The sequence below is a fragment of the Sinorhizobium chiapasense genome (assembly GCF_045277575.1).
GTDB lineage: Bacteria > Pseudomonadota > Alphaproteobacteria > Rhizobiales > Rhizobiaceae > Ensifer > Ensifer chiapasense_A.
This window is the reverse complement of the sequence record NZ_CP144205.1, coordinates 1-56,615: the sequence shown is the minus strand read 5'-3', so window position 1 is coordinate 56,615 and position 56,615 is coordinate 1. Positions and strand designations below refer to the sequence as shown.

The following is a 56,615-nucleotide window of genomic DNA, read 5'->3' as shown; positions in this document are numbered from 1 at the left end:
GCGCTTAACGAAGAGGCGCGCACGCTCAACGCACTGGTCGCCCGCTTCCGCGTCGCCCAGTCCCCGGCATCGGTCCAGCCCTCGTCCTCCGAGATGCTGCGCGGCACAGCGGAGCGCATGCGTGCGGCCGAACGTCCGGCTCCCGCGGTGGCCCGCGAGGCGCGGCCGGCCCCGACAAGCCCGGCACGGAGCAGCTACTCGGCTTCGACACAACGGGTGCTCACCCAAACCTCGGGCGCCAACGCCCTTGCCCAGGATAATTGGGAAGAGTTCTGATCAACAGATCGGACCAAACGAAACGGCGCCTCCTGGGGCGCCGTTTCTGTTTGGAGCATAATTATCGAACGCAGGCTCAGATGCGCGCCAGGCGCTCGGTCAAGAGATCGAAGAAGCCCTGGTCGTCGACGAAGCGCATGACCTTGGCATTGTGCGGCCGGCCGGTGACCTGCCACCAGTCGACCACGGTCATGCCCGCCGTCAGCGGCGATTTGGTCTCAATCTCGACATTGCAATCCCGGCCGGTGAAGAGCTCCGGCCGCAGCAGATAGGCAATGACCGTCGGGTCGTGCAGCGGGCCGCCATCGGTGCCGTATTTCTCGATGTCGAAGCGCTCGAAGAATTCGAGCATTTCGGCCATGGCGATCGCCGGGCGGCTGCCGATGTCGCGGATCTTCTGCACGCGCGCCTTATGCGTGAGCACGCGGTGGGTGACGTCGAGCGGCATCATCACGATCGGAATGCCCGAGCGGAAGACGATGTCGGCGGCTTCCGGATCGACATAGATGTTGAACTCGGCCGCCGGGGTGATGTTGCCACCCTCGAAGAAGCCGCCGCCCATCATCACCAGTTCCTTCACCCGCGGCGCAATCTCTTGCGCCTTCTGAAGCGCAAGCGCAATGTTGGTGAGCGGCCCCAGCGTGCAGAGCGTCACCGTGCCCTCCGCCTCGTTGCGGAGCGTCTCGACGATGAAGTCGACGGCGTGCTGCTCCTCGAGTTTCATCTTGGGTTCGTCGAGCGTCGGGCCGTCGAGGCCGGTCTTGCCGTGCACATGTTCGGCGGTCACCAGCGCGCGGGCGATCGGCTTGTCGGCACCGGAAAAAACCCGGACCTTCGGCCGATCGCAGAGCTCGCAGAGAATGCGCGCATTGCGGGCCGTCAAGGCCAGCGGGACGTTGCCGGCAACCGTGGTGATGCCGAGCAGGTCGATCTCTTCCGGGCTGCCGAAGGCGAGCATGATGGCGGCGGCATCGTCCTGCCCGGGATCGGTGTCTATGATTATCTTTCTCGGCGCGGGCACTCTTTCGTCCTCCCTGGATCACGTTCGTTTGTTCGATATGGCCCAAGCCGACAGCGCCGCGCGTCCGTTCGGACGCGCAAAGGCCGCTGTCGCACTTTGAAGTGCCGCATGTTCCGATAAGGGGAACATGCGGTGGGCGCGATCGATTTCAATATACCGGAGCGGAAACGAGGCAACGTCTGCGGCGCGCTGCCCGCCTCACTCCTGGATTCTGCGAGAGCGGACTATGATTTGCGTGCACGTAAGAGGCAAGCGGCTTGCACTCATTGCGCACAGCTACCATATTGCGGCGAGGATGCTGCTGGGCAGGTCCGAACAACGGTCGCTTGATCTCGCAAGGACTTGAGGAATGAGCCGAATTACGCCCTTTACGAGCCCGCTGCTGCTGGGTTTCGACACAATGGAAAAGACCCTTGAGCGCATCGCCAAGGGCAATGACGGATACCCGCCCTACAATATCGAGCGCATCCGCGGCGATGCAGCCGTTGACGCACCGGAGCGTCTCAGGATCACGCTCGCCGTGGCCGGGTTCTCCGAAGAAGACCTCGAAGTCACCACCGAAGAGAATCAGCTGGTCATTCGCGGCCGCCAGGTCGACAACGGTGATCGCGACTATCTGCATCGTGGCATCGCTGCGCGCCAGTTCCAACGCACCTTCGTTCTGGCGGACGGCATGAAAGTGCTCGGCGCCGAGCTGCGCAACGGCCTGCTCTCCGTCGACCTCGTCCGTCCCGAACCGGTACGTATGGTAAAGAAAATTAACATTTCAGTCCCAGAGTAGGATAACCGGCGGGATTTCCCCCTGACCGGCGACCACGGAGTATCACCATGGGACTGAAAGCCATCAGCTCGTCACTGTCGAAAAACGACCTCGCACATCTCGGCGAAGGCGAAATCGGCTACATCCGGAAAATGCGTTCGGACGAAGTCTCGCGCTGCTTCCCGGAAGCACCCGAGATGGGACCGGGCATCGATCTCTGGGCGCTCTTCGGCGCCGACGGCACGCCGATCCTCCTGACCGACAATCGTTCCAGCACCTTTTTCAAGGCTGCCGAGGATGACCTGAAGACGGTCACCCTGCATTGATGTTGCGCCCGTCTTTGACGGTGCGCTTCGATCGAACGGGATGACGCCGCCGCTCTGGTGACCCCGCAATTCCGGACGGAAAACCGCTTCGCACTTTTCCTGGAATTGGCTTTCCGGTGCCCGCAATTCCGGACGGAAAACCGCTCCGCACTTTTCCTGGAATTGGCTTTCCGGTGCCCGCAATTCCGGACGGAAAACCGCTCCGCACTTTTCCTGGAATTGGCTTTCCAGTGCCCGCAATTCCGGACGGAAAACCGCTTCGCACTTTTCCTGGAATTGGCTTTCCGGTGCCCGCAATTCCGGACGGAAAACCGCTTCGCACTTTTCCTGGAATTGGCTTTCCAGTGCCCGCAATTCCGGACGGAAAACCGCTTCGCACTTTTCCTGGAATTGCTTTAGACGCGGCGGAACGTGAGATAGGCGGAACTGCGCCCTTCCCGGCGTGCCTTGGCTTCGTAGCGTGTGCTCGGCCACCCCTCGTACGGCGTCAGCCAGTCGGCTGCCTTCTCCGCCGTCCATTCGAAGGCCGCGTGATCGCGGCAATGCAATAACGTCCAGTTGACATAGGTGTCGATATCCGAGGCGAAGCAGAACAGCCCGCCCGGCTTCAGCACGCGCGCAAACCGGTCGAGATTGACCTTGGAGACGAAGCGGCGCTTCCAATGTTTACGCTTCGGCCACGGGTCCGGATAAAGCAGGTCGATCTGGTCGACGGATGCGGTTGGCAGCCAGTCGAGAACCTGGGTGGCGTCGTCGTCATAGAGACGAATGTTGCTGACGCCGCGATCCTCGATGTGGCCGACGAGTTTGGCCATGGAATTGACGAAGGGCTCGACGCCGATGAAACCGGTCGACGGCGCCTCGGCGGCGCGGTGAATCAGGTGTTCGCCACCGCCAAAGCCGATTTCCAGTCGGATGCGTTCGACATCCCCGGGAAACAACGTCTTCAGTTCGGCCGGAGCCGCACTCGAAAGATCGAGCTTCAGCGTCGGCAGCACGGTTACCAGATGCGCCGCCTGCCGCTCGCGCAACGGCTTGCCCTTGCGGCGGCCGAAGAAGGCCTCGGTTGCTCTGGCGCGGCGCGGTTCAGTCATGTCGTTTGTCCCTTGGTCACGCTGATCCGGGTCAAGGGACCCAAAATCAAAATGAACGAAGCGGGCGCTCCTTGCCGGAGCGCCCGCCCTGAATATCGCAAGCGCCTGATAGCAGGCCGCTGCGCTATCTTCAATGCACGGCGCTACAGCGCCGCGCCAATCGCACGCTTAAAGCGCGTCGCGATCTTTCAGATTCGCCGCTTTAAGCCTTTGATATTTCGCATGTCGTTATCGCAAAACCGCTACGCACTTTTGCGCGACATGCTTTAGGCAGCGACCCTGCCGTTGACGGCGCCGCTCTGCTCGATCGCGGCCTTCAGCGGCTTCACCAGATCGAGCTTCTCCCAGGAGAAGGAACCATCGCGACCGGCCTTGCGACCGAAGTGACCGTAGGCGGACGTCTTGGCATAGATCGGCTTGTTGAGATCGAGGTGACGGCGGATGCCCGACGGCGACAGGTCCATTGTCTTGCGGATGGCCTGTTCGACCTGGTCTTCCGAGACCTTGCCGGTGCCATGCAGGTCGACATAGATCGACAGCGGCTGGGCAACGCCGATGGCGTAGGAGAGCTGGATCGTGCAACGGTCCGAAAGGCCGGCAGCAACGACGTTCTTTGCCAGGTAGCGCGCGGCATAGGCGGCCGAACGGTCGACCTTGGTCGTGTCCTTGCCCGAGAAGGCGCCACCGCCGTGCGGTGCAGCACCACCATAGGTGTCGACGATGATCTTGCGACCGGTGAGGCCGGCGTCGCCGTCCGGGCCACCGATGACGAACTTGCCGGTCGGGTTGATGTACCAGGTGCAATCGTCAGCGATCTTCAGATCGTCGAGCGCTTCGCGGATATAGGGCTCGACGACCGAGCGAACCTTGGCCGAATCCCAGGTGTCATCGAGATGCTGCGTAGACAGAACGATCGAGGTGACTTCCGTCGGCTTGCCGTCGACGTAGCGTACGGTGACCTGGCTCTTGGCGTCAGGGCCGAGCTTGGCGACTTCGCCCTCGCCCTTCTTGCGGGCGGCGGCGAGCAGATTGAGGATGCGGTGCGAGTAGTAGATCGGCGCCGGCATGAGTTCGGCGGTTTCGCGGCAGGCGTAGCCGAACATGATGCCCTGGTCGCCCGCACCTTCTTCACCCTGCTTGTCGGAAGCGCTGTCGACGCCCTGAGCGATGTGGGCGGACTGGAAGTGCAGAAGCACGTCGATCTTCGCCGTCTTCCAGTGGAAGCCGTCCTGCTCATAGCCGATCTCGCGGATCGCCTTGCGGGCGGCGGACTTGAACTTCGAGGGGTTGATGACGTCGTTGCCATCCTTGTCCTTCTTCAGAAGGCTCGGCGGCAGGCGCACTTCGCCGGCGATGACGACGCGGTTGGTGGTCGCCAGGGTTTCGCAGGCGATGCGAACGCCCCACGGGTCGACACCGGTCTTGGCCGCCTCGCGGTAGACCAGATCCACGATCTCGTCGGAGATACGGTCACACACCTTGTCCGGATGACCTTCGGCTACGGATTCACTCGTGAACAGGTAGTTTGCACGCATGCGGGAAGTCCCCTCAATGAAGAAAAGCGCTGGCACGGTGTTAGTGGTTTTGCGTCCGAAAAACAAGCGCACAACGACATAAATATATCTTTATATCACCATCGGCGCCAATCACTTTGAGGCGCCCGGGAAAAAGCGCGCATGAAAAAAGCGGCACAAAAGGCCGCTTTGTTTTCAAGTCCCGACGGGGAACGTTGGAACTATTCGCTTTCCGCTTCCGCAGCGAGCGCCTTGACGAGATCGACGAGGCGGCGACGAACCTTCGGGTCAGTGATCTTGACGAAGGCACGGTTGAGTTGCAGGCCCTCGGAGGACGAAAGGAAATCCACAACGTAGTTGGAGCTGGAGGCTTCCGCCATGCCCGACTGGCCGCTGGTGCCTTCACCCGGCGCATCTTCGAAGAAGAAGGAAACCGGTACGTTCAGAATGCCCGAAATGTTCTGCAGCCGGCTGGCGCCGACGCGGTTCGTGCCCTTCTCGTACTTCTGAATCTGCTGAAAGGTGATCCCCAGACTTTCGCCGAGCTTCTCCTGGCTCATGCCAAGCATCGTGCGGCGAAGACGAATCCGACTACCGACATGAATGTCGATCGGGTTCGGCTTCTTCTTGTTTTCGATCATATCTGCGTTCCCAAACACGCTGTTTCGTTGATCCATCGCCTGACACGCGGGCAACGCTCACCGGAGCAACCGCAACGGTGATTAGTGCAAGGCCGCCACAACAAGGACGATGGTGCGGATCACTATGCAATTTTAGGGGTTTTAGGTCAATTCTTCCTAATATTAAAACCAAAGCGCGAAAACACTGCAACCAGAAGGAGGAAGAGTGCAATCAGCCAGAAGATTCGGCTTCGCATAGCGTCGTCCAAAAGCGTAGGCATCTTTCCCGGCAGAAGTGTGTCGACCACTCCCCTATAATTGTAAGACAATCCTACCATTAAAACCCCACGTGCATCAACAATTGCTGATATACCGCTATTGGCTGCGCGGATGAGGGGGGTTCCGGTCTCGACGGCGCGCAGCTGCGCCTGATGGAAATGCTGGCGCGGACCGGGCGTATCGCCGAACCAGGCATCGTTGGTGATGTTGAGAAGCGCATCCGTTCCGCGGGCGGCACCGTCGATTTCGTCGGGGAAGATCGCCTCGTAGCAGACCAGCGGATAGAGCGTCTTGCCGCCGGGCAACGTCAGCAGCGAGCGGCTCTTTGCAGCCGAGAAGCCGCCAGGCATCGAAGCGGCAACGGAACTCAAGCCCCAGGATGACAGCACCTCCTCGAACGGCAGATATTCGCCAAACGGCACGAGATGCACCTTGTCGGCAGCACCAACGATCTGGCCGCGACCGTCGATGACATAGATCGAGTTGTAATAGCGCGGCGGCAGTCCGGAGCCCGCATCCTCGGCGCGCACCGCACCGGCGATCAGGATCTGATCGTCGTCGAGCACCTCGGCGATGCGCGCCAGGGCGTCCGGATTGTCGGTAAGGATGAAGGGGATCGACGTTTCGGGCCAGACGACGATGTCCGGTTGCTTGCCGCCGTTTTCGGGCGCGGCGGCGGTGAGCGAAAGATGCTCTTCGAAGACCGTCGCACGCTCGCGGTCGTCGAGCTTCTTCGCCTGGTCGATCACCGGCTGGACGAGACGGACCGTCAGCGGCGGTTCGCCCACGGACGGGGCCGGCTGCGCCAGGCGATAGAAGCCGAAGCCTACGTGAGCCGTCAGGAGGACGAGCGCTGCCGCCAGGCCGATCCGGCTCCCCCGGCCGGTGGCGATGAGCGCGGGCGCCGCGAAGACGAAGACCGCCAGCATGTTGATGGTCGCCAGATTGACGACACTTGCCGACTGCATCATCAGCGGCATCGGCGTCGCCGCATAGCCGATGGCATTCCAGGGAAAGCCGGTGAAGAGGAAGCCGCGCAGCCACTCGCAAAGACCGAAGGCCAGCGCCAGCGCCGCGATCCGCCCCACCCCGTCGGACCAGAACAGGCGCGCGGTCAGCGTCGCAAGCGCATAGAAGAGCGCCAGGAAGGCCGGAAGACCGACAACCGCGAGCGGCAGCGCCCAGGCGAATTCGTCGGCTCCCACCAGGAGCGCGTTGCCGAGCCACCAGAGCCCCCCGAGGAAGTAGCCGAAACCGAACCACCAGCCGATCGCCGCCGCCGGCCAGAGCCGCCTGACGATGCCGCCATCCGGATCTCCGGTCGCGCCGTCGAGCAGCCAGACGAGGATGGGGAAAGCGACGAAAGCGAAGGCGAAGATGCCGAAGGGCGGCTGCGCCAGAACCGCGAGAAGCCCTGCGAGGAACGCGAGCAACGCCCTGGGGAGCCCGGAGAGAAGCATCACCCTGCCAGCCAGTCTTACCATGCAGCCTCCCGTCGATTCCGGCCGCCAGACACGGCGCCGGAGCGAAACAACAACCGAATCAATCGGCGCCAGTCTTCCAAAAAACCGGCTGCTTGTCCCCGTCAGGGGCGGAATTGGGTGCGGAAGTCCTGTCTTGCGGTTCGGTCGGCAATAGGCCACGGGGCCTCACGGGCCTCGTTAAAGCCGGTAGACGTCAAGAGGATGAGTGGGAGGCATCTGCCCGCGCACATGGACGTGCGGGGGAGCCAGGCGATCATTGCTCGTCGGCCGTTGCTTCGCTAGGGGCTGCGCCGTTGGCACGATTGCCTGCCGCCGTCTCCGGAACGGTTTCGCCCTCCGACCGCGACACGCGGCGGCGCGCCGGCGGACGCTTGCGCATGATGCGAACGCGTTTCACGCGACGCGGATCCGCATCGAGGATCTGGAACTCGAAGCCCGGAATGGCCTGGACGACCTCGCCGCGCACCGGGATGCGGCCGAGCGAGGCGAAGATCAGGCCACCGAGCGTGTCGACGTCTTCGAGCTGCTCGCGCACGTCGAAGTCCGGGCCGATCGCCGCGGCGATCTCTTCCAGCTCGACGCGGGCATCGGCGACGAAAACATCGTCCGAGGTGCGGGCGAACATGACTTCGTCGTCGTCGTGTTCGTCCTCGATGTCGCCGACGACCATCTCGACGATGTCTTCGAGCGAGACGAGGCCATCGGTGCCGCCATATTCGTCGATGACGAGGGCCATCTGGATGCGGGCGGCCTGCATGCGCTGCATCAGGTCCGAGGCCAGCATCGAAGGCGGCACGAACAGGAGCTGGCGGACGATGCCCGCCTCTTCCAGAGACTTGCCGAGATCGACGCGGGAGAGGTCGAAGTTCGCCTTCGGCGACCGCGGTGTCTTCTCGGTCTTTTCGCCCGAGGCCGTCACGGCAGCCGGCGCCTTGCCATTGCGGCGACGGTTGCGCGCCTGCTTGGTGACGTAGGAAAGCAGGTCGCGGATGTGCACCATGCCGCGCGGATCATCGAGGCCGTCGTTATAGACCGGCATGCGCGAGCGGCCGGATTCCTCGAAGATCACCATCAATTCGCCGATGGTGATGCTCTGGTCGACCGCTTCGATGTCGGCGCGCGGAACCATGACGTCCTCGACCCGGATCTCGCGGAAGCGCAGGATGTTGTTGAGCATCGCCCGTTCGCCGGGCGAGAAGGCCGCGTTGCTGTCGGCATCGGTCTGAAGCGCGTCGGCAAGATCCTCGCGCAGGCTCGATGGACTTGCGCCGCGCAACAGACGCGCGGCCCGGCTCCAGAAGGAAGAAGTGGATTTCGTGCCCTCGTGTCGAGTGGCGGTGCTACTACTGCCCGCCTCCGCCTCTCCGGAGGCTTCTGCCTCCTCGGTCGCCAGCGCGACGGGCTGTGTTTTGTAATCGCTCATCGGTCCAAACTGTTAATCCGGGGTACGATCCCCGTAGGGGTCAGATAAGCCAAGACGCGCCAAAATGCGAGTCTCCAGGCTTTCCATTCTTTCGGCTTCGTCATCTTCCATATGATCATAACCGAAAAGATGCAGGAATCCATGCACGAGAAGATGCGTCAGATGCGCATCGAAGGACTTCTCGAGTTCCACGGCCTCGCGTTCGAGCGTCTCGCGGGCGACGATGATGTCGCCGAGCATCGGCCCGGGCATCGCACCCGGCGTCACCGGAAAGGCAGGAAAGGACAACACATTCGTCGGCTTGTCCTGGTTGCGCCATTCGGCGTTGATCGCCCGCATGGACGCGTCGTCGGTGAAGACGAGGGAAAGTTCCGGCGGCGTTTTCGGCAGTGGCTGCTTCTCTTCGGCCGCGAGATAAGCTGCTGCCGCTTCGAGAACGGGCGCGCAAAAGGCGAGCAATGCCTCTTCCTCGGGCCAATCGCCTTCTTCCACGCTGATTTGAATGTCCAATGCCGTCATGATCGCAACGACCGCCGATCAGCGGTCGCTCTGCTCGCTTTCGTCGTGAACGGCCGTGTGGGACTCGTAGGCCCGAACGATCCGCGCCACCATCGGATGACGGACGACGTCGACGTCCTTGAAGCGAACCACCGAAACGCCCTCGACGCCCCTCAGGATCTGCAGGGCTTCGACCAGGCCGGACTTGACGCCGCGCGGCAGGTCGACCTGGCTCGGATCGCCGGTGACGATCATGCGGCCGTTTTCACCGAGACGGGTCAGGAACATCTTCATCTGCATCGATGTCGTGTTCTGCGCCTCGTCGAGGATGACGGCGGCATTGGCAAGCGTTCGGCCGCGCATGAAGGCGAGCGGCGCGATTTCGATGACGCCGGCGGTAATCGCCCGTTCGACCTTGTCGCCCGGCATCATGTCATAGAGCGCGTCGTAGAGCGGCCGGAGATAGGGATCGACCTTCTCCTTCATGTCGCCGGGCAGGAAGCCCAGGCGCTCGCCAGCCTCGACTGCGGGACGCGACAGGATGATGCGATCGACGGCGCCGCGTTCCAACAACTGCGCGGCATGGGCAACGGCAAGATAGGTCTTGCCGGTACCGGCGGGGCCGACGCCGAAGACCAGTTCAGCACGCTCCATCGCGCGGATATAGGCATCCTGTGTCGGTGTGCGCGCTGCAATCGTCTTCTTGCGCGTCGAAATCTGCGCCATTGTCAATTTGGCTTTACGCTCCATGGTCGGCAATTGTAGCTGATCGTCGGCGGCAACCGCCATACGGATCGCGCCCTCGACATCCGAAGGATCGATCGACGCGCCACTCTGCAACCGCCCATAGAGATAATCGAGGGCACGGCGCGCCTGATTGGTGGCGACGACGTCACCGGAAATCGCGACGGAATTGCCGCGCGGCCGGGCGTCGATACGCAGGCGCTCCTCGAGAAGCTTCAAGTTCTGGTCGAACTGGCCGAAGAGCTCGCTGGCGAACCGATTGTTCTCGAATGTCAGCACGAAGTGATTGGCGTCTGTCGCAGAGGTTTTCGACTGGCGCGATGATGAAGAGATCAATTCGTGTCCGTTCAAGCGGTTCAGGCTCCTTGTTTTCGGTCCTTACCCGATCATCTCCGCAAACAGGCTGTTCGGCCCGGCCTTGATGATTCGCACCTTGATAATGTCACCGATTTGCGATGCTTTTGCATCAACATTCACGGGCTGCAGCCAAGGAGAACGCCCGACGAGCTGGCCCGGCATGCGTCCTTCTTTCTCCAAAAGTAGGTCGATTTCGCGGCCGACGCAGGATTCGGCAAAGGCGCGCTGCTGCGAAAACAGCAAAGCCTGCAATTTTTCCAAGCGCTTGGCTTTCACGTCCTCGGGAATCTGGCCGCCGAGTTCGGCGCCGGGCGTGCCGGGACGCGTCGAATATTTGAACGAAAATGCCTGTGCATAACCCACGGCCTCGACGAGGCGCATGGTGTCTTCGAAGTCCTCGTCGGTCTCGCCGGGGAAGCCGACAATGAAATCGCCTGACAGAGCGAGGTCCGGCTGGACGGCGCGGATACGCTCGATCAACGCCAGATACTCGGCCGCCGTATGCCTCCGGTTCATCGCCTTGAGGATGCGGTCGGAGCCGGACTGTACCGGCAGGTGCAGATAGGGCATCAGCTTCGCCATCGAGCGGTGCGCTTCGATCAGGCTGTCGTCCATGTCCCGCGGGTGGCTCGTGGTGTAGCGCAGCCGGGCAAGGCCTTCGATCTCGCCAAGCCGCCTCAGCAGATCGCCAAGTCCCCATTCGCGGCCATCGGGCCCGACGCCGTGCCAGGCATTGACGTTCTGGCCGAGCAGGGTGATTTCACGCACGCCGCCATCGACCAGCTTTTCCGCCTCCGAGACGATCTGGGCGACCGGGCGGGAGACTTCCGACCCACGCGTATAAGGCACGACGCAGAAGGTGCAGAACTTGTCGCACCCCTCCTGCACCGTCAGGAAGGCGGTGACGCCGCGCGCGCGGGTCTTTGCCTTGTCGGGCGCCGGCAGGTGTTCGAACTTGTCCTCGACGGCATAGTCCGTCTGGACGACGCGTTCGCCGCTGCGGGCACGCTTCAGCGCTTCCGGCAGGCGGTGATAGGTGGTCGGGCCGATCACGAGATCGACCGCCGGTGCGCGCCTGAGGATCTCGTCGCCTTCGGCCTGCGCAACGCAGCCGGCAACGCCGATGACCATCTCGCGGCCTTCCTTGGCCTTCGCTTTCTTCAGCTCACGCAGGCGGCCGAGCTCGGAATAGACCTTTTCCGCCGCCTTCTCGCGAATATGGCAGGTGTTCAGGAGCACGAAGTCGGCATCCTCGAGCACGTCGGTCGAGACGTAGCCATCGCGCGACAAGGCATCCGACATGCGGTCGGAATCATAGACGTTCATCTGGCAGCCGTAGGTCTTGACGAAGACCTTGCGGGCCGGCGCGCGCTCGTCGCCCGTGGTGGGCGTAGTCGACAGAAGGGCTGTTTCCTGGGTCATGGCCGGTTACTTAGTGCAAAGCGGCCCGAAGTTGAAGTATTTTCGGCAAGACTGCCTTTGCCGGCGGACGTCAGGCGCGCCCGCGCAAGCGATCCGACAGCATGCTGCGAATGCGCTGCTCGATCTTGCGGCTCACTTCCTTGCGATTGGTGTGCCGGTCGTAGTCGACCGCTTCGCCGAAATCGACATCGACCTCGATCGCGCCCTCTCGCAGAATCCCAAGCAGATGCGGAACCAGGCCAATATCGCCCGGCCATGCGGCAATGGGTCTGTTGTAGCGCCCCATGGGCATGCCATGAATGCCGGTATAGGAAATGGCGACCGGCTGCACGTGCACCAGACCGGTCGGCGAGTGCGGCACGGCCGAGGCGGCCGCACCGAAGAGGGAGGTCTTGATCTCCAGCAGGCGATTACCGTCCGACGTCGTTCCCTCCGGAAAGAGCACGACGATCTCTCCCGCCGCCATGCGCCCACCCATCTCGTTGACCTGCTTCCCCGTCGAACGCTTCTGCTCGCGCTCGACGAAGATCGACGCCTGCAGCCGTGCAAGAATGCCGAAGACCGGCCAGCTCTTCACTTCGGACTTCGCGACGAAGACGACGTCGGCGACCGAGGAGAGCACCAGAATGTCCTTCCAGGAGGCGTGATTGGCGCAGATGAGCAGCGGGCGCCGGCGCTCGACCTCGCCGTGGACCCGCACCTTGATGCCGAGAGTGTAGCAGGCGAGCCGATGCCAGTATCGCGGCAAGCGGCGGCGGGGTTTCAGATCGAGCCAGAGGCAGGCGACCTGGATCGGCATCAGCACGAGCGAAACCAGCGCCAGAAGCGCTGCGAAGATCGCAATCCGTAGCCAATTGATCATCCGGAAAGGGTTCCCGCGCGCGACCTTAGAAAGTTAAAGCGGGATGCGGGCGGAAAACCGCATACACTTTTCCTCATCCCGCTCTTGTGCGCTTGGGACTAGCGAAGATCGAGCCGCATGACAAGCGCGGCGGTCCGTTGCCCGGCCTTGTCCTGGTAATAGGCGCGACGTTCGCCGACCTTGTTGAAACCGAGCTTGCGATAGAGCCCGATCGCCGCCTGATTGGTCTCGTCCACTTCGAGGAACAACGCCTCCGAGCCCTTGACAAGGGCCTCGCGCATGGCCGCCTGCATCAGCCGCCAGCCGAGACCGGAGCGGGCATAACGCGGCTCGACGCCGATCGTCAGGATTTCAGCCTCGCCGGCGACGGCGCGCGACAGGACGAAGCCGCCAAAGGCCGGGCGGAAGCTGCCATTGGTCTGCCGCGCGACGAAGCCGAACACCGTATCCTGAACCAGCAGCGCGTGAATTTCGCCATCGCTCCAAGGAGAAGCAAAGCGCTGGCGATGCAGCGCCGCCGCTGCGAGCAGGTCGGCTTCCTCCAACGGGAAGATGTCGAATTCGGTGCGGCGGGTGAAGTAATCGGTGAAGCTCATCTCGGTCTACGCTCGGGCAATCGCGAAGCCCGCCTGCGGCTTGGCATCGGGGCCTCTCAGATATAGCGGTCGCGGCTTGGCCGAGGCTGGATCAGCAGCGGCGCCGAGCGCCGCGACAAAGGCAACATCGATGAGTTCGGGGGGCTTGGACGGTATATCCGCAGCGACCAAATGCGCGCCGGACCCGCCGATAACACCATCAAATTCGGCGTAGCGCTCGCGCGCCGCTTCGACGGAGAGCGCTTCCGGCTCGCCCGTCGCAGCGCCCGCCGCGTCGAAAGCCTGGAGATAGACTTCATCGCGCTTGGCATCGATGGCCGCGAGAACGGGCTTTCCGGGCGTAGCCGCTCGCAACCCTTCCGCCAGAACCGCAAGCGTCGAGACGCCGACTGCGGGTTTGCCGAGCGCCAGCGCCAGCCCGCGGGCAGCCGCCACGCCGACACGAATGCCTGTGAACGAGCCCGGACCGACGGTGACCGCGATGCGATCGATATCGGGAAGCGAGCGACCGGCCAGGGCCAGTGCCTCATCGACGAACTCCATCAGCCGCTCGGCATGGCCCTTGCCGAGATCGGCACCGGAGCGCCCGAGCACAACGGCCGTTTCGCTGTCGTAGACGGCAGCGGAGCAGCCGGAGCCGGACGTGTCGATCGCAAGTACAATCATTTCAACGCTGGATCTTTCAGACGCCACAGGCCGCAAAGCCGACCGGTTTTGCGGCAAATCAATACTACTACAGTGCCGCGCGTCTTAGCAGACGCGCAATGGTCGCCGTAGCACTTTTGAAGCGCTGCATGTTTTTGCCCTTAAACGGCTAGGTTTAAAGGAAACATGCACCAGGTTGGGTCCGGATACAGACGGAAAACCGCGCACACTTTTCCCCACCCCCGCCTTCGTTCACGAAACGCCGGACGACGTCCGGGGTCAGACGGACTCGACGGCTTCCACCTCGGGAACGAAATGGCGCAGCAGGTTCTGCACGCCATGCTTCAGCGTCGCCGTCGACGACGGGCAACCGGAGCAGGCGCCCTTCATGTTGAGGAAAACAGTGCCGTCCTTGAAGCCGCGGAAGGTGATGTCGCCACCGTCCTGGGCAACGGCCGGGCGCACGCGAGTTTCCAGGAGTTCCTTGATCGTCGCGACGATCGTCTCGTCACCCTCGTCGAAGAACTCGCCTTCCTGGTCCGACTGCTCGGCGCGGCCGCTGCCGGCCATGATCACCTGGCCCGACATGAAGTGCTCCATGATCGAACCGAGGATCGCCGGCTTCAGGTGCTGCCATTCCTGGCCTTCCTTGCTGACGGTGATGAAATCATAGCCGAAATAGACGCCGGTGACGCCCGGGATCGAAAACAGCCGTGCCGCCAGCGGCGAGCCTGCGCGCGCTTCTTCCTCGTCGCGGAACTCGGCGGTGCCGTTTTCCAGAACAACCTTGCCCGGCAAAAACTTCAGCGTGGCCGGGTTCGGCGTGGCTTCGGTCTGAATGAACATGTCTGTCTCCGTTTCGCCGGGAGCGGCATTCGCCCAGCTCTTTAGAATAATTCAAAAGAATATAAGGGCATGGCCCTGCGGCCGCAAGGGCACATAGCGACGCAGATCAACTGAGCGCGTCGATCTCCTCATCCGTCAGCGCATCAGGGATGACGGTGACGGGGATCGGGAAAGCTGCAGCCTTGCCCGCGATCGACGACACCAGGGGACCTGGGCCTTCCTTCGCCGATCCTGCGGCCAGCACCAGAATGGCGATGTCGCGGTCCTCTTCGATCGCCGCATGGATCTGCTCCGTGGCAGTCCCCTCGCGGATAACGATCTCGGGTTCGATACCGATCCGCTCGCGGACCGACTGAGCCACCTTGGCGAGCGTCGCCTCGGCTTCCTCACGCGCTTCCGCACGCATGATTTCTTCGACCCCCAGCCATTGCTGGAAGTCGGCATCGGCGATCACATAGAGCAGGACGAGACCGCCATTGGAGTTCTTGGCGCGCATGCCCGCATAGTGCACGGCGCGGCCGCATTCCGGGGTATCGTCTATCACCGCCATGAATTTGCGGCGGTGACCTTCAAGTCGAGAGAGTCGGGTCGAGACCATAGGGTGAACATTACATCCCGGGCGTGCCGCCGCAAGGTCTCATTTTGGCGTTTTGGAGCGGGACGAGGAAAAAGTGCATACGGTTTTCCACCCGTCCCGCTCCGATCCGTGCGGATCGATGACAACGGTGATTTTGGGTCGCGGGACCCAAAATCACCGGATTACTGCAGAAAACCGATGATCTCGCGCACTTCGGTCATCGTCTTTTCCGCGCGCACCCGCGCACGCTCGCCGCCATCGCGGAGAATCGCGTCGATATGTGCGGTGTCGCCCATCAGGCGGCGCATCTCGCCGGTGATCGGCGACAGGACCTCGACCGCGAGGTCGACGAGCGCCGGTTTGAAGACCGAGAACTGCTGCCCGCCGAACTCGGCAAGCACCTGCTCCTTGCTCTTGTCCGACAGCGCGGCGTAGATGCCGACCAGATTTTCCGCTTCCGGGCGTCCCTTCAGACCATCGAGCTCGCTTGGAAGCGCGTCCGGGTCGGTCTTGGCCTTGCGGATCTTTTTCGAGATCGTCTCAGCATCGTCCATCAGGTTGATACGCGAGAGGTCGGACGGATCGGACTTCGACATCTTCTTAGTGCCGTCTCTGAGCGACATGACGCGCGTCGTGGCGCCGCCGATCAGCGGTTCGACCGGCGGGAAATAGGCATGGATCGGCTCCTCGCCGACGACGATATCGACACCGTAACCGCCGCGACGGATGTGCTCCATGAAGTCGATGTTGAACTTCTGGGCGATGTCGCGCGTCAGTTCCAGGTGCTGCTTCTGGTCGTCGCCGACAGGCACATGGGTGGCGCGATAGACGAGGATGTCAGCCGCCATCAGGCTCGGATAGGCGAGCAGGCCGAGCGAGGCATTCTCGCGGTCCTTGCCGGCCTTGTCCTTGAACTGGGTCATCCGGCTCATCCAGCCGATGCGGGCGACGCAGTTGAAGATCCATGCGAGTTCGGCGTGCTGCGGCACCGCCGACTGATTGAAGACGATATGTTTCTTCGGATCGATGCCCGAAGCGATGAAGGCGGCGGCGATCGAGCGGATCTGCCCCTTCAGGTCCTCATGCACCAGCTGGGCGGTGATCGAATGCAGATCGACGACGCAATAGATGCAGTCGTTGTTTTCCTGCAGCGCCACGAACTTGCGGATCGCGCCGAGATAGTTGCCGAGATGGAGATTGCCCGTCGGCTGAACGCCGGAAAATACGAGCGGCTTGAATTCGTTCATGTCGTCCTCAATAGGCTGGTGGAGGGCCTACTGCATGTTTCCTTAAATCGTCACCGATTTAAGGATAAAAACATGCAGCCATTCGAAGTATTACAGCGACCTTTGCGCGTCTGAGACGCGCGGCGCTGTAGGGCCGGCTGGCCCATGTTGCTAACGGCATGGCTTATGCACGGGTCACGGGAGGCAATCAAGAGGGGCGAAACGCGGTCTACGCGGCCGGCTGCAACAGGTCCCAATGGTTGCCGAACGGGTCGCAGAAGATGGCAACGGTGCCATAGGGCTCGTGGCGCGGCGCCTCGAGAAAGACGACGCCTTCGGCCGGCATCGCCGCATGGTCTCGGGCGAAATTGTCGGTGAAGAGGAAGAAGCCGACGCGGCCGCCGGTCTGGTTGCCGATCGCCGCCTGCTGGCGTTCGCCGTCGGCCTTGGCGAGCAGAAGCGATGTTTCAACCGCACCTTTCGGACGCACGACGACCCAACGCTTGTCCGCGTCGAGTGCGGTGTCTTCGACGAGATCGAAGCCGAGCTTGCCGCAATAGAAGGCGATGCCCGCGTCGTAGTCCGGCACGACCAGGGCAACGCGTGCGATGGTCTGGCGCATCAGTCCCCTGCCTCAGGTGCGGCGACGGGCGCCGCGGGCGCTTTCGCCCCGCGTTTGAGATTGCGACGGATCATGCCGAGGCTGGCACCGCCAAGGCCGAAAGCAAGCACGAAGTAGATGATCATGGCAACAGCGACCAGACCCGATAGCGTCACCGCCCGGGTGAGCAGCGGCGCGGCAGAGGAGAGCTCGAAGGCAAACCAGCCGATGGCAAAATAGAGCGCCGCGGCCATGCCCGCCGCCGCGATGACGAGGCGCGGGATACGGGTGAGCAACGGCATGTCCCTGCCCCAATGGCCGCGCCAGACGAGTGTCGCAAAGAGCAGGACGGCGTTCACCCAGCCGGCAACGATCTCGGCCGTCGCGATACCGCTGGCGCCGAGGCGCGGAAACAGAGTGAGCGCAAGCGACACGTTCACAACGACGGAGATGGCAGCGAAGATCATCGGCGTGCGCGTATCCTCGCGCGCGAAGAAGCCGGGAATGAAGGCCTTGATCAGCACGAAAGCCGGCAGGCCGAGACCGTAGATTGCCAGGATGTGACCGACGATGACGGTCGATTCCGGCGAGAACTTGCCGCGCTCGAAGAGCAGCCGAACGATCGGCTCGGACATGACCAACAGCGCGGCCGCGGCCGGAAGCGTCAGGAACAGCGTGAACTCGACCGAGCGGTTCTGCAGGTTCGACGCCTCAACGAGGTTGCCGGAGCGTAGTGCGCGGGCGAGTTCCGGCAGAAGCACGGTTGCGACCGCGATGCCGACGACACCGAGTGGAAGCTGGTAGATGCGGTCGGCATAAACCAGCGACGAGACCGCGCCCTCGCTCGCCGAAGCGATGTTGGTGTTGATCAAGAGGTTGATCTGGGTGATGCCGCCCGTGATCGCCGCCGGCAGGGCGAGCACCAGCAGGCGCCTGACGCTGGCGGTCATCTTCGGGCGTCGGAGGCCGATCTTGATGCCGGCGTCGCGCACGGCGAACCAGACGATGGCAAGCTGCACCAGACCGGCGGCCATGACGCCCCAGGAAAGGGCATAGCCGACGGCCACCGGATCCTGCCCCGCAAACCAGGCATAGGCCAATACCCCGATCAGGATGACGTTGAGGAACACCGGCGCAATCGCTGCCGCGAAGAAGCGGTGCAGCGAATTCAGCATGCCGCCCATCATCGCCGCCAGCGACATGCAGGCGAGATAGGGGAACATGATGCCTGCAAAGACGATGGTGTTGCCGAGCTTTTCGGGATCGTCGGCAAAGCCCGGGGCGATCAGGCTGCTGACGATGAAGGGCATCGTCAGTTCCATCGCGATCGTCAGGAACAACAGGACGGTGAAGAGAACGCCGAAGACTTCTTCGGAGAAACGCCGCGCGCCCTCCATGCCGTTCGCCTCGATCTCCTTGGCAAAGAGCGGCACGAAAGCGGAGTTGAAGGCTCCCTCGGCAAACAGCCGGCGGAAGGTGTTGGGCAGGCGAAAGGCGGTATTGAAGGCGTCGGCCACCGGGCCGGTGCCGAGGGCGGCGGCCATGAAGGTTTCGCGGATGAAGCCGAACAGGCGGCTTCCAAGGGTCGCGCCGCCGACGGTTGCAAATTTCTTGACCAGACTCATGTTTCGGCTTTTGTCGTTCTTTGAGCGGAGGAGACGCCTGGTGGCGGCGCGATGATGCCGGAGGGCATGCGATCGCGGGCTTCGTCACCCTCACCGGCCATGACGGCCTTGAGGCGGGCGGCAATGTTCATCTGACGGTTTTCGCTCGTCACCTTCTGGCCGACGAGGTCGGTGACGTAGAAGGTATCGATCACCTTCTCGCCGAAGGTGGTGATGTGCGCCGAGGCGATGTCGAGCGAGAGATCGGAGAGCACAGCGGTGATCTCGGACAAGAGCCCCGGACGGTCGAGGCCCTCGACCTCGATCACCGTGAACTTGTTCGACAGCGTGTTGCTGATCGTCACCTCGGGCGTCACGGTGAAGGCCCTGGTGCGCTTCTTCACCTTGGTTCTGCTGGCGATCACTTCCGGCAAGCGCTTGCGGCCGGCAAGCACATCCTCGATCAGCTTGCCGATGCTGGCAGCCCGTCGCATCTCGTCCTCGTCCACGGAGAACTCGCGGTTGACCAGGATCGTATCCAGCGCCCGCCCGTCCGACGTCGTGAAGATCTGGGCGTCGACGATGTTGGCGCCCGCAGCCGCGCAGGCGCCGGCAATCACGGTCAGGAGACGCGGATGGTCCGGTGAGAGCACCGTGATTTCGGTGATCGCATGGAACTGGTGCGTGCGCACCATGGTCGCCAACGCCTTGCCCGCGGCATCAGCCTCGCGGATGAAACGCGCATGGCGCACCTGGTCTTCCAGCGCCACCGTCAGCAGATAGGGCTGATAATGCAGGCGAACATAGGCGTCGCGCTCCTTTTCGGACCAGTCCGTCAGGGCCTCGCCCAGCATCGTCGCAGCATGGGCCGCACGCTCCTTGCGCGACAATTCGGAGAAACCGCCCGACAACAGCAGCTCGGTCTCATAATAGAGCGTGCGCAGAAGCTGGCCTTTCCAGCCGTTCCAGACACCGGGGCCGACGGCGCGGATATCGCAAACCGTCAGCACCAGCAGCATCTTCAGCCGGTCGAGCGACTGCACCCGTTCGGCAAAGTCGACGATCGTCTTGCGGTCGTTGAGGTCGCGCGTCTGCGCGACCATCGACATCGTCAGATGTTCCTCGATCAGCCAGGCGACGAGTTCGGTCTGTTTCGGCGAAAGCCCGAAGCGTGGGCAAAGACGCCGGGCCACCTTGGCGCCGGCGACCGAATGGTCCTCCGGCCGGCCCTTGGCGATGTCGTGCAGGAGCACGGCGACATAGAGCGCCTCGCGATCCTCGATCCCCGGCATCAGCTTGGCGACCAGCGGATGCGCCTCTTCCTCGATGCCGCCTTCGATGCGCGAGAGAACGTCGACGGTGCGCAGCAGGTGCTCATCGACCGTATAGTGATGATACATGTTGAACTGCATCATCGAGACGATCTTGCCGAAATCCGGAATGAAACGACCAAGAACGCCCGCCTCGTTCATGCGCCTGAGGATCAGCTCCGGCTTGCGGCGCGAGGTGAGGATCGACAGGAACAGACGGTTCGCCTCCTCGTTCTCGCGCAGATGCGGCGTGATCAGGCTCAGCGAGCGCGTCACCTGGCGCAGAGCCGCCGGATGAAACTCGAGCCCGTTGATATCGGCGATGTGGAAGAAGCGCAGCAGGTTGACCGGATCGCGCTTGAAGACATCGGGGCTTGCGAGCGCGATGCGGCCGCCGTCGTCGACGAAATCCAGCGTGCCGGCGATCTTGCGGCTGCGATGGGTGAAACGGCCGATGATCCCGGAAATGCCGGGCGCATCCTTCGCCTGCTGGTCTTCGAGTGCTGCGCAGAAGATACGCGTCAGATCGCCGACATCTTTCGCCACCAGAAAGTAGTGCTTCATGAAGCGTTCGACGGCAGAGAGGCCGGGGTGGTCGTGATAGCCGAGCGCTTCGGCGATTTCGCGCTGAATGTCGAAGGACAGCCGCTCTTCCGCCTTGCCGGTCAGGAAATGCATGTGGCAGCGCACGGCCCAGAGGAAGTCCTCGGCCTTCTGGAAGAGCTTGTATTCCTGCCGCGACAAGACCCCAAGCTTGACGAGGTCGGCGGTATCCTTGAGCCGGTAGAAATACTTGGCGATCCAGAACAGCGTGTGCAGGTCGCGAAGCCCGCCCTTGCCTTCCTTGACGTTTGGCTCGACGAGATAGCGCGTATCGCCCGCCTTGCGATGGCGCTCGTCACGCTCGGCAAGCTTGGCGGCGATGAAATCCGGGCCGGTGTTGCGCACGATCTCGTGGTCAAAACGCGTTTCGAGCTCGGTGCTCAGCGTCTCGGAGCCGCAGATGTAACGCGTCTCCAGAATGGCCGTGCGGATCGTCATGTCGGCGCGCGACAGGCGGATGCATTCGTCGATGGTGCGGGTGGCGTGGCCGACCTTGAAGCCCAGGTCCCAGAGGATATAGAGCATGAACTCGATCGCCGGCTCCGCCCAGACCGCCTTCTTGACCGGTAGCAGGAACAGAAGATCGATGTCCGAACCCGGTGCCAGCGTGCCGCGGCCATAACCGCCGACCGCAGCCACCGCGATGCGCGAGGCCGGCGGCGCGTTGGCTGCGTCGAAGATCTCGTTCAGCACGAAGTCGTGTAGCACGGTGATCAGCTGATCCTGCAGCCAGGAAATGCGCTCGGCGCAGAGAATACCGGCACCATCGGCGTTGAACAGCTCGCGGGCCTTCGTCCGGCCAGCGGTATTCGCCTGTTTGAAGGCGGCAAGCAGCGCCTGGCGCATCGGCTCGCGCTGCTCGGCGTGGGCCGAGGCGATGAAGTCGCATTTCGCCCGCAGCGCTGCGACGTCGAGGATCTCGGGGAAGGATATTTCGTGTCTGCCCATGAAGTGCCGAGGGGCGTCCTGTCCGACTGGTTGCGTGGTCGCTCTGTCGAGCGCTCCTGCATGATCCTTGCGACCGAGGCCGAAAAAAGACCACACAGCATTTCAATCGCCGCGCCGGCAAAGGCGCGCGGCGCTGTATAGCCTTTTTACCGGCACCTGCACAGGAAAAAGGCGCGCACCGCTTCAGCCCATTTCAACGGTTGGCGGGATGCGGGCGGAAAACCGCACACACCTTTCCTCATCCCGCCTTGGCGGCGCTCAGTTCCTTCTTCAGCGCGTAGAGCGCGTCGAGTGCTTCACGCGGCGTCATGTCGTCCGGGTTCAGCGCCTTCAGCGCTTCCTCGACCTTGGACGGACCTGCGGCCTTCACCTCTTCGCGGCGGATCGCCACCTGGAAGAGCGGCAGATCGTCGATCAACTGGCTCGCCGGATTCTTGCGGTCGGCATCCTCGAGCTTGGCGAGCACGTCCTTGGCGCGCGCCACGACCGAGGCCGGCAGGCCGGCAAGGCGGGCGACCTGAATACCGTAGGAGCGGTCGGCAGCGCCGGGCCCCACCTCGTGCAGGAAGATCACGTCGCCGTGCCATTCCTTCACACGCATGGTCGCATTTGAAAGCCGTCCGAGCTTTTCCGAAAGCACGGTCAGCTCATGGAAGTGGGTGGCGAACAGGCCGCGGCAGCGGTTCGCCTCGTGCAGGTGCTCGACCGCCGCCCAGGCGATCGACAGGCCGTCGAAGGTGGCGGTGCCGCGGCCGATCTCGTCGAGGATCACCAGCGAGCGATCGGTCGCCTGGTTGAGGATTGCCGCCGTTTCGACCATCTCGACCATGAAGGTCGAGCGACCGCGCGCCAGATCGTCGGACGCGCCGACGCGGGAGAACAGCCGGTCGACGATGCCGATATGGGCACTCGCCGCCGGAACGAAAGTCCCCATCTGCGCCATGATCGCGATCAGCGCGTTCTGTCGCAGGAAGGTCGATTTACCACCCATGTTGGGACCGGTGAGCAGCCAGATCGCGCCGCCCTCCTCGCCATCCGGCGGCGAGAGGTCGCAGCCATTGGCGACGAAGGCATTGGCCGCCTGGCGCTTCAGCGCCTGCTCGACCACCGGATGGCGGCCGCCGTCGATCGCGAACATGCGCGAGCGGTCGACGGTCGGGCGGGCATAGGCCTGCTCCTCGGCAAGCACGGCGAGGCCGACCGAGACATCGATCGTCGCAAGCGCCAAGGCCGCCGCCTTGAGCGTCTCGGCAGCGGCGACGACCTCGGCCGTCATCTGGTCGAAGGCCTCGATCTCGATCGACAGTGCCCGGTCGGCGGCGTTGGCGATCTTGCTTTCGAGCTCGGCCAGCTCCGTCGTGGTGAAGCGCATGGCGTTCGCCATGGTCTGACGGTGGATGAAACGGGCGCGGCCGGCATCCGTGTCGGTCATCGAGCCGGCATTGCCGGCGGTTACCTCGATGAAATAACCGAGCACGTTGTTGTGCTTGATCTTCAGCGATTTGATGCCGGTCTCTTCGCAATATTGCAGCTGCAGGCCGGCGATCACCCGGCGCGACTGGTCGCGCAGCGCCCGCACTTCGTCGAGCTCGGCATTGGCGCCTTCGCGCAGGAAACCGCCGTCACGTTTCAGGAGCGGAAGTTCCTCGCCAAGCATGGCATCGAGCAGGCCGAGCAGGCCGGCCGGCAGCGCGTCGATCGCGGCCCGTGCATCCCTCAGCTCATCCGACAGCGTGCCTGCCGCCATCAAGCGTGAAATCGACGCGGAGGCATGCAAGCCGGCCCGAATGGCGCCGAGGTCTCGCGGGCCGCCGCGGCCGAGCGCCAGCCGCGACAGGGCGCGCGGCATATCCGGCGCCCGCCGGAGCGCGTCGCGCAGGTCGCCTGCGAAGGAAGGCTGGTCGGCAAGGATCTCGATCGAGTCGAGGCGCTGGTTGATGCGATCCGGATCGGTCAGCGGCGACATCAGCCGCTCGGCGAGAAGCCGCGCGCCGCCGCTTGTCATCGTCCTGTCGAGCGCCTTCAAAAGCGTACCTTCGCGCGCACCCGACAGGGTCTTGACGAGTTCGAGATTGGCGCGGGTCGCCGGATCGATGAACAGCGTCGAGGCAGCGCTTTCGCGCTCGGGGATGCCGAGCGCCGGACGCTCGGCAAGTTGGGTCTTCTCGACATAGGAGATCGCCGCCGAGGCGGCCGCCAGTTCCGCACGCGAGAACGTGCCGAAGCCATCGAGCGTCTTCACACCGAAATAGCGGGCGATACGCCCTTCGGCCGTGGCGCTGTCGAACAGCACGGCCGGCTGCGGCACAGCCACGCGGCCGAGAACGTCGAAGACGGGGCGCAATTCCGGATCGTGAAACACCGTATCGGCGAGAATGAGTTCGCGCGGCTCGATGCGCAGGATATCGGCAAGCAGCCTGCTTTCACCCGTTTCGGCCAGGCGGAAGATGCCGGTGGAGATATCGATCCAGGCCAGCGCATAAGCGGGTTCCGACCCGCTTTTGATCCGCGCCAGCGCCATCAGGTAGTTGGTCTCCGATGGCGACAGAAGCTTTTCTTCGGTGATGGTGCCGGGTGTCACCAGGCGCACGACGTCGCGGCGCACCACCGACTTGCTGCCGCGCTTCTTGGCTTCCGCCGGATCTTCCACCTGTTCGCAGACGGCGACCCGGAAGCCGAGCCCGATCAGTTTCTGCAGGTAGTCGTCGGCGGCATGCACCGGCACGCCGCACATCGGAATCTCCTGGCCCATGTGCTGGCCGCGCTTGGTCAGCGTGATGCCGAGCGCCCGCGACGCCTCGACCGCGTCCTGGAAGAACAGCTCGTAGAAGTCGCCCATGCGGTAGAACAGAAGCGAATCCGGGTTGTTCGCCTTGATCTCGATGAACTGTTCCATCATCGGCGTCGCCGAGGAGCGGCTCTCCTCGGTCGCCAGATCGGCTGCGGACAACACCTCGCCGGCGCGGTTCGATTGGTCTGTCACGAAATTCATGATTGTTCCGAAAAAAGAGATGGCACACTATCCCCAAGCAATTATAGACGACAACCATAAAGAGGCGCGTCGCAAGGCTCGCCCACAGGAGGATGGAGTAAACATGCCGGCTACCGACAAGACCGATCGCGCCGTGACGACCGTCACCGCGCAGGAAGCGCTCGACTTTCACTCGCAGGGCCGTCCCGGAAAGCTGGAGATTTCCCCCACCAAGGCCATGGCCACCCAGCGCGACCTGTCGCTCGCCTATTCGCCTGGTGTCGCCGTTCCGGTGAAGGCCATCGCCGAGGACCCCTCCACCGCCTATGACTATACGACGCGCGGCAACATGGTGGCCGTGATCTCGAACGGCACCGCCATTCTCGGCCTCGGCAACCTCGGGGCGCTCGCCTCCAAGCCGGTCATGGAAGGCAAGTCGGTGCTGTTCAAGCGCTTCGCCGACGTCGATTCCATCGACCTCGAGGTCGATACCGAGAATGTCGACGAATTCATCAACTGCGTGCGCTTCCTCGGCCCCTCCTTCGGCGGCATCAACCTCGAAGACATCAAGGCGCCCGACTGTTTCATCATCGAGCAGAAGCTGCGCGAGGTCATGGACATTCCGGTGTTCCACGACGACCAGCATGGCACCGCGATCATCGCCGCCGCCGGCCTCATCAATGCGCTGGCACTGACGGGTCGCGACTTCAAGACCACCAAGCTCGTCTGCAACGGCGCCGGTGCTGCCGCCATCGCCTGTATCGAGCTCATCAAGTCGATGGGCTTCAACTCGGAAAATGTCATCCTCTGCGACACCAAGGGCGTCATCTTCGAGGGCCGCACCGAGGGCATGAACCAGTGGAAGTCGGCGCATGCGGTCAAGACCGACCGCCGCACGCTCGCCGAAGCGCTCGATGGCGCCGATGTGGTCTTCGGCCTTTCGGCCAAGGGTGCGCTGTCGGAAGACATGGTCCGCTCGATGGCGCCACGACCGATCATCTTCGCCATGGCCAATCCGGATCCGGAAATCACGCCGGAAGAGGTCGCCCGCATCCGTGACGACGCGATCGTCGCCACCGGCCGCTCGGATTATCCGAACCAGGTCAACAACGTGCTCGGCTTCCCCTACATCTTCCGCGGCGCGCTCGACGTGCGCGCGACGACGATCAACGACGAGATGAAGATCGCCGCCGCGCAAGCGCTGGCGAGCCTTGCCAAGGAAGACGTGCCTGACGATGTCGCCGCCGCCTATCAGGGCAACCGGCCACGCTTTGGCGCGCAATACATCATTCCGGTTCCCTTCGACCCGCGCCTGATCTCGGCGATCCCGATGGCGGTCGCGAAGGCGGCAATGGAAAGCGGCGTCGCCCGCAAGCCGATCACCGATCTCGAAGCCTATGGCCGCCAGCTCTCCGCCCGGCGCGACCCGATCGCCTCGACGCTGCAGCGTATCTACGAACGCGTCCGGCGCCAGCCGAAGCGCATCGTCTTTGCCGAAGGCGAAGAGGTGCAGGTCATGCGCTCGGCAATCGCCTATGCCAACCAGCAGCTCGGCACCGCCATCCTGCTCGGCCGCGAGGAACGCATGCGCGAGACGGCGGAGCGCGAGGGCATCGATCTCGACCGCCCGGGCATCCAGATCGTCAATGCACGGCTTTCCAAGCGCGTCGGCGCCTATACGGACTATCTCTATGCCCGTCTGCAGCGGAAAGGCTTCCTTTTCCGCGACGCCCAGCGCCTGATCAACAACGACCGCAACCACTTCGCCGCCTGCATGGTGGCGCTCGGCGATGCCGACGGCATGGTCACGGGTGTTACCCGCAACTATTCGACGGCGCTCGAGGACGTGCGCCGTTGCATCGATCCGAAGCCCGGCCACCGCGTCATCGGCGTCTCGATCGCGCTTTGCCGCGGCCGTACCGTGCTCGTCGCTGACACGGCAGTGCACGACATGCCCTCGTCGGAAGAGCTTGCCGATATCGCCGAGGAAGCCGCCGGCCTCGCCAAGCGCCTCGGCTATGTGCCGCGCGTGGCGATGCTTGCCTACTCCACCTTCGGCCATCCCAAGGGCGAGCGCTCCGAGCGGGTGCGCGAAGCGGTCAACATCCTCGACAAGCGCCGCGTCGACTTCGAGTATGACGGGGAAATGGCGGCGGACGTCGCGCTTAACGCCCGCGTCATGGAGCAATATCCGTTCTGCCGCCTCTCGGGCACGGCCAACGTGCTCGTCATGCCGGCGTTCCACTCGGCATCGATCTCGACCAAGATGCTGCAGGAACTCGGCGGCTCAACCGTGATCGGTCCGCTGCTCGTCGGCTTCGACAAGTCGATCCAGATTGTTTCGATGTCGGCCAAGGATTCCGACATCGTCAACATGGCCGCCATTGCCGCCTACAACGCCGGCATGTGACACCGACGAATGTACTATTTTGGCGCAGGCCTGGCACTCGAAGTGGCCAAGTCTGCCGAAATAGTAACAAATCGGCACAACTTGTAAAAAGATGAGCTCGCACCTCCTGGAGAGAAGAGGCGAGCTCAAGTTCAGGCAACCATACTACGTTTCAGGTAATGAAAGACGGAGGATTTTGGTCTCTTTGCCGACCGATCTCCGGAAATGATCGGCCATTCCTCCGTTATTTTCTCTATTCTCTCGTCATGAAATTAGAGAAGAACTTGACAATACAAGTCTCTCTTTCAGGCTCGAAAGTCAAACTCGTCATTAATATTTGGTTAATCCCGTCAGGCGCCCGTCAGGAGACGGACGTCGCGAACCGCCCGGCATCGGCGCCGTAATAGTTGAGATAGCGGCCGGAAATATTGCTGATCGGCAGCACGATCAAAACATCCGTCGTATGGAAGGCATGATCGACCACCGCGCCGTCGCCAACCATTGCGCCAAGGCGCATGTAGCCCTTGATCAACGGCGGCAGGGCGGCGAGAGCCTTTTTCGCATTGATCGCCTCGGCCGGCATCAGGTCCATGGTCCGATGCAGTTCCGGACGTGCGGTCACGGCCCATTCGTCACGGGCGCGGATGTTGTGATGCAGGAAGGAGAGCGCCAGCGCGTGCTCGGCCGGCACGACACCGGGGAAGGAACCGCAGCCGAACATGGCGTCCATGCCGTATTTAAGGGCATAGGCCCAGTTTCCCTGCCAAAGCAGCTCCACCGTCCGCTTGGTGCGGTAGTCCGGCAATACGCAGGAGCGGCCGAGCTCCATGAAGCGCTTGGTCGGGTGGCGCGCGAGAAGCTGATCGATCGCAAATTCGGAAGCCGAATAGAAGCCGCCAGCCCGCTCGGCCACATCCTGACGCAGCAAGCGATAGGTGCCGACGATCTGATCCTCGGTATCGCCCTCGATCGAGGTGTCGAGAACCAGGAGGTGATCGCAGATCGCGTCCCAGCTGTCGACGTCGCGCTTGCGGCGGTCGGCTTCGGCGCCAACCTGCGCCTTCATCTCTTCGACGAAAACCTTGTAGCGGACGGCCTGGGCAGCATCGATCTCCGATGCCGTGCGCGCCAGGCGCGTCTCGAGATTGGCGATCCGGCCAAGAACGTCGGTCGTCGGGACGGCAGCCTTCTTGCCGATGCAAGCCTGAGAAGTGTCTACCACGTTCGCCGAATCCAGTAGCTCGATGGCCATCCGCGTCATCCCGAATCAATTCCGTCTGCCGGGCTTAGACCACGTTTCTGCAACAACATAGTGACATGAAGGCGGCGCACAACCCCCGCTCCCGGATGGATACCGTTACCACTGCCGAAGTTACCGTTTGCGCAGCAGACGGTCGATCTCCGAAGTCAGCAGTTGCGGATCGGCGGGCTTCGACAGCACGGCGTCCGCACCGGCGCCCATCAGCTTGTCGCGCGTATCGGCGCGCACATCAGACGTCAGGATGATGACGGGCAAGCGTGGCGCCGAACGCGCGGTCTCGTCGGCGCGCAGGTGCTGCAGCAGCGAAAACCCGTCGCCACCCGGCATATTGAGATCGGTCACCAGCAGTTCGGGAAGCGGCCGTTCGCCGGGCGCATGCAGCGCCTCGGCGACGGCGCCGAAGTCGCTGACGACGCGGACCGAATGCCCCGACCGTTGGAGCACGGTGCGAACGATCAGCGCGTTGACCGGATCGTCTTCGGCCAGCAGGATTCCATTCGCCCTGTTACGGACGGGAGTGGTCGCCGGCTCCTCCCGCAGGACGGGCCGGTTGTCATTGATAGCGTCGCGCTTCTCGATGCCCTTCAGGCGACCGAGCAGCACCTCGACCAGGGATTTTTCGCGCAGCGGCCGGATCAGCCAGGCCTCGTAGCCATCCATCTGGTTGACGGGATGGCTGTTGCGCTCCTCCGGGTTGATCAGATAGGTGCGGCGAACGTCCAACCGCGCGATGGCCGGCTGCAGCGAAAGCAACTGCTTGTATTGCAGGGCGTGGCGGTGGTCGACGATCACGTCGGTCAGGGCCGCGCCGCCGGCGAGCACGTCCGCAAGGACATGCTGGGCCGCGGCAAGCGTGGTGGCACGGTGGCACCGCCCGCCGAGTGTGGCGATCGTCGCGGCCAGCGCCGCCGAGGCCGGACCATCCGGCGCCATGACCAGGACATGGGAGCCGGCAAGGCACGACCGGCGCTCCGGCGCCACCGGCTCGATCTCGGCAAAGGGCAGGCGAATTTCAAAGCGACTGCCGCGCCCTGGCGCGCTTGCGGCCGTGAGGCTGCCACCGCAGGCCTGCATGATCCGTCGGGAGATGGCGAGGCCGAGCCCGGTCCCCTTCGCCCGCTGCTCGTCGTTGCCGGCCTGCTCGAACTCCTCGAAGATGCGCTTCAGGTCCTCCGGCGACATGCCCGGGCCGGTGTCGTCGATGCGGATCCGCACACAGTCATCGACCGTATCGGCGCTGACAAAGACGCCGCCGACCTCGGTGAATTTGACCGCATTGCCGATCACATTGAAAAGCACCTGGCGCAGACGCGCTGCGTCGAAGGCCATCTCGGCGGGCACATCGACGGCAACCGTGGCGCCGATCTCGATGCCTTTCTCATGCGCGCGATTGGAAAGCATCTCCACCACGCTCTCGACGACGCCGCGCGGATCCTGCCGGGTCGGGCGAAACTGGAAGCGGCCGGCCGAAAGCGACGAGAAATCGATCAGATCCTCGACGAGCTGGACCAGCGCATGGCCGGATTGCTGCATGCCGGCGAGGTAGTTCTTCTGCTCGCTCGACAGCCGGGTCTGGCCGAGCAGATGGCTCATGCCGAGAATGCCGGAAAGCGGCGTGCGGATCTCATGGCTGACGGTGGCAAGCAGCCTCGATTTCGCCTGGCTCGCCTCCTCCGCCCGCCGGCGTGCCGCTTCGCGTTCGCGCGCCGCCCTGGCCTCCTCGGTGACGTCTCGGGCAATGCTGTGGCGCATGAGCTTGCCGCTGGCCGGATCGCGGGCGATCACGTCGTGCCAGTCGTAAAGACGCACGCCATCCGATACCGCAATCCGCACCAGATAGTGATTGGGCGCGATCTTCGGCTCGAAGCTCAGGCCAAGCGTCGCACAATCGAGGCCGCGGACATCGGAGCGACCGCAGACCTGATGGAAGACTGCGTTGGCATGAACGATCTTTCCGTCCATGCCGCGCATGATCGCGAGGTCACCCAGTGCATCGTGAATGGTCGAGAGCAACGCGGACGTTTCGGAGCGGTGCCAATCACCATCCCTGTCCGCTTCGTCGCGTGCCTGCCTGCCATCGAAGGACCGTATGGCTTCGACGACAAGCAGGAGCACGCCGACCGAGCCTGCCGCCGCAATCGCCGCGGAGAACAGGTAGAAGCCGGCACTCATGCCGATGACGAGAATGAGGCCGGAAGCGACCAGGCCGAGCAAGGCCAGCGAGGCCTGACTGACTGCATGGCGCTTGCCGCCGACGGGCGCTTCCTGCCCGGGGACCGGAGGCGGCACCTCGACAGGGAACGGAGCCACCGGCGGCGCTTCTCCTGTCCGGTCCCCTCTCCGGAAACCGGATTCGATCCGCTCCAGCAATCGTGACGGTTCGCTCATGCGATCCGGCTAACACGACAAGCGTTCCGAATGGCTTCAATGCACCGGTAAAATCTTAACGATCGGCCTTTTTCGCGTGCAACAGCTCGTCAAGGATGATTGCGCCGGCACCAATGGTGATGAAAGTATCGGCCAGGTTGAAGACGGCGAAGGACCACGTCTCCGTATAAAAGAGGATATAGTCGATCACATAGCCGAAGATCAGCCGGTCGACGAGGTTTCCGAGCGCACCGGCGATGATCAGCGCGTAGCCGAAATGCGCGAAGAACCGGTCCTTCGGCGTGCGCTTCCACAGCCAGAGCACGAAGGCGACGACGGCAAGCCGCATGCCGACGATGAACCAGCCTTCCATGCCCGACAGCATCGAGAAGGCAACGCCGTAATTATAGGTGCGGTAGAGCGCCAGCATCGGCACGACGTGGACCGCCTGGTTGAAGGGCAGATAGAGCTCGACCAGATACTTGATCACCTGGTCGGTGATGAGTGCGAGAAGGATGAAGACCGCGATCGGCAGCGGCCGGGAAAACAGCACCTGCTTCTCGCTCATGCGCGCGCGTCCAATGTCAGCAGATGACGGCGTGCCTCGAACAGCATGATGCCGGTGGCGATCGCGAGGTTCAGCGAATCGGCGCGCCCGGCCTGCGGGATGCGTGCAAGCGCACCGGCCTCACGGGCAAGCTCTTCCGGCAGACCCGCCTGTTCGTTGCCCATCAGGATCACCACGGGCTTCGACTTGTAATCGATGGTGCGGTAGTCGACGGCACCGGCAAGATGGGTTGCCACCACCTTCGCACCGGCGGATTTCTGCCAGCGGATGAAATCCTCGGCGCTCGCGCGTGCCACCGGCATCGCGAAGACCGAGCCCATGGTGGCACGTACGGTTTCGAGCGAAAACGGATCGGTGGTCTCGCCGACGAGAATGATGCCGGAGGCGCCCGCGGCATCGGCGGTGCGGATGATGGTGCCGAGGTTGCCGGGGTCGCGGACCCGGTCGAGTGCCACATAGGTTTCGCCCAGCTGCGGCTTCAGATCCTTCAGCGACTGATAGCGCTGCTCGAAGATGCCGACGACCATCTGCGGGTTGTCGCGCCGGGTGATCGTCGACAGCACCTTCTCGCTGACTTCGAGCACCAGGCCGCCCTTGGCGAAGGTCTTCGCCGCCACCTGTTCGACATGCGGCTTGCCCTTGGCAGCCTTGCCATAGATCAGCGTCTTGATCTTCCAGCCGAGATCGAGCGCATCGATCACCAGCTTCAGGCCCTCGGCCATGAAGGACCGCGTCTCGTCGCGGTGCTTCTTCTGTGCCAGCGCGCGGATGTCCTTGATGATCGGGTTGGTGAGGCTCGTGACCTCCTTCACCTGACCCACACGACCGGCGCCGTGTTCGCTTCTGTCGTTCGTCATTGCGGTACCCAGCGGCTGAAGAGAGAGGTCGAAAGCGCCCTGCCCGGCTCGCGGCCGTCAAGTCCGCCCTCGCGGATGATGAGCTCGCCCGATTCCACCCGGCCGCCGCGGCCGCGCATCGTCTCGCGCATCAGTTCATGGATCGAGTAGAAGCTCGCCCGGATCGAATAGGCGGTCAGCACCAGGCCGCGCGCTTCCGGCGAGAGGATCTCGCGGCAGATGTCGAGCATTGCGGCCAGGTGATCGAAGAGCTGCCAGACTTCGCCATTCGGACCCCGGCCAAACTTCGGCGGATCGGTCAGGATGATGTCATAGCGGCTGCCGCGACGCTCCTCCCGCTGGATGAACTTCATCGCGTCGTCGCAGATCCAGCGGATCGGCAGCTTTTCGGCGCGCGCCAGTTGCTGGTTCTCGCGTGCCCAGCCGATCGCCTTCTTCGAAGCGTCGACATGGGTGACCTCGGCGCCGGCCTTGGCGGCGATCAGCGAGGCGACCCCGGTGTAGCCGAAGAGGTTCAGAACCTTGAGCGGCCGCCCCGCAGCTTCCACCTGGTCCCTGACCCAGCTCCAGTGCGCCAATTGTTCCGGAAAGACTCCGACATGGCGGAACGAGGTAAAGCGGCCGTGGAAATCGGTTCCGAGAAGCTGCATCGGCCAGGTTTCGCCGAGCACGGCACCCGGAAAGCGCCAGCGGCCCATACCGTCCTCGTCGGTGTCGCCGGTGAAAATCGCGTCGGCCTTCTCCCATATGTGATCGGGCAGGCTTCGCGGCCAGAGCGCCTGCGCCTCCGGGCGCACGATGCGATAGGGGCCGTATTGCTCGAGCTTCTCGCCGGCGCCGCTGTCGATCAGACGGTAACCCGAAGCGCCTGCTGTCTCCAGGATGAGCGGCACGCGCTCGGCCGGCTTATCGCCGGTTCGCCGGGCGATCACCCGCGCCGGTGCTTCCTGCGCAGGAGGCTGCCTGACGGGCTTGTCGCGCATCTCCGTGCCCGGCGTTGTGGCTGGCCGCGGCGGCCGTTCCTTGAAGCCGCCGCCCTTCGGCGGAACCGGACGCTTCTGATCGTGACGGCCGCCGCCACGCGCCTCGGCGCCGCGGCCCTTGGCCGTCGTCACGGAGGCATTCTTCGACCGCCGGTCCTTTTCCTTCACGCTGAAATCCCTGGGCTTGTTAGAACATGTGCCGCCTGCCCTCCGCAACATCGAGCACGGGCGGGCGGGCGTCATGAGGTTTGTCGCCGCAGCCTCGAGCCACGGCATCCATTGAACGTGCAAATAGCATCGCTGATGCACTTGGCAAAGTCGTTTCCGTTTTGCGAAGATCAGCGCGGGAGAACCCGCCGCGAATATCCTTGGGCCGGAACGGGCTCAAGGGACAAAATTCTGGCAGCAGGCCTAATGTGTTACAGCGACCTTGGCGCGCCGATGCCGACGCGCGGTGTTGCAAATGGGGAGGAAAGCGCATGGACATGACCGGCGAAGAACGGATTTCGGCTGGGCGCGACGCAGTGTGGCGCGGCCTCAACGATCCGGAAATCCTGAAACGGTGCATTCCCGGCTGTCAGTCGCTGGAGATGACTTCGCCGACCGAACTTGCAGCGGTTGTGAAGATCAAGATCGGCCCCGTCTCGGCTTCCTTCACCGGCAACGTCGTGCTCTCCAATCTCAACCCGCCGGAAGGCTATACGATCACGGGCGAAGGAAAGGGCGGCATCGCCGGTTTCGCCAAGGGCGGCGCCGATGTCACGTTGACGGAGGATGGCGCGGAAACGGTGCTGCGTTACGATGTCAAGGCGGAGGTCGGCGGCAAGCTCGCCCAGCTCGGCTCGCGCCTCATCGATTCGACCGCAAAGAAGTTGGCGCAGCAGTTCTTCACCGACTTCTGCGCGGCTGTTGGCGGCGAGCAGGCGGAAGCGGCGAGCTGAACGACTCGCCACTTCACAGCATCAACACAAACGGTCAATTCTGCGGGGCGGCCAAGGTTGCCTGGGTGGCGAGCTTTTCGGCCTGGCTGCGATGCTTCTCCGCTTCGCGGTGCCATTTCACCGCCTCGTTCGCCTCGGTGCGTGCGCGGCGGCGATACTTGCCTTGACTGAACCAGGTCGCTGCCGCGCCGAGGATCACGCCGACGATGACGGCGAGAAACAGGAAGACGAAGAAGGGTGCGCTGACCGACAGCACGCTGTCTTCCGGGCGGAAAGGGTTCAGCGCCAGCGTCACGCTCTGGCGGTTGGCGACACTGAGAACGATCAGGATCACGCCAACCGGAATGAGAACAACGATATTGATCAGTTTCTTGAACATTCAATCGCTCCAGCTTGCGGGCAGCCGCACGGTTTCCGGTGGCCATATGGGACAACGGGCGTCAATTGCGCCGGACCGCTGAGACCGAGAAAGACGATCAGTCTTCGTCGTCGCCATTCATGCCGGGATTGAGGCGCTCGCGCAATTCCTTGCCGGTCTTGAAGAACGGCACCCACTTTTCCTCGACGAAAACGGAATCGCCGGTGCGCGGATTGCGCCCGGAGCGCGACGGACGGTTTTTGACGGAGAAAGCACCGAAGCCGCGCAGTTCCACCCGATTGCCTGCCGCGAGCGCGTCTGTGATCTCATCGAGAACCGCATTGACGATGTTTTCGACATCGCGGTGATAGAGATGCGGATTGCGAGCTGCAACAATCTGCACCAGTTCTGACTTGATCACTGTCGCCCCCTCAAATTCTTGTTTGTTTTGCTTTTTCGGTCTGCATTGTGATTGCCGTGAGTATATGGCCGACGCTTACAAAAACGCCAGCATCTCCTGACGGCTCAGGCTGGGTATATGTCGCCTTCCTCATTGGCCATCAACCTGCCAAACCGAAACAAGACCGTCAAGAAACAACTTGTCGCCCGCAATTTTTTCGAGGCCGATCATTGCCGGAAAAGCGTCATATCCCAACATCTTGATCCAATTCGCGGTCATCGCGCCGAGGCCAAAAGGCAGGGTCTTGCGCGGTGCTTCCCAATCGACGATCGGCAGGTCCTTCGATACCTTTTTGTCCGTGAGGAAGGCGCGGATTTCGTCCTCGCCACCGAGCCTGTCGACGAGCTTCGCCTTCAGCGCCTGGCGCCCGGTGAAAATGCGGCCGTCGGCAAGCAGCAGCGCCTCGGGACGCGGCAGCTTGCGGCGCTCGGCAACCAGGTCGACGAACCAGGCATAGCTGTCGTCGATCATTCCCTGGATCATCGACTTGGCCTCGTCGCTTGCCGGATGGAATGGCGACGGCTCCGCCTTCAGTGGCCGCGACTTGATCGATTCCAGCGATACGCCGAGCTTGTCCATCAGGTCCTTGATCTGCGGATACTGGAAGATGACGCCGATGGAGCCGGTGATCGAGCTTTCGCCGGCGACGATCGTGTCGCCCGCGAGCGCGATCATGTAACCCGCCGAAGCGGCGAGCGTTCGGACGTTGGAGACCACGGGCTTCTTGGCGGCAACCTTGCGGATCGCCTTGTAAAGAACCTCGCCGCCGTAGGTGGTGCCGCCCGGGGACGAAATGGTCACGACCAGCGCCTTGACGCTGTCGTTATCGGCAATCCTCTGGAGCCGCTCGAGGAGCTCCCGGTCGTCCTGGATCAGGCCGCTGATGCTGACACGCGCCACGTGCTGGCGAGTGCGGCTGACGTCGTCCGCAGCGCCGGACCAGACGAAGATGACGAGCGCCGCCAAGAGGAGCAGGCCTGCCACCACCCATCGCCAGAAACTCAATTTCCGACGCAGGCTGCGGCGATCGGCGATGGCGAGTTCGTCCATGTGGGTTTCTCCCGAATTGTTGGCGCAGCTTCTGTCAGTTTCCGCGGGAACGTGCTATCTGCGCGCGCAGAGGCATATTCCATAAACGCGCTTGGCCACGGTTGAAAGCCGCGGCTGGCGTTTTCGTGCTTCACTCGAGTTTTTTTGCAGCGCCATTGTGCAGCAGCAAAAAATATCCATATTTGCGACGACTTACACCAGTGTATGTATATGACCCTTCGTGGGTCAGCGATAAAAGCAGTAGAACCGACAGGCCCATTCATGTTGAACCACGCGCCAGCCCCGGGCATTTTTGCCGATACGGGCGAGAGCTCCGCCGACGCCTATGCGCTCGCCGCGAGGCACTCCGTGCGCGTTCGGCGGCTGAAGGTCATCCTGCCCGCGGCCGCCGGCATCATTGCCGTGATCTTTGCCGCCGTTTCCTTTGTCAGGGCCTTCATGCCCGTTGATCTGCAACTCGAAACGGCAACGATCGAGGACGGCAAGATCGTCATGCAGAATCCGGCCATCTCCGGCCGAAACAAGCAGGGCATCAGCTATTCGATGAAGGCCCAGCGGGCGCTCCAGGATATCGCCAATCCGGATATCATCACCCTTCAGACGATCCATGCGGAAATGCCGATGAAGGATTCGTTGGTCGCGACGGTGGACGCCACCAACGGCATCTATGACCGTGGCGCCAATACGCTCGACATGAACGCCCCGTTCACCATTTCCGTCAATAATGGCATGAACGCCGACTTCCAGTCGGCCTATCTGGACATCAATGCCGGCGAAATGGAAACGAAGCGGCCCGTTGCGATCAGCATGAAGGGCGGTTCGATCATTGCGCAGACGCTGCGAATGACGGATAAGGGACGTATTGTAATATTTGAGGGCATGGTGAGGGTGAACGTTGAGCCCACCGCCATCCGCAAGAACGCGAAATAGGATCCGGTGCACTCCATGTCGGCCACAACCGCCTCTTTTTTCAGGATTTCCGCCAGACTGGCGATTGCCGGCGTCGGCGCTTTGATCCTTGCCTCCGGCGCTTCGGCGCAGGCCACATCCAGCAAGATGAAGGGCCTTGAACTCTCCAACGACAAGCCGATCCAGATCGAGAGCGACAAGCTCGAGATCAAGGATCCGGAGAGCAAGGCGATCTTTACCGGCAACGTCAAGGTCGTGCAGGGCACGACGACGCTTCAGGCCGGCAACATGGTGGTCTTCTACAAGTCCGGCGGCGGCTCGGTTTCGAGCGGCGACGCCGACATCGACCGCATCGAGGTCAGCGAAAAAGTCTTCCTGAGCTCGGGCACGCAGCAGGCGACAGCAGACACCGGTTCCTTCGACATGACGAAGCAGGTCTTCGTGCTCAAGGGCGAGAAGGTCGTTCTGTCGGAAGGCAAGAACGTCTTCGTCGGCTGCCAGCTCAATGTCCAGATGGAAACCGGAGAGGCTCAACTCGAAGCCTGTGGCGGCCGCGTGCAGATCCAGCTCGACCCGAAGTCCCGCAAGCAAAAGTGACGTAGACCGCTCGTGCACTTTCCCTTCCTTCACAAGCGCAAACGGGTCCGCAAGCCGTCGGCGGTAGTCGCGGCCGTTTCCGGACACGCGGTCGACAAGGCGCGTTACGACGGCACGCTGATCGCGCGCGGCCTGACGAAGGCCTATCGCGAGCGCCGGGTCGTCAATGGCGTTTCACTGGTGGTGCGCCGCGGCGAGGCCGTGGGCCTGCTTGGACCCAACGGCGCCGGCAAGACCACCTGCTTCTACATGATCACCGGCCTCGTGCCGGTCGACGAAGGCTCGATCGAGATCAACGGCAACGACGTTACGACCATGCCGATGTACCGGCGCGCGCGTCTTGGCGTCGGCTACCTGCCGCAGGAAGCGTCGATCTTTCGCGGGCTGACGGTCGAGGAAAACATCCGCGCCGTGCTCGAGGTCCATGACAAGAACCTGGAGCGGCGCGAGAGCAAGCTCAACGATCTGCTCGGCGAGTTCAACATCACCCACCTGCGCAAGTCGCCGGCGATCGCGCTCTCGGGCGGCGAGCGGCGGCGCCTGGAAATCGCCCGCGCGCTTGCGACCGATCCGACCTTCATGCTGCTGGACGAACCGTTCGCCGGCGTCGATCCGATTTCGGTCGCCGACATCCAGGCGCTCGTCCGTCACCTCACCTCGCGCGGCATCGGCGTGCTCATCACCGACCACAATGTCCGCGAGACGCTCGGCCTCATCGACCGCGCCTACATCATCCATGCCGGCGAAGTGCTGACCCATGGTCGCGCCAACGACATCGTCACCAATCCTGACGTGCGCCGGCTCTATCTGGGCGACAATTTCAGCCTTTGAAGGCGCTTCGCGGGCGATTCCGCCCGCGACCACGCTTGACCAAACCTTCTCGATAAGCAATTTTTGGGCCAATTGATAAGGGCCCGTCCGGTTATCGGAGAAGCATTGCGGCCCCAGGAGATTTTTTGGGAGTTTCGCGTCAGCATGGCACTGTCCGCCAGCCTTCATCTGCGCCAGTCCCAGTCCCTGGTGATGACGCCACAGCTCATGCAGTCGATCCAGCTGCTGCAGATGACGCATCTCGAGCTCAATCAATTCATCGCCCAGGAAGTCGAAAAGAACCCGCTGCTCGAATTTCAGGCAAATGACGATCTGCCGATCACGCCGGAGCGCGGCGAGAACACGGCAGGCGACGAACCTTCGGGTGACGATTTCGGCGCCCAGGCGGACCTTTACGACAATGCGACGTCGCCGAACGGCGAACGGCTCGGCGAACAGCTCGACGCCGATTTCGCCAATGTCTTTCAGGACGATACGGCGCCGCAGCGCGCCGACGCGCCGGAACTGCTCGGCCAGTGGAAGTCGATGCCCGGTGGCGGCGAGGGCGAAGACTACGACCTCGACGATTTCGTTGCCGGCCGCAAGAGCCTGCGCGAGACGCTCACGGAACAATTGCCCTTCGCGCTGCCGGCCCCCTCGGACCGGCTGATCGCACAGCACCTCATCGACCAGCTCGACGAGGCCGGCTATCTCCAGGCGGACCTTGATGAGGTCGCCGAACGGCTGGGCGCCACCCATGCCGACGTCGTGCGGGTATTGCTGACGCTGCAGCAGTTCGATCCGCCCGGCGTCTTCGCGCGCTCGCTCGGCGAATGCCTTGCGATCCAGTTGCGCGCCCGCGACCGCCTCGATCCGGCGATGGAGGCACTGCTCGCCAATCTCGAACTGCTGGCGCGACGCGATTTCGCAACGCTCAAGAAGATCTGCGGCGTCGACGAGGAGGACCTGATCGACATGCTGGCGGAAATCCGCAAGCTCGATCCGAAGCCCGGGACCAGTTTCGAGACCAGCGTCAGCGAGGCGATCGTGCCCGACATCGTCGTACGGGCTGCACCCGACGGCGCCTGGATGGTCGAGCTCAATCCGGACGCTCTGCCCCGGGTGTTGGTCAACCAGGACTATTTCGCTGCCGTCTCACGCGGCACACAGAAGAACAGCGCCGACCAGGCCTTCCTGAACGAGTGCCTGCAGAACGCGAACTGGCTGACCCGCAGCCTCGACCAGCGTGCCCGGACGATCATGAAGGTTGCCACCGAGATCGTTCGCCAGCAGGACGCGTTCCTGGCCAACGGCATCGGCCATTTGAGACCGCTGAACCTCAAGACGGTCGCCGATGCGATCAAGATGCATGAATCGACCGTCAGCCGGGTGACCTCCAACAAATACATGCTGACGCCACGCGGGCTTTTCGAGCTCAAGTATTTCTTCACCGTCTCCATCGGCTCGGCCGAAGGCGGCGACAGCCATTCGGCGGAATCCGTGCGCCACCGGATCCGCACGATGATCCAGGAGGAGAGCGCCGAAGCCGTGCTCTCCGACGACGATATCGTCGACAGCCTCAAGAAGGCCGGCATAGACATTGCCCGCCGCACGGTCGCCAAATACCGGGAGGCGATGAGCATCCCCTCCTCCGTGCAGCGGCGACGGGAAAAGCGGGCGCTGGCCAAGGCCTCCGGTATCTGAGCACCGGAAGTTAAGCCGCATTAACTTTTTTGCGACCTCCAATTGACTCTCCCCGACACAGGCGATATGAGCCCGCCGCAATTGCCGGGGACATGCTCGCCCCGGAAGCGAACCGGTACGACCGGTGGCTGCGACAGAGGCGCGCCCGCAAGTCTGAAAGGCTTGGATGACGGGACCGCTTGGAATAGACTGGCTGCGCAAATCACGAACGAGAGAGGAAACTCCATGAGTGTGCGTGTATCCGGTAAACAGATGGAAATCGGCGATTCGTTCCGTGCCCGCATCGGCGAGCAGATCGAGCAGGCCGTTACCAAATATTTCGACGGAGGATATTCAAGCCAGGTCACTGTGGAAAAATCCGGGTCGCGCTTCAGCGCCGACTGCAAGCTTCATCTCGATACGGGCGTGGTTATGCAGGCGAACGGTCAGGCGAACGACCCCCAGGCTGCCTTTGACGCCGCATCGGATCGCATCGAAAAGCGCCTGCGTCGCTACAAGCGGAAGCTGAAGGACCACCATAACGGCAACGGACAGAACGCTGCCGAGGTAACCTACACAGTGATGGATTCGGTACCCTTCGAGGACGACGAAGTCCCCGAGGATTATGCACCGACGATCGTCGCCGAAAGCACGAAACAGTTGAGGACGATGTCTGTCGCCAGCGCCGTGATGGCACTCGACATGACGGACGAACCCGTCCTGATGTTTCGCAGCCCCGGCAAGGACGATCTGAATATCGTCTACAGACGCAACGATGGAAATATTGGCTGGATTGACGCTGCCAATATCAAAGCATGAGCGGATAGGGGAGCGCCGGCACGCTGGCGCTTCCCACGCCCATAATCAGCGGGCAGGCCGGAAAATGTGACTTTTCTGTGCATGGAACCCGCCACGATAAAGATGGTTAGAGCCATTGCGACGCATTTGTGATGATGTTGTCCGGCTCTAACCGGCGAACGAGGACAAAAGAATGGCATTGGCAGGTCTACTGCATCAAAATGCGATCATCCCGGCCATGAGGGCCAACTCGAAAAAACAGCTCCTCCAGGAATTGGCGGCAAAAGCATCTAAGATCACCGGACTTCCCGAGCGTGAAATCTTCGACGTGATCCTGCAGCGGGAGCGCCTTGGCTCCACCGGCGTCGGCAACGGCATCGCCATCCCGCACGGCAAGCTCAACAATCTTCCCTCGATCATCGGCATCTTCGCGCGACTGGAAACACCTGTCGATTTCGAAGCGCTCGACGACCAGCCCGTTGATCTCGTCTTCCTGCTGCTCGCTCCGGAAGGTGCCGGCGCTGATCACCTCAAGGCCCTGTCGCGCATCGCCCGCGTGCTTCGCGATCAGGACATGGTCGCCAAGATCCGCTCGAGCGATTCCGCCAGCGCGATCTATACGCTGCTCGACGACGACGCGACCTCGCACGCCGCCTGAAGACAGCAACAGCGCGCGTCCGCCGGACGCGCAGTGCCCGCGTCAGTAAAGCTGACGACCGTTCAAATGATCTATGAAAATCCGGAACAAGGCGCCCTGGCTCGAAATTCCGAGCCGGCGATAAATGTTCTTGCGATGGATCCGGACCGTTCCCTCGGCAATGTCCATCACCTTGCCGATCGAAAGGTTGCTGTGCCCCCTGAGGATGAGGCGCACGATGTTGCGCTGCTGCTTCGTTAGCCGGTCTGAACAAAGGCTCTCGAATGCAGCTTCCATCGCGTCGTCGCCTTCCTCTGATGGCGGCGGCGCAAAGGATTGCCCCTGCTGGCGCCAGTTCGAACGGACCGCCTCGCGCACGATCGGCTCATAGACCCGCAGACGCTCGAGTTCGGCCTCGCTGAAAGGCTCGCCGCCGCGGCCGCGCATCAGCGAGTAGGTCGCCTGCAGGCCACCGTCGAGCGGAATGACGAAACCGACTTCCTCCACCAGAACACCCGATTCCATCGACACGCAGGGATGCACTTCGGCGGACGACGAAAAATCGGACTGGAAGAACCGGTCCGGCGCCAGCTCGCGCATGCGCCAGAGACCGGCCGGCTGGCCGGCGCAACAGGCGACATAGAAGGGATCGAGCAGATAGGCGCCGCCGAGATAGGCGGAAAGCGCGCTCGCCGACACTTTCGCCGTATAGCCGTCATGCAGCACGATCGGCCTTGCGTCATAGGGATAGACGGAGAGATCGAAGCTGGTGACCGACCGCAGCATCCGGTCGAGCGCCTGACCGAAATCCCGCGTGCCGATCAGACCGATCATCGCCGATATATCGGCAGACTCTCTTGCCAGCATTCCGGTTTCATCCCCCCGCCCCTCGTATCCCCCATGGGATATCGACAGCCCCTGCTTCGTCAACAATAATTCCCCCGGGAGCGAGCAACAGTTCGTCGCAAAACGGGTCGCCATTGGCGATCGCCGCGACGAACGCCGATAAGGAGGGTGCGATGGCAGGCAGGCTTTCAGGCAAGGTGGCACTGATCAGCGGCGGCGCGGGCGGTTGTGGCCTGGCGGCATCAGAGCTTTTCGCGCGCGAGGGCGCCAAGGTCGGCATCGTCGACCTGCCGCGCAGCAAGGGCGAAGAGGTCGCGGCATCGATCCGCGCCAATGGCGGCGAGGCGATCTTCGCGCCCGCCGATGTCTCGGTGTCCGCGGAGGTGACATCGGCCGTCAAGGCGGTCGAGGCGGCGTTCGGCGCCATCACCGTACTCTTCAACCACGCCGGCATCCTCGCCGTTGGCCCCTTCCTCGAGGTCGAGGAGGACGAATGGGACCGGCTGATGGCGGTCAACGTGCGCAGCATGTTCCTGATGACCAAGGCGGTTCTACCCGGCATGCTTTCCGCCGGCGGCGGCAGCATCGTCTGCACCTCGTCGATCTCGGCCGTGGCGGCAACGCCGATGGAGGTGCTCTACGACACGACCAAGGGCGCCTGCCACATGTTCGCCCGCGCCATCGCCGTCGAGTTCCGCGACCGCGGCATCCGCTGCAACGCCGTCTGCCCGGGCTTCATCGCCACCGATCATGGCAAGCGCGAGCTCGTCGGCCTCAGCAAATACGGGGTCGACGTTTCGGAGGACGCCATCGCCGCGCAGCAGGGCCGCATGTGCGACCCGAAAGAGGTGGCGAACGCGGCACTGTTCCTGGCGAGCGACGAGGCGAGCTTCATCAACGGCACGCATCTGTTCGTCGACAATTGCTTCACCGCGGTTTGAGGGAGGGGAAAATGCTTCAGGCAGGTGGCCACTGGCGCAACTGGGTCGGAAACCAATCATGCATCGTGCGCCATCGCGGCGCGCCGGAGAGCGAGGCGGCACTGGCAGAAATGGTGCGCGAGGCGACCGCGCAAGGGCTGAACGTGCGCTGCGCCGGGTCCGGCCATTCCTTCACGCCGGTGGCGCTTACCAGTGGGCTGCTGCTGACGCTCTCCAGCATGCAGGGCGTCGTCGGCATTGACTACGCGCGCAAGCGCGTGGCGGTGAAGGCGGGCACCACGATCAATCAGCTCGGCAAGGTGCTGAAGTCCAGCGGCCTGTCGCTGATTAATCAGGGGGACATCGACAGCCAGGCGCTGGCCGGCGCACTGACGACCGGCACGCACGGGACCGGCGCGAGGCTCGGCAACATGGCCTCGCAAATCGTCGGCATGCGCCTGGTGCAACCGGATGGCAGCATTCTCGTCGTCGACGAGACCACACCGGATCTGCTCGAGGCGGCGCGGGTGTCGGTCGGCATGCTCGGTGTGATCTCCGAGATCACGCTGCAGGCGATGGACAGCTACAACCTGCATGAAAAACTCTGGCGCTGCACCTTCGACGAAATGATCGAACAGCACGACGAATTGGCCGCCAAGCACCGCCATTTCGGCTTTTTCTGGTGCCCGGTACCGGAGAGCCGGCATTGCTATTGCCTGCCTGACACGGCGCCGGTCTCGACGACGGACAGGACCTCCGACGTCTGCGAGATGAAGATGATCGATATCACCGAGGAAGCACCGACGGAGCGCCGCTTCGAGAAGATCGCCTATTCCTCCGAGATCTACCCGATCGAGTATGTCCCGAATTTCCACGAGCTCGAATACGCGGTGCCCGTCGCCCACGGCAAGGAGGCGGTGAAGGCGGTGCGCAAGCTGATGCTGGAAAAGCACCCGACCTGCATCTACCCGATTGAGTACCGATTCACCGCCGGCGATACCGGCTGGATCAGTCCCTTCTACGAGCAGGATTCGATCACGCTTTCGGTTTCTGGTGAGCCTGGTACCGACTATTGGGAATATTTGAAGGACGTCGATACGATCCTGCGTCAATACGGCTCCCGGCCGCACTGGGGCAAACTTCACTTCCTCGGCGCCGAAGACGTCACGGCGCTCTATCCCCGCGCCGGCGATTTCCGGGCGTTGAGGGCCAAGGTCGACCCGGAAGGCCGCTTCCTCAACGACCACCTGCGCCAGCTCTTCGGATAGCGCTCACGAGCGCCGCCGCTGTCCTGTCCCCAAACGAAAACGCCGCGCGAAGCTCGCGCGGCGTTTTCGAATTCTGACGGGCTGGATCAGGCCGTCGGAGCGTCGCCGTTTTCGGTAGCCGCGACCTTCGGACCACCCTTGGAAACGCCGACCATGGCTGGACGCAGCACCCGGTCACCGATCACGTAGCCGGCCTGAACGACCTGCAGCACCGTGTTGTTCGGCACATCCGCATTGGGGATCTCGAACATTGCCTGGTGGAAGTTCGGGTCGAACTTCTGGCCTTCCGGCTCCAGCTTCTTGACGCCGTGGCGTTCGAGCGCCGCAAGCATCGAGCGCTCGGTCATTTCCACGCCCTCGATCAGGGCAGTGAGGCCAGCCTCGCCTGCTTCCTTGGCCTCTGCCGGAATGGCATCGAGCGCCCGGCGCAGGTTGTCCGAAACCGCGAGCATATCGCGGGCAAAACCGGCGACGGAGTAGGACTTCGCATCCTTGACGTCGCGTTCGGTGCGGCGGCGCAGGTTGTCCATCTCGGCGGCAAGCCGAAGGTACTTGTCACGCAGCTCGGCATTTTCCGCCTTGGCGAGCTCCAACGGATCGGGCTCGGCAACCGGCGCGGCTTCAGCAGCTTCAGCGGCTTCGGCAGCGTCCGGCGCGGCATCGCGTACCTCGTCGCTGGCCTCGGGTCCGTGCTTGTTCGTATCGTCGGTCATGACGTTCTCCGCAGTGTCGTCTCTATCGTCCTTCGCATTTCCACGCCGCAAGCGCGAGCCTGCGTTTCAGCAAAAATGCCCTGTGACTGGATTTGAAGCCGATATCGAGGTTTGGGGGCGAAAAATCAAGGGTTCAATCGCGCTCCTACAGCGCCGCGCGTCTTATCAGACGCGCAAAGGTCGCTGTAGCACTTTGATTGCTGCATGTCTTTGTCCTTGAATCGATGTCGATTTAAGGAGACATGCAGTCGCCAAAAGCGCGCATTCAGCGGGAGAGCCGCGACATCAGTTGCGCCGTATAGTCGACCATCGGCACGATGCGGGAATAATTCAGCCGTGTCGGGCCGATGACGCCGACCGCGCCGACAATACGGTCCTCGCCATCGCGATAGGGCGCGACGATCAGCGACGAACCGGAGAGCGAGAAGAGCTTGTTTTCCGAGCCGATGAAGATCCGGACACCCGGGCCGCTCTCGGCAAGATCGAGCAGCTCGATCAGGCTGTCCTTCTTTTCAAGGTCGTCGAAGAGCATGCGAAGCCGATCGATATCCTCGGCTCCCTCCAACCCTTCCAGCAGGTTGGCCCGCCCGCGCACGATCAGCCGCGCCGGTTTCTCGTCGCCCTCGCTGCCCGACCAGATGGCAAGACCACGCTCGACGAGGTCCTGCGACAGCGCGTCGAGTTCGCCGCGCACCGTCTGCTTCACCGTTTCGAGCTGCGTGCGCACCTCGGCGATCGTCTGGCCGGCAAGATGGGCGTTGAGGAAGTTTGCCGCTTCGGTGAGCTGCGAGCTGGTGACCCCGGCCGGCAGTTCGATGATGCGGTTTTCCACCTGGTCATGCTCGCCGACGAGGACGGCAAGCGCCTTGGTCGGCGCCAGACGAATGAATTCGACATGCTTCAGGATGGGATCGGCCTTGGCGGTGATGACGAGGCCCGCCCCGCGGGACATGCCCGACAACATCTGGCTCGCCTCGGCCAGCAAAGCGTCCACCGGCTGCAGGTGGTCGTCACGACGGACATGGCGATCGATCGAAGCCCGATCCTCCGCGGAGAGATTGCCGACCTGCATGAAGGCGTCGACGAAGAACCTCAGACCCGTCTGGGTGGGCAGGCGGCCGGCGCTGACATGCGGCGAATAGATGAGACCGAGGTCTTCGAGGTCGCTCATCACGTTACGAACGGAAGCGGGAGAGAGCGACATCGGCAGAAGCCGCGACAGATTGCGCGAGCCGAGCGGCTCGCCGCTCGTCAGATAGGTTTCCACGATGCGGCGGAAAATCTCACCCGAGCGCTCGTCCAGCGCGGCGGCGATTTCCTTTGCTCCGGGATTGCGCAGTACCATATCACTCCACACTTGCAGACACATCCTGCCGTGCCCGGAATATAGTGATCCCGCCGCCCGATGGCAAAAGGGAAAAAACGGCCCCACCCCCGGCTATCCACCGGTTCCCTTTAGCTCTGCCATGCTCTAGAAGGCTCACCAGATACGATAGGAGTTGACGATGCGGCCATCCGGCAGAAAAACCGACCAAATGCGCAAGGTTTCCTTCGAGCGCAATTTCTCCAAGCACGCAGAAGGCTCCTGTCTGGTGCGGTTCGGTGACACGCACGTGCTCTGCACGGCCAGCCTCGAAGAGAAGGTTCCGGCCTGGCTGCGCAACGGCGGCAAGGGCTGGGTTACCGCGGAATACGGCATGCTGCCGCGCGCCACCGGCGAGCGCATGAAGCGCGAGGCGGCAAACGGCAAGCAGAGCGGTCGCACCCAGGAAATCCAGCGCCTGATCGGCCGGTCGCTGCGCGCCGTCGTCGACCTGCCCGCGCTCGGCGAGCGCCAGATCTCGATCGACTGCGACGTCATCCAGGCGGATGGCGGCACGCGCACGGCCTCGATCACCGGCGCCTGGGTGGCGTTGTACGACTGCCTGAAGTGGATGGAAGCACGCAACATGGTCAAGGTCGAGAAGGTGCTGAAGGACCATGTCGCCGCCATCTCCTGCGGCATCTTCGCCAATCAGTCGGTGATCGACCTCGACTATCTCGAGGATTCCGCCGCCGAGACCGATGCCAACTTCGTCATGACCGGCTCCGGCGGCATCGTCGAGATCCAGGGCACGGCCGAAGGCAAGCCCTTCAGCGAAGAGGAATTCGCGAGCCTGATGGGTCTCGCGAAGTCGGGCATCGCCGAACTGGTCGCGCTGCAGAAGCAGGCGATCGCAGGCTGACCGCAGGAGAAGAGATGGCCCCGGCACTGGAAGGCATACTTGAGACTGCGCTCTATGCGGCCGATCTCGATGCCGCCGAGGCCTTCTACGGCGGCGTGCTCGGCCTGACGCGGATCACCCGGGCGGGAAACCGGCATGTCTTCTTCCGCTGTGGCCAGGGCGTGCTTTTGATCTTCAATCCGGCAGAAACGGTGAAACCGCCGGCACCGGACGCCGCTCTGCCGGTGCCGCCGCACGGTACGACCGGCCGGGGGCACATGTGCTTTCGCGTGTCAGCCGAGGCACTCGACGCCTGGAGGGCGAAACTCGAAGCATCCGGCGTCGCCATCGAAAGCGATCTTCGCTGGCCGAACGGGGCGCGATCCTTCTATTTCCGCGACCCGGCCGGCAACAGCCTCGAATGTGCGGAACCGGGCCTGTGGTCCATCGAATGAACACGAAACGAGACACTATGCGCAAACTGGACAACAAGACGCTGATTGTCGCCAGCCATAATGCCGGCAAGATCCGCGAAATCCGCGACCTGATCGGTCCGCTCGGCTTCGAGGCGAAATCGGCTGCGGACCTCAACTTCACCGAGCCCGACGAAACCGGCACCACCTTCGAGGAGAACGCGACGATCAAGGCGCTCGCCTCGGCCAAGGCGTCCGGCCTGCCGGCGCTTTCGGACGATTCCGGCCTTGCGATCGACGCACTCGGCGGCGCACCCGGCGTCTATACTGCCAATTGGGCGGAGCGCGAGGACGGAAGCCGCGATTTCGTGATGGCGATGGAGAAGGTCGAAAAGGCGCTGCAGGAAAAAGGCGCAACGACGCCTTCCGAGCGCACCGCCCGCTTCGTCTCGGTGCTCTGCCTTGCCTGGCCGGACGGCCATGTGGAGCTCTTCCGCGGCGAGGTCGAAGGCCACGTCGTCTGGCCGCCGCGCGGCAGCCAGGGCTTTGGCTACGATCCGGTGTTCCAGCCGAAGGGTTACGAAACCACCTTCGGCGAGATGAGCGCCGACGAGAAGCACGGCTGGAAGCCGGGCGACGCGGAGGCCTTGTCGCACCGCGCCCGCGCCTTCAAGATTTTTGCCGAGACCTGCCTCGGAGCCTGATTGGAGCGGGATGAGGAAAAGTGTGGGCGGTTTTCCGCCCGCATCCCGCTCCCTGTGAAAGTGACCATGAGAGACGCAACGATGCAGACGGCCACGCTAACGGCGATCGGTGACGGCATGGACCCCGGTTTCGGGGTCTATGTGCACTGGCCGTTCTGCGCGGCCAAATGCCCCTATTGCGACTTCAACAGCCATGTGCGTCACCAGCCGGTAGACCAGCCGCGTTTCGTTTCCGCCTTCCTGAAGGAGATGGAAGAAGCGCGTGAGCTTTCCGGTCCGCGCAGCGTCACCAGCATCTTCATGGGCGGCGGCACGCCGTCGCTGATGGAGCCTTCGACGGTCGATGCGATCCTGCAGGGGATTGCCCGCCACTGGCATGTGCCCAACGGCATCGAAATCACCATGGAGGCCAACCCTTCGAGCGTCGAAGCGACGCGCTTCCACGGCTATCGCGCTGCCGGCGTCAATCGTGTCTCGCTCGGCGTCCAGGCGTTGAACGACCGCGACCTCAAGTTCCTGGGGCGGCTGCACAATGTCGAGGATGCGCTGAAGGCGATCCGGCTGGCGCGCGAGATCTTCCCGCGCATGTCTTTCGACCTGATCTACGCCCGCCCCAACCAGACGGTCGAGGAGTGGGAGCGCGAACTGAAGGAAGCGGTCTCCTATGCGGTCGACCATCTCTCGCTCTACCAGTTGACGATCGAAGAAGGCACGCCGTTCTACGGGCTGCACAAGGCCGGCAAGCTCATCGTTCCGGATGGCGAGCAATCCGCCGTGCTCTACGAGGCGACGCAGGATATCACGGCGTCGATCGGCATGCCGGCCTACGAGGTCTCAAACCACGCCCGACCGGGTGCTGAGAGCCGCCACAACCTCACCTACTGGCGCTATGGCGACTATGCCGGCATCGGTCCCGGCGCCCATGGCCGGCTCAGTGTCGGCCCCGGCAAGATCGCGACCGCCACCGAACGCAAGCCGGAGGAATGGCTGCGTCTTGTCGAGACCCATGGTCACGGCATGGTCGAACGGGAGTCTCTCGATCTCGAAGCGCAGTCCGACGAATTGCTGCTGATGGGCCTGCGCCTGAAAGAAGGCGTCGACCTCGCCCGCTGGCAGAGCCTCTCCGGCCGCGATCCGGACCCGGAACGCGAACAGTTCCTGATCGACAACGGCTTTATCGAGCGGCTCGGCAACTCGCGCCTGCGCTGCACACCGGCCGGCATGCTGATCCTCGATGCGGTGGTTGCCGACCTCGCCTGCCCTTGAGGTGCAGGCGGTTTTCACCGATTTCAATCGAACGTCTCACCCGAAAGCGGCGTCGCCTGCATGGACGGCCGCCGCTCGAACGCATCGAACCAGCGGGTCAGCCGCGCGCGGCTGCGAAACGACGGCAGGTTGCGAAATGCCATCCAGGAAAGCGTCGTGGCGAGCGCGATCTGCCCGATATCGACGTCTTCCTCGGGCGACAACGCCTGCTCCAGCCAATCGTAGGTCGCCTCGATCTTTTCTTCATAGCCCTTGGCGAGTTCCGGATAACGCAGGTGTTGCGGGCGCCTCTCCCATTCCCAGCGCAAACCGATGCCGGTCTGGGCAAGGACCTGCGCCACCGACTGCATGCGCAGCGCCCGCCACCGCGGCTCGCCGCTTTCGGGGATCAGCTTGCGCCCGTCGTGCAGCGTGTCGAGATAGGCGCAGATGACATCGGAATCGAAGATCGGCTCCTGCCCCTCGCGCAGCAGCACCGGAACCTTGCCGAGCGGGTTTTCGGCGTAGACCTCGTCGTTGCGCCGCGTCGGGCTGGTCTCGTGGTGGATGACTTCGAGCCGGGCGGCAAGACCGATCTCGTGTGCGAAAACGAGCGCCTTACGGGCGAAAGGAGAATGCGTCTGATAGTAGAGGATCATGATTGCCCCGCGGGATCGGCGTGAATTCCTTGTTCCCGTGAAGAGATATTGCATTGCGGTCGATAAAGGCGCTCTGTTTCATCGGCTGCGCTGCAAGTTTGTTTCGTCTAGGACGACATCATCGGATCGCCCTTCAGCCGGTTGAGCTCGATGCCTTTGGCACGTCTCCCGGGACGCCGGAAAGGCCGGCAATGTAGTCTTCGACGGTCTTGATCATGGTCGTCTTTCACTCGTTCGGTTAGGGGTGCTGTCAGCTCTTGAACGGGATCAAGCTGCGCAACCGCGGGTCTCTGAGCCACAGGCCGCCCCAGGCGATGACGCCGAGATAGAAGCCGAAGAGCAGGTGGGTGAAGAGCGGGCTACCCGCCCGCAAATGCGTCGCCATCGCGCCACCGAGATAGCCGGTGAGCAGAATGGCGCCGAGGATCGAAGTGCGCGGGATCACATAGAGCAGCGTGCAGAGAAGCGTCAGCACACCAAGTAGCCGCGCCAGGGCCGGATCCGCGGGATAGCCGAGGGCAACCACGGTTTCGGTGACGACCTGAAGCGGCACGAGCTTGATTGCCGCATCGAAGACGAGGAACGCGACGAGCACGCCACTCAGAACGCGGCCGAGGATGACCGACCTTGCCGTCGGAACAGGCATGACAAGACTGGTGTTCATTGGTGTCTCTCCTTGGATCTCGTTTCGGTCCAAGGACGAAGCGGCGCGACCGATCCCGACAGAAGCCACCGAACTTTATCTCTTTTCGGCGCGGCCGCTTTCGATGCCCGGCTCCTCGCCGAGCTTGTCGAGTTGCATGCGGATATAGGCGCACTCGGCGGCGTTGGTCGCAAGCGCGATGGCATGATCGAAGGCGACGCGCGCCTCGCGAACCTTGCCGAGTTGCTTCAGGAGGTGTCCGCTGAGGCCGTGGAAATAGAAATAACCGGACAGTTTGTCGGCCAGCGGCTCGATCATGGCGAGCGCCGCTTGCGGACCGTCGCGCTTCGATACCGCCACGGCCCGGTTGAGGGTGATCACCGGCGAGGGCTGCAGCCTTTCGAGCGCCTGATACAGCAGATCGATCTGCGCCCAGTCGGTGTCCTCGGGGCGTTCGGCCCGCGCGTGCAGGGCGGCGATCGCCGCCTGGATCTGATAGGCTCCAGGCTGGCGATGGCGCATCGCCCTGTCGATCAGCGCCAGCGCTTCATTGATCAGCGGCCGGTTCCACAATCCGCGGTCCTGGTCTTCGAGCAGGATGACTGCCCCATCGGCATCGAAGCGGGCGCGCGCACGGGAATGCTGGATCATCATCAACGCCGTCAGCCCCATGATCTCCGGTTCCGCGGGAAAGAGCTGCAGCAGCAGGCGCCCAAGGCGGATGGCCTCCTCGCAGAGATCGGCCGAGACGCTTTCCGGACCGTTCATCGCCGAATAGCCTTCGTTGAAGACGAGATAGATCATCGTTGCGACGGCGGCGAGCCGGTCGGCACGATCGGCGGCATCGGGTGTCTCGAAGGCAAGGCCAGCGGCCGCGACGCGGGACTTGGCGCGGGTGATACGCTGCTCCATCGCCGCTTCGCTGACGAGAAAGGCGCGAGCGATCTGCTTGACGGAAAGGCCCGAGACGATGCGCAACGCCAGAGCGATCTGTTGCGTGGCAGGGAGCGCGGGATTGCTGCAGACGAACAGCAGACGAAGAATGTCGTCGCGATACTGCGCCCCATCCAGCCGGTCAGCGAGACCGCTTTCCTGATCCTCGAGATCGGAGAGCATTTCTTCGGGCGGCAGCGCCGTCTCGCGTGACTGACGCCTTACCTTGTCGATGCCGCTGTTGCGGCCGACGAAGATCAGCCATGCGGCCGGATCACGCGGCGGTCCGCTCTTCGGCCATGTCTTCAAAGCCCGGATGCAGGCCTCCTGAAACGCTTCCTCGGCCGTATCCAGATTGCGGAAATAGCGCAGCAATGCGCCCACAGCCTGCGGCCGGGCCGAAACGAGTGCGAGGTCTATCCAGGCGGTGTCTGTCATGAAGCAAGCTCACTCGGTTTGTAGAGGGCGAGGGGTCGAATTTCGTAGGAGCCGGCAGCCGGATTGGCGGAACTCAGGTCACGGGCAAAGTCGAGCGCTTCCTCGACAGACGCGCAATCGACGACGTAGAAGCCGAGCAATTGCTCTTTCGTCTCGGCAAAGGGACCATCGACGACGAATGTCTCGCTTTGCGTGTGCCGAAGCGTCGTCGCCGTCGTTGTCGGCAACAGCCGCGCCACCGGTCCAAGCTTGCCGGCCGCTGCATATTTGCTCTGCACGGCTGCAAGGTCGCCCATCACCTTTTCGTCTTGCTCTTTGCTCCAGGTACTCGTGACATCCTCGTTATTGTAGCAAAACACGGCGTAAAGCATCGGAACTCTCCTGCTCCTCGGTTCAAAGACGATGGCGCCAAGAGATAACCGACAACCCCTGACGAAAAAATAGGGCCGGCAGCGCTATCGACTACCGGCCCGCTCAGCGTGTGGATGTGAACGTTCAGGCGTTCTCGCGGCACTCCAGGTTGGGATCGGCACTCGGGCGGCGCAAGAGGCGCAGCAGCCGTCCGTCGATGGCCGCGAGGCCCGCCGCAATCAGCGCCATGCCGAGGAAATGCTTGGGCTCCAGCATCTCGCCCAGGAACATCGCGCCGAGCAGGATGGCGCTGACCGGGATCAGGAAGGTGACAAGCATCAGGTTGGTGACTCCGGCCGTCTCCAGGATACGGAAGAACAGGACGTAAGCGAGGGCGGTCGAGACCAGGGCGATACCGACGATCGCTGCCCAGACGTCGAGGCCCGGCATGGCGAGCGTCCAGGGATGATCGACGAGGTGCGACAGCGGCACCAGCATCATGCTGGCTGCCGAGACCTGGCCGGTCGCGGTGACCAGTGGCGCAACGCCCATGCGCTTGAAGCGGCGGGCAAATACGCCCGCCAGCGAATAGGAGAGCGCCGCACCGAGAACGGCGATCTGGGCTAGGAGGTTCGAGCCGAGCCCGCCGAGTGCCGCCGGACCGATCATCATCGCAACACCCAGGAACCCGACGACCACGCCGGCGAAGCGGTTGACGGTCAGCTTCTCGTCGTCGGTCAGGAGATGGGCCACGATCACGCCGAAGAGCGGCGTGGTGGCGTTGAGGATCGAGGCGAGGCCGCTGGCGATATGCGTCTGACCCCAGACGATCAGCGAAAAGGGGATGAGATTGTTGAGCAGCCCCATGCCGAAAAACGCCAGCCATACACGCGGATCCCGCGGCATCGACAGTCCGGCAAAACGCACGAACAGGAGCAATGCGGCCGCCGCGAGACTGACCCTCAGCGCCACGATCGTAAAGGGCGGCAGCGCCTTGACGGCGATGCCGATGAAGAAGAAGGAGCCGCCCCATAGGATGGACAACAGGACCAACATGCCCCATTCCCGGGCGCCCATGACCTTGGCGTGAGTTGCTTGCACCACGACCGTAACCCTCTTTTGTTTACCTGACTAAATCATAGCGGCTTCGATTGCCTTGACATTGCGCCATTAATCTCAGGATATTAGGCATCGAACAAACGATCATTTCTCGACGTATGATTGAGTTTGACTAAACCATGGCGACATCCCTGCCCTCACTCGCGTCGCTTCGCGCCTTCGAGGCAACGGCGCGACACTCCAGCGTCACCAAGGCGGCGCGCGAACTCAACGTCACGCCCGGGGCCGTCAGCCTGCAGGTGCGGGAGCTGGAGCAGGCACTCGGCGTGACGCTCTTCGAGCGGCGGCCGAGGCAACTGGTTCTGACGGAAGACGGCAGCATCTATTTCTCGACGCTCCGGCGGGCATTCCGCATGATGCGGGAGGCGACCGAAGAGTTGACCGCACGCAAACGTGCGCCGGTGCTGACGGTGAGTTGCACGCCGACCTTCGCCGCCCAATGGCTGGTGCCGCGCATCGGCGCTTTCGAACAGCAGATGCCTGGAATCGATGTCCGCATCAGCACCACGAACCGTCTGACGGATTTTGAGAATGACGGCGTCGACGTCGCCGTCCGGCACGGGCTCGGTCGCTATGACGGTCTCGTCAGCGAACGCCTGATCGACGACGACCCGGTGCCGGTCATCCACCCGGCGCTCAGGGCCAAGCAGCCGCTCGACACGCCCAGCGACCTCGCCCGCCATGCGCTGCTGCACGACGTGCACCGCCAGGACTGGCGGCTGTGGCTGGAGGCGGCGGGGGTCGAAGGAGTGGACCCCGGGCGCGGGCCGGTCTTCGTCAACAGCAACGGCGCGATCGAGGCGGCGAAAGCCGGAGACGGCGTCGCACTGGTGCGGTTGTCCCTGGTGGCGCGCGAGCTTGCGGAAGGGCTGCTGGTCGCCCCCTTCCCCGATGGCGTGATGACCGGCCTTGCCTATCACCTCGTCTACCCGCCGGCCGCTCTCGACCGACCGCCTGTCGTCGCCTTCCGCGCCTGGATCGTCGCGGAAGCACGGGCACAGCAGTTCATCGAGGATCAAACGATCGGGTCGGCGCAGCGACCGACGTTGAAGGCGGTGCGCTAGAGCATCCCGCTTTCATGTGGAATCACTGGAAGCGGAAAGATGCTCTAGAATCAAAACGCTAGAGCGTCCTTTGTGCGTTCATATGAACGCACGGCGCTCTAGAATCCAAACGAAAAAGGCCCGGAAAGCCGGGCCAATTTCCTGGAACAGTCCGCCGCGACTATTCGTTGATCAGCCGCTTCAGAAGCTCGATCTCGTGGCTGAGCTTGGTATCGCCGGCGATCAACTCTTCGATCTTGCGCACGGCATGCAGCACCGTCGTGTGGTCGCGTCCACCGAAGCGACGGCCGATCTCCGGGAAGGAGCGCGGGGTCAGTGTCTTCGACAGATACATGGCGATCTGGCGCGGCTTGACGATGACGCGGGTGCGGCGGTTGGAGACGAGCTCCTGGCGCGAGACGTTGTAGTGCTTGGCGACGACGCGCTGAATGTCTTCGATCCGCACGCGGCGCGGCTCGCCGGCATTGACGAGATGGCCGAGAAGCTCATCGACGCGCTCGATCGAAAGCTGCGGCTCGAAGGACCGGCGGAACAGGAGCTGGTTGAACGCGCCTTCCAGTTCGCGACCGCTCGCCGTCACGTTACGGGCGACATGGCTCAGGATATCGCCGGGAATGTCGAGCGATCCGTCTTCCTGACGGGCGACTTCCAGCCGGCGCTTCAGCATTTCGAGGCGCATGTCGTAGTCCGGGCCGTCCATCTCGATGGCAACACCACCCTGGAGACGGGAACGAACGCGGCTGTCGAGCGACTCCAGCTCCCACGGCGCGCGGTCGGCGGCGACGACGACCTGCTTGGCGGAATCGAGCAGCATGTTCAGGAGATGGCAGAACTCGTGCTGAATCGACTTACCCTGCAGGAACTGCATGTCGTCGATGATCAGGAGATCGATGTTGCGCAGCGACTCCTTGAGCGACAGCGCATCGTTGTCGCGGATGGCGGTGGCGAAGCGCCACATGAAATATTCGGCCGTCAGATAGACGACGCGCGGTGCACGCGCGCTCTGCAGCGCCTGGATGGCGATCGCCTGCAGGAGGTGCGTCTTGCCGAGACCGACGCTCGAATGGATGAAGAGCGGATTGAACCGCACCGCACCGGCGCCGGCTTCCGCGATCGTCCGGGCGGCGGCAAGCGCCACGCGGTTCGAGGAACCCTCGACGAAGCTCTCGAAGTTATAGCGCTGGTCGAGCGGCGAGCCGAAAAGCGGCGCCTGGGCCGGCTTCTGAACGTTCGCGACCGCCGCTGCGGCAACGGTTGCGACCGGCTGCGCTGCTGCCGGACGGCGCGCTGGTGCGGCAGGAGCCGCTTCGGCTGCCTGCGGCAACGCTTCTTCCTGTGTCGTCGGGCGGGCGCCACGGGTCGCCGTGCGCACCAGGATCTCGACCTTCAGAATCTCGCCGTCTTCCTGCTGGAAGATCGAGGTGATGAGATCGAGATAACGATTGTTGATCCAGGACTTCAGGAACGTGGTCGGCACCGAGAGACGCACGACGCTCTTGGATACGGAATGGAGCTTCAGACGCCCAAACCAGCTTGCGAAGACATCCGGACCGACTTGAGCCTTGAGACGCGCACTTACCCGCTCGAACAGTGCGTCGTGCCTCATGTCGAATTTTTCCCCCGCCGCCTGAGATAGATTGCTTCCGGCTTGGAATGCGTCTCCTTCTTTCTGAAGTGCGCCCGCCGTCACCAAATTCATCTGCATTTTGCCGCCTTCCATTCATGTTCAGATGCCGTCATCGCTGCCGGCGTCATCTCTTATGTCCGTCGCCCGCGGCGCCTCGGAAGGCCATGCCGCATTCGCCGAACGTCACAGTCGC

55 protein-coding genes (1 of these 55 running past the window's edge) are annotated in these 56,615 nt (G+C 63.1%); 19 read left to right on the top strand and 36 right to left on the bottom strand.

What is annotated here, in order from left to right; genetic code table 11:
• A protein-coding gene (locus QM996_RS00275) for a methyl-accepting chemotaxis protein (protein WP_500268798.1) crosses the window boundary here: on the top strand, positions 1–276 show its end. Its footprint begins 2,121 nt before the window's first position; 276 of the gene's 2,397 nt are visible here — the last part of the coding sequence; its start codon lies beyond the left edge, outside the window; the stop codon is at positions 274–276.
• Positions 277–352: 76 nt separating this feature from the next.
• On the opposite strand, the gene QM996_RS00270 is transcribed toward QM996_RS00275, so the two are convergent.
• Entirely contained in the window at positions 353–1,297 is a 945-nt protein-coding gene (locus QM996_RS00270; RefSeq protein WP_500268797.1) for a nucleoside hydrolase, read from the bottom strand.
• Between the two features lie 349 nt (positions 1,298–1,646).
• Between QM996_RS00270 and QM996_RS00265 the strand changes: the two genes are divergently transcribed.
• Positions 1,647–2,078: an Hsp20 family protein gene (locus QM996_RS00265; RefSeq protein WP_173515367.1), complete on the top strand. Its 432-nt coding sequence runs from the start codon at positions 1,647–1,649 to the stop codon at positions 2,076–2,078.
• Positions 2,079–2,125: 47 nt separating this feature from the next.
• A complete protein-coding gene (locus QM996_RS00260) occupies positions 2,126–2,383 on the top strand; it encodes a BQ00720 family protein (RefSeq protein ID WP_173515366.1) in 258 nt (85 codons plus the stop codon).
• A gap of 395 nt (positions 2,384–2,778) precedes the next feature.
• On the opposite strand, the gene trmB is transcribed toward QM996_RS00260, so the two are convergent.
• Positions 2,779–3,477 carry a tRNA (guanine(46)-N(7))-methyltransferase TrmB gene (gene trmB, locus QM996_RS00255; protein ID WP_500268796.1) on the bottom strand — a complete coding sequence of 233 codons (699 nt, stop codon included), beginning with the start codon at positions 3,475–3,477 and terminating at the stop codon, positions 2,779–2,781.
• Positions 3,478–3,489: 12 nt separating this feature from the next.
• Between trmB and QM996_RS00250 the strand changes: the two genes are divergently transcribed.
• Complete coding sequence (locus QM996_RS00250) at positions 3,490–3,747, top strand: hypothetical protein (RefSeq protein ID WP_500268795.1); 258 nt, start codon at positions 3,490–3,492, stop codon at positions 3,745–3,747.
• On the opposite strand, the gene metK is transcribed toward QM996_RS00250, so the two are convergent.
• The 17 genes from metK to mutS all read right to left on the bottom strand — a co-directional run bounded on the left by metK (position 3,744) and on the right by mutS (position 24,628).
• Positions 3,744–5,012, bottom strand: coding sequence for a methionine adenosyltransferase (gene metK / locus QM996_RS00245; protein ID WP_500268794.1), 1,269 nt, complete (start codon positions 5,010–5,012; stop codon positions 3,744–3,746). The genes QM996_RS00250 and metK overlap by 4 nt on opposite strands.
• 200 nt (positions 5,013–5,212) lie before the next feature.
• Positions 5,213–5,632: a helix-turn-helix domain-containing protein gene (locus tag QM996_RS00240; RefSeq protein ID WP_429811040.1), complete on the bottom strand. Its 420-nt coding sequence runs from the start codon at positions 5,630–5,632 to the stop codon at positions 5,213–5,215.
• A gap of 146 nt (positions 5,633–5,778) precedes the next feature.
• On the bottom strand, positions 5,779–7,374 hold the full coding sequence (lnt, locus tag QM996_RS00235) for an apolipoprotein N-acyltransferase (RefSeq protein ID WP_500268793.1): 1,596 nt from the start codon (positions 7,372–7,374) through the stop codon (positions 5,779–5,781).
• A gap of 253 nt (positions 7,375–7,627) precedes the next feature.
• Positions 7,628–8,797, bottom strand: coding sequence for a hemolysin family protein (locus QM996_RS00230; RefSeq protein WP_500268792.1), 1,170 nt, complete (start codon positions 8,795–8,797; stop codon positions 7,628–7,630).
• Between the two features lie 12 nt (positions 8,798–8,809).
• On the bottom strand, positions 8,810–9,316 hold the full coding sequence (gene ybeY / locus QM996_RS00225) for an rRNA maturation RNAse YbeY (protein ID WP_500268791.1): 507 nt from the start codon (positions 9,314–9,316) through the stop codon (positions 8,810–8,812).
• 18 nt (positions 9,317–9,334) lie between these two features.
• A complete protein-coding gene (locus QM996_RS00220; protein WP_173515359.1) occupies positions 9,335–10,390 on the bottom strand; it encodes a PhoH family protein in 1,056 nt (351 codons plus the stop codon).
• Positions 10,391–10,417: 27 nt separating this feature from the next.
• Positions 10,418–11,818 carry a MiaB/RimO family radical SAM methylthiotransferase gene (gene miaB, locus QM996_RS00215; protein ID WP_500268790.1) on the bottom strand — a complete coding sequence of 467 codons (1,401 nt, stop codon included), beginning with the start codon at positions 11,816–11,818 and terminating at the stop codon, positions 10,418–10,420.
• A gap of 70 nt (positions 11,819–11,888) precedes the next feature.
• A complete protein-coding gene (olsA, locus tag QM996_RS00210; RefSeq protein WP_500268789.1) occupies positions 11,889–12,680 on the bottom strand; it encodes a lysophospholipid acyltransferase family protein in 792 nt (263 codons plus the stop codon).
• A 98-nt stretch (positions 12,681–12,778) separates the two neighbouring features.
• Positions 12,779–13,276 (bottom strand): GNAT family N-acetyltransferase, encoded by a 498-nt coding sequence (locus QM996_RS00205; protein WP_483501116.1) that lies wholly within the window; start codon positions 13,274–13,276, stop codon positions 12,779–12,781.
• A 6-nt stretch (positions 13,277–13,282) separates the two neighbouring features.
• Positions 13,283–13,942 carry a tRNA threonylcarbamoyladenosine biosynthesis protein TsaB gene (gene tsaB / locus QM996_RS00200; protein ID WP_500268788.1) on the bottom strand — a complete coding sequence of 220 codons (660 nt, stop codon included), beginning with the start codon at positions 13,940–13,942 and terminating at the stop codon, positions 13,283–13,285.
• A gap of 258 nt (positions 13,943–14,200) precedes the next feature.
• Positions 14,201–14,767 (bottom strand): NifU family protein, encoded by a 567-nt coding sequence (locus QM996_RS00195; RefSeq protein ID WP_500268787.1) that lies wholly within the window; start codon positions 14,765–14,767, stop codon positions 14,201–14,203.
• Between the two features lie 106 nt (positions 14,768–14,873).
• Entirely contained in the window at positions 14,874–15,365 is a 492-nt protein-coding gene (locus QM996_RS00190; protein WP_173515353.1) for a universal stress protein, read from the bottom strand.
• Between the two features lie 161 nt (positions 15,366–15,526).
• On the bottom strand, positions 15,527–16,591 hold the full coding sequence (gene trpS / locus QM996_RS00185) for a tryptophan--tRNA ligase (RefSeq protein WP_500268786.1): 1,065 nt from the start codon (positions 16,589–16,591) through the stop codon (positions 15,527–15,529).
• A gap of 208 nt (positions 16,592–16,799) precedes the next feature.
• Positions 16,800–17,192, bottom strand: a complete 393-nt coding sequence (locus tag QM996_RS00180; protein ID WP_500268785.1) for a VOC family protein — start codon at positions 17,190–17,192, stop codon at positions 16,800–16,802.
• A complete protein-coding gene (gene murJ, locus QM996_RS00175) occupies positions 17,192–18,796 on the bottom strand; it encodes a murein biosynthesis integral membrane protein MurJ (RefSeq protein ID WP_500268784.1) in 1,605 nt (534 codons plus the stop codon). Before murJ ends, QM996_RS00180 begins: the two co-directional genes overlap by 1 nt.
• Positions 18,793–21,636, bottom strand: a complete 2,844-nt coding sequence (locus QM996_RS00170; protein WP_500268783.1) for a [protein-PII] uridylyltransferase — start codon at positions 21,634–21,636, stop codon at positions 18,793–18,795. The genes murJ and QM996_RS00170 overlap by 4 nt, the downstream gene beginning before the upstream one ends.
• Before the next feature lie 238 nt (positions 21,637–21,874).
• On the bottom strand, positions 21,875–24,628 hold the full coding sequence (gene mutS, locus QM996_RS00165) for a DNA mismatch repair protein MutS (RefSeq protein ID WP_500268782.1): 2,754 nt from the start codon (positions 24,626–24,628) through the stop codon (positions 21,875–21,877).
• Positions 24,629–24,731: 103 nt separating this feature from the next.
• Here mutS and QM996_RS00160 point away from each other — a divergent pair, with 103 nt between their 5' ends.
• Positions 24,732–27,017, top strand: a complete 2,286-nt coding sequence (locus QM996_RS00160) for an NADP-dependent malic enzyme (RefSeq protein WP_500268781.1) — start codon at positions 24,732–24,734, stop codon at positions 27,015–27,017.
• Positions 27,018–27,357: 340 nt separating this feature from the next.
• Here the strand turns inward: QM996_RS00160 and olsB are convergent, their stop codons facing one another.
• The 5 genes from olsB to QM996_RS00135 form a co-directional block, all read right to left on the bottom strand.
• Positions 27,358–28,248 carry a GNAT family N-acetyltransferase gene (olsB, locus tag QM996_RS00155; protein WP_500268780.1) on the bottom strand — a complete coding sequence of 297 codons (891 nt, stop codon included), beginning with the start codon at positions 28,246–28,248 and terminating at the stop codon, positions 27,358–27,360.
• A 120-nt stretch (positions 28,249–28,368) separates the two neighbouring features.
• The gene (locus QM996_RS00150; RefSeq protein WP_500268779.1) at positions 28,369–30,645 is read right to left on the bottom strand and encodes a hybrid sensor histidine kinase/response regulator; all 2,277 of its coding nucleotides are present in this window, start codon (positions 30,643–30,645) and stop codon (positions 28,369–28,371) included.
• Between the two features lie 55 nt (positions 30,646–30,700).
• A complete protein-coding gene (gene lspA, locus QM996_RS00145; RefSeq protein WP_500268778.1) occupies positions 30,701–31,192 on the bottom strand; it encodes a signal peptidase II in 492 nt (163 codons plus the stop codon).
• Positions 31,189–32,049, bottom strand: coding sequence for a TrmH family RNA methyltransferase (locus QM996_RS00140; RefSeq protein ID WP_500268777.1), 861 nt, complete (start codon positions 32,047–32,049; stop codon positions 31,189–31,191). The genes lspA and QM996_RS00140 overlap by 4 nt, the downstream gene beginning before the upstream one ends.
• Entirely contained in the window at positions 32,046–33,200 is a 1,155-nt protein-coding gene (locus tag QM996_RS00135; RefSeq protein ID WP_500268776.1) for a class I SAM-dependent methyltransferase, read from the bottom strand. Before QM996_RS00135 ends, QM996_RS00140 begins: the two co-directional genes overlap by 4 nt.
• A 311-nt stretch (positions 33,201–33,511) precedes the next feature.
• On the opposite strand from QM996_RS00135, the gene QM996_RS00130 reads away from it, so the two are divergent.
• Positions 33,512–33,973 (top strand): SRPBCC family protein, encoded by a 462-nt coding sequence (locus QM996_RS00130; protein ID WP_500268775.1) that lies wholly within the window; start codon positions 33,512–33,514, stop codon positions 33,971–33,973.
• Positions 33,974–34,007: 34 nt separating this feature from the next.
• Here the strand turns inward: QM996_RS00130 and QM996_RS00125 are convergent, their stop codons facing one another.
• The 3 genes from QM996_RS00125 to sppA form a co-directional block, all read right to left on the bottom strand.
• Entirely contained in the window at positions 34,008–34,352 is a 345-nt protein-coding gene (locus QM996_RS00125) for a DUF1049 domain-containing protein (protein ID WP_500268774.1), read from the bottom strand.
• A 97-nt stretch (positions 34,353–34,449) separates the two neighbouring features.
• Positions 34,450–34,752 carry an integration host factor subunit beta gene (locus QM996_RS00120; protein ID WP_025425688.1) on the bottom strand — a complete coding sequence of 101 codons (303 nt, stop codon included), beginning with the start codon at positions 34,750–34,752 and terminating at the stop codon, positions 34,450–34,452.
• 129 nt (positions 34,753–34,881) lie between these two features.
• On the bottom strand, positions 34,882–35,841 hold the full coding sequence (sppA, locus tag QM996_RS00115; protein ID WP_500268773.1) for a S49 family peptidase: 960 nt from the start codon (positions 35,839–35,841) through the stop codon (positions 34,882–34,884).
• Between the two features lie 261 nt (positions 35,842–36,102).
• On the opposite strand from sppA, the gene lptC reads away from it, so the two are divergent.
• From lptC to ptsN, 6 genes are all read left to right on the top strand, one after another.
• Complete coding sequence (lptC, locus tag QM996_RS00110; protein WP_500268772.1) at positions 36,103–36,771, top strand: LPS export ABC transporter periplasmic protein LptC; 669 nt, start codon at positions 36,103–36,105, stop codon at positions 36,769–36,771.
• Positions 36,772–36,786: 15 nt separating this feature from the next.
• Entirely contained in the window at positions 36,787–37,347 is a 561-nt protein-coding gene (locus tag QM996_RS00105) for an LptA/OstA family protein (protein ID WP_500268771.1), read from the top strand.
• A 12-nt stretch (positions 37,348–37,359) separates the two neighbouring features.
• Entirely contained in the window at positions 37,360–38,178 is an 819-nt protein-coding gene (gene lptB / locus QM996_RS00100) for an LPS export ABC transporter ATP-binding protein (protein ID WP_500268770.1), read from the top strand.
• Positions 38,179–38,322: 144 nt separating this feature from the next.
• Positions 38,323–39,861 carry an RNA polymerase factor sigma-54 gene (rpoN, locus tag QM996_RS00095; protein ID WP_500268769.1) on the top strand — a complete coding sequence of 513 codons (1,539 nt, stop codon included), beginning with the start codon at positions 38,323–38,325 and terminating at the stop codon, positions 39,859–39,861.
• 225 nt (positions 39,862–40,086) lie between these two features.
• The gene (gene hpf, locus QM996_RS00090; protein WP_173515334.1) at positions 40,087–40,659 is read left to right on the top strand and encodes a ribosome hibernation-promoting factor, HPF/YfiA family; all 573 of its coding nucleotides are present in this window, start codon (positions 40,087–40,089) and stop codon (positions 40,657–40,659) included.
• Between the two features lie 172 nt (positions 40,660–40,831).
• Positions 40,832–41,296: a PTS IIA-like nitrogen regulatory protein PtsN gene (gene ptsN, locus QM996_RS00085; RefSeq protein ID WP_275022465.1), complete on the top strand. Its 465-nt coding sequence runs from the start codon at positions 40,832–40,834 to the stop codon at positions 41,294–41,296.
• Between the two features lie 42 nt (positions 41,297–41,338).
• On the opposite strand, the gene QM996_RS00080 is transcribed toward ptsN, so the two are convergent.
• Positions 41,339–42,142, bottom strand: coding sequence for a helix-turn-helix transcriptional regulator (locus QM996_RS00080; protein WP_500268768.1), 804 nt, complete (start codon positions 42,140–42,142; stop codon positions 41,339–41,341).
• Positions 42,143–42,294: 152 nt separating this feature from the next.
• Between QM996_RS00080 and QM996_RS00075 the strand changes: the two genes are divergently transcribed.
• Entirely contained in the window at positions 42,295–43,062 is a 768-nt protein-coding gene (locus QM996_RS00075) for an SDR family NAD(P)-dependent oxidoreductase (RefSeq protein WP_500268767.1), read from the top strand.
• A gap of 11 nt (positions 43,063–43,073) precedes the next feature.
• Positions 43,074–44,309 (top strand): FAD-binding oxidoreductase, encoded by a 1,236-nt coding sequence (locus QM996_RS00070; RefSeq protein ID WP_500268766.1) that lies wholly within the window; start codon positions 43,074–43,076, stop codon positions 44,307–44,309.
• 86 nt (positions 44,310–44,395) lie between these two features.
• Here QM996_RS00070 and grpE read toward each other — a convergent pair whose 3' ends face one another.
• Together grpE and hrcA are read right to left on the bottom strand one after the other, a co-directional pair.
• A complete protein-coding gene (grpE, locus tag QM996_RS00065) occupies positions 44,396–45,022 on the bottom strand; it encodes a nucleotide exchange factor GrpE (RefSeq protein ID WP_500268765.1) in 627 nt (208 codons plus the stop codon).
• A gap of 265 nt (positions 45,023–45,287) precedes the next feature.
• On the bottom strand, positions 45,288–46,367 hold the full coding sequence (gene hrcA / locus QM996_RS00060; RefSeq protein WP_500268764.1) for an HrcA family transcriptional regulator: 1,080 nt from the start codon (positions 46,365–46,367) through the stop codon (positions 45,288–45,290).
• A 160-nt stretch (positions 46,368–46,527) separates the two neighbouring features.
• Here hrcA and rph point away from each other — a divergent pair, with 160 nt between their 5' ends.
• The 4 genes from rph (at position 46,528) to hemW (ending at position 49,609) form a co-directional block, all read left to right on the top strand.
• Complete coding sequence (gene rph / locus QM996_RS00055) at positions 46,528–47,247, top strand: ribonuclease PH (protein WP_113132032.1); 720 nt, start codon at positions 46,528–46,530, stop codon at positions 47,245–47,247.
• A gap of 14 nt (positions 47,248–47,261) precedes the next feature.
• Positions 47,262–47,681 (top strand): VOC family protein, encoded by a 420-nt coding sequence (locus QM996_RS00050; RefSeq protein ID WP_173515327.1) that lies wholly within the window; start codon positions 47,262–47,264, stop codon positions 47,679–47,681.
• A gap of 17 nt (positions 47,682–47,698) precedes the next feature.
• Positions 47,699–48,343: a non-canonical purine NTP pyrophosphatase gene (gene rdgB, locus QM996_RS00045; protein ID WP_500268763.1), complete on the top strand. Its 645-nt coding sequence runs from the start codon at positions 47,699–47,701 to the stop codon at positions 48,341–48,343.
• 81 nt (positions 48,344–48,424) lie between these two features.
• The gene (hemW, locus tag QM996_RS00040) at positions 48,425–49,609 is read left to right on the top strand and encodes a coproporphyrinogen-III oxidase family protein (protein WP_500270358.1); all 1,185 of its coding nucleotides are present in this window, start codon (positions 48,425–48,427) and stop codon (positions 49,607–49,609) included.
• 23 nt (positions 49,610–49,632) lie between these two features.
• Here hemW and QM996_RS00035 read toward each other — a convergent pair whose 3' ends face one another.
• From QM996_RS00035 to QM996_RS00015, 5 genes are all read right to left on the bottom strand, one after another.
• Positions 49,633–50,247, bottom strand: coding sequence for a glutathione S-transferase family protein (locus QM996_RS00035; RefSeq protein ID WP_500268762.1), 615 nt, complete (start codon positions 50,245–50,247; stop codon positions 49,633–49,635).
• A gap of 250 nt (positions 50,248–50,497) precedes the next feature.
• Positions 50,498–50,911 carry a DoxX family protein gene (locus QM996_RS00030; RefSeq protein ID WP_500268761.1) on the bottom strand — a complete coding sequence of 138 codons (414 nt, stop codon included), beginning with the start codon at positions 50,909–50,911 and terminating at the stop codon, positions 50,498–50,500.
• Between the two features lie 75 nt (positions 50,912–50,986).
• Positions 50,987–52,261, bottom strand: coding sequence for an RNA polymerase sigma factor (locus QM996_RS00025; protein ID WP_500268760.1), 1,275 nt, complete (start codon positions 52,259–52,261; stop codon positions 50,987–50,989).
• On the bottom strand, positions 52,258–52,632 hold the full coding sequence (locus tag QM996_RS00020) for a YciI family protein (protein ID WP_500268759.1): 375 nt from the start codon (positions 52,630–52,632) through the stop codon (positions 52,258–52,260). Before QM996_RS00020 ends, QM996_RS00025 begins: the two co-directional genes overlap by 4 nt.
• A gap of 124 nt (positions 52,633–52,756) precedes the next feature.
• Positions 52,757–53,689, bottom strand: a complete 933-nt coding sequence (locus QM996_RS00015; protein WP_500270357.1) for a DMT family transporter — start codon at positions 53,687–53,689, stop codon at positions 52,757–52,759.
• A gap of 161 nt (positions 53,690–53,850) precedes the next feature.
• On the opposite strand from QM996_RS00015, the gene gcvA reads away from it, so the two are divergent.
• A complete protein-coding gene (gene gcvA, locus QM996_RS00010) occupies positions 53,851–54,795 on the top strand; it encodes a LysR family transcriptional regulator (protein ID WP_500268758.1) in 945 nt (314 codons plus the stop codon).
• A gap of 160 nt (positions 54,796–54,955) precedes the next feature.
• Here the strand turns inward: gcvA and dnaA are convergent, their stop codons facing one another.
• Positions 54,956–56,515: a chromosomal replication initiator protein DnaA gene (gene dnaA, locus QM996_RS00005; protein ID WP_500268757.1), complete on the bottom strand. Its 1,560-nt coding sequence runs from the start codon at positions 56,513–56,515 to the stop codon at positions 54,956–54,958.
• Positions 56,516–56,615 lie beyond the last annotated feature (100 nt).

Coding starts and splice junctions, on each gene's coding strand:
- lptC (WP_500268772.1), top strand. CDS start 36,103: ATGTTGAACCACGCGCCAGCCCCGGGCATTTTTGCCGATACGGGCGAG.
- ptsN (WP_275022465.1), top strand. CDS start 40,832: ATGGCATTGGCAGGTCTACTGCATCAAAATGCGATCATCCCGGCCATG.
- QM996_RS00190 (WP_173515353.1), bottom strand. CDS start 15,365: ATGGTCTCGACCCGACTCTCTCGACTTGAAGGTCACCGCCGCAAATTC.
- hrcA (WP_500268764.1), bottom strand. CDS start 46,367: ATGGTACTGCGCAATCCCGGAGCAAAGGAAATCGCCGCCGCGCTGGAC.
- hpf (WP_173515334.1), top strand. CDS start 40,087: ATGAGTGTGCGTGTATCCGGTAAACAGATGGAAATCGGCGATTCGTTC.
- QM996_RS00180 (WP_500268785.1), bottom strand. CDS start 17,192: ATGCGCCAGACCATCGCACGCGTTGCCCTGGTCGTGCCGGACTACGAC.
- rpoN (WP_500268769.1), top strand. CDS start 38,323: ATGGCACTGTCCGCCAGCCTTCATCTGCGCCAGTCCCAGTCCCTGGTG.
- olsB (WP_500268780.1), bottom strand. CDS start 28,248: ATGGCCATCGAGCTACTGGATTCGGCGAACGTGGTAGACACTTCTCAG.
- QM996_RS00125 (WP_500268774.1), bottom strand. CDS start 34,352: ATGTTCAAGAAACTGATCAATATCGTTGTTCTCATTCCGGTTGGCGTG.
- lspA (WP_500268778.1), bottom strand. CDS start 31,192: ATGAGCGAGAAGCAGGTGCTGTTTTCCCGGCCGCTGCCGATCGCGGTC.
- rdgB (WP_500268763.1), top strand. CDS start 47,699: ATGCGCAAACTGGACAACAAGACGCTGATTGTCGCCAGCCATAATGCC.
- QM996_RS00240 (WP_429811040.1), bottom strand. CDS start 5,632: ATGATCGAAAACAAGAAGAAGCCGAACCCGATCGACATTCATGTCGGT.
- QM996_RS00105 (WP_500268771.1), top strand. CDS start 36,787: ATGTCGGCCACAACCGCCTCTTTTTTCAGGATTTCCGCCAGACTGGCG.
- QM996_RS00260 (WP_173515366.1), top strand. CDS start 2,126: ATGGGACTGAAAGCCATCAGCTCGTCACTGTCGAAAAACGACCTCGCA.
- QM996_RS00205 (WP_483501116.1), bottom strand. CDS start 13,276: ATGAGCTTCACCGATTACTTCACCCGCCGCACCGAATTCGACATCTTC.
- miaB (WP_500268790.1), bottom strand. CDS start 11,818: ATGACCCAGGAAACAGCCCTTCTGTCGACTACGCCCACCACGGGCGAC.
- trpS (WP_500268786.1), bottom strand. CDS start 16,591: ATGAACGAATTCAAGCCGCTCGTATTTTCCGGCGTTCAGCCGACGGGC.
- sppA (WP_500268773.1), bottom strand. CDS start 35,841: ATGGACGAACTCGCCATCGCCGATCGCCGCAGCCTGCGTCGGAAATTG.
- QM996_RS00160 (WP_500268781.1), top strand. CDS start 24,732: ATGCCGGCTACCGACAAGACCGATCGCGCCGTGACGACCGTCACCGCG.
- QM996_RS00195 (WP_500268787.1), bottom strand. CDS start 14,767: ATGTTCATTCAGACCGAAGCCACGCCGAACCCGGCCACGCTGAAGTTT.
- tsaB (WP_500268788.1), bottom strand. CDS start 13,942: ATGATTGTACTTGCGATCGACACGTCCGGCTCCGGCTGCTCCGCTGCC.
- QM996_RS00170 (WP_500268783.1), bottom strand. CDS start 21,636: ATGGGCAGACACGAAATATCCTTCCCCGAGATCCTCGACGTCGCAGCG.
- QM996_RS00140 (WP_500268777.1), bottom strand. CDS start 32,049: ATGACGAACGACAGAAGCGAACACGGCGCCGGTCGTGTGGGTCAGGTG.
- lnt (WP_500268793.1), bottom strand. CDS start 7,374: ATGGTAAGACTGGCTGGCAGGGTGATGCTTCTCTCCGGGCTCCCCAGG.
- QM996_RS00070 (WP_500268766.1), top strand. CDS start 43,074: ATGCTTCAGGCAGGTGGCCACTGGCGCAACTGGGTCGGAAACCAATCA.
- trmB (WP_500268796.1), bottom strand. CDS start 3,477: ATGACTGAACCGCGCCGCGCCAGAGCAACCGAGGCCTTCTTCGGCCGC.
- olsA (WP_500268789.1), bottom strand. CDS start 12,680: ATGATCAATTGGCTACGGATTGCGATCTTCGCAGCGCTTCTGGCGCTG.
- ybeY (WP_500268791.1), bottom strand. CDS start 9,316: ATGACGGCATTGGACATTCAAATCAGCGTGGAAGAAGGCGATTGGCCC.
- QM996_RS00230 (WP_500268792.1), bottom strand. CDS start 8,797: ATGAGCGATTACAAAACACAGCCCGTCGCGCTGGCGACCGAGGAGGCA.
- QM996_RS00150 (WP_500268779.1), bottom strand. CDS start 30,645: ATGAGCGAACCGTCACGATTGCTGGAGCGGATCGAATCCGGTTTCCGG.
- gcvA (WP_500268758.1), top strand. CDS start 53,851: ATGGCGACATCCCTGCCCTCACTCGCGTCGCTTCGCGCCTTCGAGGCA.
- QM996_RS00015 (WP_500270357.1), bottom strand. CDS start 53,689: ATGGGCGCCCGGGAATGGGGCATGTTGGTCCTGTTGTCCATCCTATGG.
- QM996_RS00080 (WP_500268768.1), bottom strand. CDS start 42,142: ATGCTGGCAAGAGAGTCTGCCGATATATCGGCGATGATCGGTCTGATC.
- QM996_RS00075 (WP_500268767.1), top strand. CDS start 42,295: ATGGCAGGCAGGCTTTCAGGCAAGGTGGCACTGATCAGCGGCGGCGCG.
- metK (WP_500268794.1), bottom strand. CDS start 5,012: ATGCGTGCAAACTACCTGTTCACGAGTGAATCCGTAGCCGAAGGTCAT.
- QM996_RS00025 (WP_500268760.1), bottom strand. CDS start 52,261: ATGACAGACACCGCCTGGATAGACCTCGCACTCGTTTCGGCCCGGCCG.
- QM996_RS00030 (WP_500268761.1), bottom strand. CDS start 50,911: ATGAACACCAGTCTTGTCATGCCTGTTCCGACGGCAAGGTCGGTCATC.
- QM996_RS00050 (WP_173515327.1), top strand. CDS start 47,262: ATGGCCCCGGCACTGGAAGGCATACTTGAGACTGCGCTCTATGCGGCC.
- QM996_RS00035 (WP_500268762.1), bottom strand. CDS start 50,247: ATGATCCTCTACTATCAGACGCATTCTCCTTTCGCCCGTAAGGCGCTC.
- rph (WP_113132032.1), top strand. CDS start 46,528: ATGCGGCCATCCGGCAGAAAAACCGACCAAATGCGCAAGGTTTCCTTC.
- mutS (WP_500268782.1), bottom strand. CDS start 24,628: ATGAATTTCGTGACAGACCAATCGAACCGCGCCGGCGAGGTGTTGTCC.
- hemW (WP_500270358.1), top strand. CDS start 48,425: ATGCAGACGGCCACGCTAACGGCGATCGGTGACGGCATGGACCCCGGT.
- QM996_RS00130 (WP_500268775.1), top strand. CDS start 33,512: ATGGACATGACCGGCGAAGAACGGATTTCGGCTGGGCGCGACGCAGTG.
- QM996_RS00020 (WP_500268759.1), bottom strand. CDS start 52,632: ATGCTTTACGCCGTGTTTTGCTACAATAACGAGGATGTCACGAGTACC.
- dnaA (WP_500268757.1), bottom strand. CDS start 56,515: ATGGAAGGCGGCAAAATGCAGATGAATTTGGTGACGGCGGGCGCACTT.
- QM996_RS00265 (WP_173515367.1), top strand. CDS start 1,647: ATGAGCCGAATTACGCCCTTTACGAGCCCGCTGCTGCTGGGTTTCGAC.
- murJ (WP_500268784.1), bottom strand. CDS start 18,796: ATGAGTCTGGTCAAGAAATTTGCAACCGTCGGCGGCGCGACCCTTGGA.
- grpE (WP_500268765.1), bottom strand. CDS start 45,022: ATGACCGACGATACGAACAAGCACGGACCCGAGGCCAGCGACGAGGTA.